This is a genomic window from Sphingobium sp. SA2, from assembly GCF_032227065.1.
Lineage (GTDB): Bacteria > Pseudomonadota > Alphaproteobacteria > Sphingomonadales > Sphingomonadaceae > Sphingobium.
On sequence record NZ_JAPMXX010000006.1, the window covers coordinates 3286329 to 3340643 of the forward strand.

63 protein-coding genes and 1 pseudogene (2 of these 64 running past the window's edge) are annotated in these 54315 nt (G+C 63.5%); 30 read left to right on the forward strand and 34 right to left on the reverse strand.

Going from position 1 to position 54315, the window contains the following annotated elements:
• Positions 1 to 451: the 3' portion of a dienelactone hydrolase family protein gene (locus OVY48_RS23450; protein ID WP_313924668.1), read on the forward strand. It extends 266 nt beyond the left edge of the window; the window shows 451 of its 717 coding nt (coding positions 267-717); the start codon falls outside the window, past its left edge; its stop codon occupies positions 449 to 451.
• Here OVY48_RS23450 and OVY48_RS23455 read toward each other — a convergent pair whose 3' ends face one another.
• Together OVY48_RS23455 and OVY48_RS23460 are read right to left on the reverse strand one after the other, a co-directional pair.
• Entirely contained in the window at positions 452 to 1582 is a 1131-nt protein-coding gene (locus OVY48_RS23455; protein WP_313924669.1) for a M14-type cytosolic carboxypeptidase, read from the reverse strand.
• Entirely contained in the window at positions 1579 to 2175 is a 597-nt protein-coding gene (locus tag OVY48_RS23460) for a hypothetical protein (RefSeq protein ID WP_313924670.1), read from the reverse strand. The genes OVY48_RS23455 and OVY48_RS23460 overlap by 4 nt, the downstream gene beginning before the upstream one ends.
• A gap of 200 nt (positions 2176 to 2375) precedes the next feature.
• On the opposite strand from OVY48_RS23460, the gene ykgO reads away from it, so the two are divergent.
• A complete protein-coding gene (ykgO, locus tag OVY48_RS23465; RefSeq protein WP_003046794.1) occupies positions 2376 to 2501 on the forward strand; it encodes a type B 50S ribosomal protein L36 in 126 nt (41 codons plus the stop codon).
• Between the two features lie 349 nt (positions 2502 to 2850).
• Here the strand turns inward: ykgO and pyk are convergent, their stop codons facing one another.
• Positions 2851 to 4302, reverse strand: coding sequence for a pyruvate kinase (gene pyk / locus OVY48_RS23470; RefSeq protein WP_096062596.1), 1452 nt, complete (start codon positions 4300 to 4302; stop codon positions 2851 to 2853).
• Positions 4303 to 4408: 106 nt separating this feature from the next.
• Between pyk and OVY48_RS23475 the strand changes: the two genes are divergently transcribed.
• The 5 genes from OVY48_RS23475 to ruvC all read left to right on the forward strand — a co-directional run bounded on the left by OVY48_RS23475 (position 4409) and on the right by ruvC (position 6876).
• Positions 4409 to 4708, forward strand: a complete 300-nt coding sequence (locus OVY48_RS23475; protein WP_313924671.1) for a DUF1244 domain-containing protein — start codon at positions 4409 to 4411, stop codon at positions 4706 to 4708.
• Between the two features lie 44 nt (positions 4709 to 4752).
• Positions 4753 to 4995, forward strand: coding sequence for a DUF2312 domain-containing protein (locus OVY48_RS23480; RefSeq protein ID WP_006956223.1), 243 nt, complete (start codon positions 4753 to 4755; stop codon positions 4993 to 4995).
• A gap of 133 nt (positions 4996 to 5128) precedes the next feature.
• Complete coding sequence (locus OVY48_RS23485; protein ID WP_171899206.1) at positions 5129 to 5455, forward strand: heavy metal-binding domain-containing protein; 327 nt, start codon at positions 5129 to 5131, stop codon at positions 5453 to 5455.
• A gap of 70 nt (positions 5456 to 5525) precedes the next feature.
• Positions 5526 to 6269 carry a YebC/PmpR family DNA-binding transcriptional regulator gene (locus OVY48_RS23490; protein WP_037473419.1) on the forward strand — a complete coding sequence of 248 codons (744 nt, stop codon included), beginning with the start codon at positions 5526 to 5528 and terminating at the stop codon, positions 6267 to 6269.
• A 115-nt stretch (positions 6270 to 6384) separates the two neighbouring features.
• A complete protein-coding gene (gene ruvC / locus OVY48_RS23495; RefSeq protein ID WP_037473417.1) occupies positions 6385 to 6876 on the forward strand; it encodes a crossover junction endodeoxyribonuclease RuvC in 492 nt (163 codons plus the stop codon).
• 31 nt (positions 6877 to 6907) lie between these two features.
• On the opposite strand, the gene OVY48_RS23500 is transcribed toward ruvC, so the two are convergent.
• From OVY48_RS23500 to OVY48_RS23525, 6 genes are all read right to left on the reverse strand, one after another.
• The gene (locus OVY48_RS23500) at positions 6908 to 7186 is read right to left on the reverse strand and encodes a DUF2218 domain-containing protein (RefSeq protein ID WP_313924672.1); all 279 of its coding nucleotides are present in this window, start codon (positions 7184 to 7186) and stop codon (positions 6908 to 6910) included.
• A 1-nt stretch (position 7187) separates the two neighbouring features.
• Positions 7188 to 7805, reverse strand: a complete 618-nt coding sequence (locus OVY48_RS23505) for a PadR family transcriptional regulator (protein ID WP_313924673.1) — start codon at positions 7803 to 7805, stop codon at positions 7188 to 7190.
• A 168-nt stretch (positions 7806 to 7973) separates the two neighbouring features.
• Positions 7974 to 8528, reverse strand: a complete 555-nt coding sequence (gene grpE / locus OVY48_RS23510) for a nucleotide exchange factor GrpE (protein ID WP_313924674.1) — start codon at positions 8526 to 8528, stop codon at positions 7974 to 7976.
• Complete coding sequence (hrcA, locus tag OVY48_RS23515) at positions 8525 to 9571, reverse strand: heat-inducible transcriptional repressor HrcA (protein WP_037473405.1); 1047 nt, start codon at positions 9569 to 9571, stop codon at positions 8525 to 8527. The genes grpE and hrcA overlap by 4 nt, the downstream gene beginning before the upstream one ends.
• 31 nt (positions 9572 to 9602) lie before the next feature.
• A complete protein-coding gene (locus tag OVY48_RS23520) occupies positions 9603 to 9794 on the reverse strand; it encodes a hypothetical protein (RefSeq protein ID WP_313924675.1) in 192 nt (63 codons plus the stop codon).
• A gap of 10 nt (positions 9795 to 9804) precedes the next feature.
• Positions 9805 to 10311, reverse strand: coding sequence for a DUF6438 domain-containing protein (locus OVY48_RS23525; RefSeq protein WP_313924676.1), 507 nt, complete (start codon positions 10309 to 10311; stop codon positions 9805 to 9807).
• 92 nt (positions 10312 to 10403) lie between these two features.
• On the opposite strand from OVY48_RS23525, the gene rph reads away from it, so the two are divergent.
• Together rph and rdgB are read left to right on the forward strand one after the other, a co-directional pair.
• Positions 10404 to 11120: a ribonuclease PH gene (rph, locus tag OVY48_RS23530; RefSeq protein ID WP_037472629.1), complete on the forward strand. Its 717-nt coding sequence runs from the start codon at positions 10404 to 10406 to the stop codon at positions 11118 to 11120.
• 126 nt (positions 11121 to 11246) lie between these two features.
• Positions 11247 to 11876 carry an RdgB/HAM1 family non-canonical purine NTP pyrophosphatase gene (gene rdgB, locus OVY48_RS23535; protein ID WP_313924677.1) on the forward strand — a complete coding sequence of 210 codons (630 nt, stop codon included), beginning with the start codon at positions 11247 to 11249 and terminating at the stop codon, positions 11874 to 11876.
• A gap of 12 nt (positions 11877 to 11888) precedes the next feature.
• Here rdgB and OVY48_RS23540 read toward each other — a convergent pair whose 3' ends face one another.
• The gene (locus tag OVY48_RS23540) at positions 11889 to 12656 is read right to left on the reverse strand and encodes a hypothetical protein (protein ID WP_313924678.1); all 768 of its coding nucleotides are present in this window, start codon (positions 12654 to 12656) and stop codon (positions 11889 to 11891) included.
• 122 nt (positions 12657 to 12778) lie between these two features.
• On the opposite strand from OVY48_RS23540, the gene hemW reads away from it, so the two are divergent.
• A complete protein-coding gene (gene hemW, locus OVY48_RS23545) occupies positions 12779 to 13951 on the forward strand; it encodes a radical SAM family heme chaperone HemW (protein ID WP_313924892.1) in 1173 nt (390 codons plus the stop codon).
• Between the two features lie 202 nt (positions 13952 to 14153).
• Here hemW and OVY48_RS23550 read toward each other — a convergent pair whose 3' ends face one another.
• From OVY48_RS23550 to ptsP, 9 genes are all read right to left on the reverse strand, one after another.
• Complete coding sequence (locus OVY48_RS23550; RefSeq protein WP_313924679.1) at positions 14154 to 14672, reverse strand: tetratricopeptide repeat protein; 519 nt, start codon at positions 14670 to 14672, stop codon at positions 14154 to 14156.
• 89 nt (positions 14673 to 14761) lie between these two features.
• Positions 14762 to 15940 carry an RsmB/NOP family class I SAM-dependent RNA methyltransferase gene (locus tag OVY48_RS23555; RefSeq protein WP_313924680.1) on the reverse strand — a complete coding sequence of 393 codons (1179 nt, stop codon included), beginning with the start codon at positions 15938 to 15940 and terminating at the stop codon, positions 14762 to 14764.
• Positions 15941 to 16091: 151 nt separating this feature from the next.
• Positions 16092 to 17549, reverse strand: a complete 1458-nt coding sequence (gene guaB, locus OVY48_RS23560; RefSeq protein ID WP_037472637.1) for an IMP dehydrogenase — start codon at positions 17547 to 17549, stop codon at positions 16092 to 16094.
• A gap of 952 nt (positions 17550 to 18501) precedes the next feature.
• Positions 18502 to 18843: a hypothetical protein gene (locus OVY48_RS23565; RefSeq protein WP_313924681.1), complete on the reverse strand. Its 342-nt coding sequence runs from the start codon at positions 18841 to 18843 to the stop codon at positions 18502 to 18504.
• A 73-nt stretch (positions 18844 to 18916) separates the two neighbouring features.
• Positions 18917 to 20863, reverse strand: coding sequence for an ATP-dependent zinc metalloprotease FtsH (gene ftsH, locus OVY48_RS23570; RefSeq protein WP_313924682.1), 1947 nt, complete (start codon positions 20861 to 20863; stop codon positions 18917 to 18919).
• 75 nt (positions 20864 to 20938) lie between these two features.
• A complete protein-coding gene (gene tilS / locus OVY48_RS23575; RefSeq protein ID WP_409593637.1) occupies positions 20939 to 21898 on the reverse strand; it encodes a tRNA lysidine(34) synthetase TilS in 960 nt (319 codons plus the stop codon).
• Positions 21889 to 22815 (reverse strand): hypothetical protein, encoded by a 927-nt coding sequence (locus OVY48_RS23580; protein ID WP_313924683.1) that lies wholly within the window; start codon positions 22813 to 22815, stop codon positions 21889 to 21891. Before OVY48_RS23580 ends, tilS begins: the two co-directional genes overlap by 10 nt.
• Positions 22816 to 22887: 72 nt before the next feature.
• On the reverse strand, positions 22888 to 23856 hold the full coding sequence (locus OVY48_RS23585; RefSeq protein ID WP_313924684.1) for a helix-turn-helix domain-containing protein: 969 nt from the start codon (positions 23854 to 23856) through the stop codon (positions 22888 to 22890).
• A gap of 89 nt (positions 23857 to 23945) precedes the next feature.
• Complete coding sequence (gene ptsP, locus OVY48_RS23590) at positions 23946 to 26219, reverse strand: phosphoenolpyruvate--protein phosphotransferase (RefSeq protein WP_313924685.1); 2274 nt, start codon at positions 26217 to 26219, stop codon at positions 23946 to 23948.
• A gap of 5 nt (positions 26220 to 26224) precedes the next feature.
• Here ptsP and OVY48_RS23595 point away from each other — a divergent pair, with 5 nt between their 5' ends.
• The 6 genes from OVY48_RS23595 to OVY48_RS23620 all read left to right on the forward strand — a co-directional run bounded on the left by OVY48_RS23595 (position 26225) and on the right by OVY48_RS23620 (position 30545).
• Positions 26225 to 26368: a hypothetical protein gene (locus OVY48_RS23595; protein WP_313924686.1), complete on the forward strand. Its 144-nt coding sequence runs from the start codon at positions 26225 to 26227 to the stop codon at positions 26366 to 26368.
• A gap of 43 nt (positions 26369 to 26411) precedes the next feature.
• On the forward strand, positions 26412 to 27578 hold the full coding sequence (locus OVY48_RS23600) for a pyridoxal phosphate-dependent aminotransferase (RefSeq protein ID WP_037473178.1): 1167 nt from the start codon (positions 26412 to 26414) through the stop codon (positions 27576 to 27578).
• A gap of 260 nt (positions 27579 to 27838) precedes the next feature.
• Complete coding sequence (gene tnpA, locus OVY48_RS23605) at positions 27839 to 28213, forward strand: IS66-like element accessory protein TnpA (RefSeq protein WP_313921603.1); 375 nt, start codon at positions 27839 to 27841, stop codon at positions 28211 to 28213.
• A complete protein-coding gene (gene tnpB, locus OVY48_RS23610; protein ID WP_096064158.1) occupies positions 28210 to 28557 on the forward strand; it encodes an IS66 family insertion sequence element accessory protein TnpB in 348 nt (115 codons plus the stop codon). Before tnpA ends, tnpB begins: the two co-directional genes overlap by 4 nt.
• Before the next feature lie 63 nt (positions 28558 to 28620).
• Complete coding sequence (gene tnpC / locus OVY48_RS23615; RefSeq protein ID WP_313921664.1) at positions 28621 to 30249, forward strand: IS66 family transposase; 1629 nt, start codon at positions 28621 to 28623, stop codon at positions 30247 to 30249.
• Positions 30249 to 30545 carry a hypothetical protein gene (locus OVY48_RS23620; protein WP_313921605.1) on the forward strand — a complete coding sequence of 99 codons (297 nt, stop codon included), beginning with the start codon at positions 30249 to 30251 and terminating at the stop codon, positions 30543 to 30545. The genes tnpC and OVY48_RS23620 overlap by 1 nt, the downstream gene beginning before the upstream one ends.
• A 269-nt stretch (positions 30546 to 30814) precedes the next feature.
• On the opposite strand, the gene OVY48_RS23625 is transcribed toward OVY48_RS23620, so the two are convergent.
• On the reverse strand, positions 30815 to 31087 hold the full coding sequence (locus OVY48_RS23625) for a hypothetical protein (RefSeq protein ID WP_313924687.1): 273 nt from the start codon (positions 31085 to 31087) through the stop codon (positions 30815 to 30817).
• Positions 31088 to 31284: 197 nt separating this feature from the next.
• On the opposite strand from OVY48_RS23625, the gene OVY48_RS23630 reads away from it, so the two are divergent.
• Complete coding sequence (locus OVY48_RS23630) at positions 31285 to 32088, forward strand: hypothetical protein (RefSeq protein ID WP_313924688.1); 804 nt, start codon at positions 31285 to 31287, stop codon at positions 32086 to 32088.
• Between the two features lie 331 nt (positions 32089 to 32419).
• On the opposite strand, the gene OVY48_RS23635 is transcribed toward OVY48_RS23630, so the two are convergent.
• Both OVY48_RS23635 and OVY48_RS23640 read right to left on the reverse strand, forming a co-directional pair.
• Positions 32420 to 32884, reverse strand: a complete 465-nt coding sequence (locus tag OVY48_RS23635) for an SRPBCC domain-containing protein (protein WP_313924689.1) — start codon at positions 32882 to 32884, stop codon at positions 32420 to 32422.
• Positions 32881 to 33687, reverse strand: a complete 807-nt coding sequence (locus OVY48_RS23640) for a VOC family protein (RefSeq protein WP_313924690.1) — start codon at positions 33685 to 33687, stop codon at positions 32881 to 32883. Before OVY48_RS23640 ends, OVY48_RS23635 begins: the two co-directional genes overlap by 4 nt.
• A gap of 106 nt (positions 33688 to 33793) precedes the next feature.
• Between OVY48_RS23640 and OVY48_RS23645 the strand changes: the two genes are divergently transcribed.
• The gene (locus OVY48_RS23645; RefSeq protein WP_313924691.1) at positions 33794 to 34471 is read left to right on the forward strand and encodes a winged helix-turn-helix transcriptional regulator; all 678 of its coding nucleotides are present in this window, start codon (positions 33794 to 33796) and stop codon (positions 34469 to 34471) included.
• Here OVY48_RS23645 and OVY48_RS23650 read toward each other — a convergent pair.
• The gene (locus OVY48_RS23650) at positions 34468 to 35202 is read right to left on the reverse strand and encodes an SDR family oxidoreductase (protein ID WP_313924692.1); all 735 of its coding nucleotides are present in this window, start codon (positions 35200 to 35202) and stop codon (positions 34468 to 34470) included. The two genes, OVY48_RS23645 and OVY48_RS23650, sit on opposite strands and share 4 nt — an antisense overlap.
• A gap of 100 nt (positions 35203 to 35302) precedes the next feature.
• Here OVY48_RS23650 and OVY48_RS23655 point away from each other — a divergent pair, with 100 nt between their 5' ends.
• Positions 35303 to 35716 (forward strand): helix-turn-helix domain-containing protein, encoded by a 414-nt coding sequence (locus tag OVY48_RS23655; protein ID WP_313924693.1) that lies wholly within the window; start codon positions 35303 to 35305, stop codon positions 35714 to 35716.
• A gap of 3 nt (positions 35717 to 35719) precedes the next feature.
• Here OVY48_RS23655 and OVY48_RS23660 read toward each other — a convergent pair whose 3' ends face one another.
• The 5 genes from OVY48_RS23660 to OVY48_RS23680 form a co-directional block, all read right to left on the reverse strand.
• Positions 35720 to 36571, reverse strand: coding sequence for a hypothetical protein (locus OVY48_RS23660; RefSeq protein WP_313924694.1), 852 nt, complete (start codon positions 36569 to 36571; stop codon positions 35720 to 35722).
• An 86-nt stretch (positions 36572 to 36657) separates the two neighbouring features.
• A complete protein-coding gene (locus tag OVY48_RS23665; protein ID WP_313924695.1) occupies positions 36658 to 37671 on the reverse strand; it encodes a nitronate monooxygenase in 1014 nt (337 codons plus the stop codon).
• A gap of 132 nt (positions 37672 to 37803) precedes the next feature.
• Positions 37804 to 38103, reverse strand: a complete 300-nt coding sequence (locus OVY48_RS23670) for a CcdB family protein (protein ID WP_313924696.1) — start codon at positions 38101 to 38103, stop codon at positions 37804 to 37806.
• The gene (locus OVY48_RS23675) at positions 38103 to 38345 is read right to left on the reverse strand and encodes a type II toxin-antitoxin system CcdA family antitoxin (RefSeq protein ID WP_313924697.1); all 243 of its coding nucleotides are present in this window, start codon (positions 38343 to 38345) and stop codon (positions 38103 to 38105) included. The genes OVY48_RS23670 and OVY48_RS23675 overlap by 1 nt, the downstream gene beginning before the upstream one ends.
• A gap of 72 nt (positions 38346 to 38417) precedes the next feature.
• Entirely contained in the window at positions 38418 to 39683 is a 1266-nt protein-coding gene (locus OVY48_RS23680; protein ID WP_037473192.1) for an aspartate kinase, read from the reverse strand.
• 82 nt (positions 39684 to 39765) lie between these two features.
• On the opposite strand from OVY48_RS23680, the gene ubiG reads away from it, so the two are divergent.
• On the forward strand, positions 39766 to 40503 hold the full coding sequence (ubiG, locus tag OVY48_RS23685; RefSeq protein WP_313924698.1) for a bifunctional 2-polyprenyl-6-hydroxyphenol methylase/3-demethylubiquinol 3-O-methyltransferase UbiG: 738 nt from the start codon (positions 39766 to 39768) through the stop codon (positions 40501 to 40503).
• 4 nt (positions 40504 to 40507) lie between these two features.
• Here ubiG and OVY48_RS23690 read toward each other — a convergent pair whose 3' ends face one another.
• Entirely contained in the window at positions 40508 to 41323 is an 816-nt protein-coding gene (locus tag OVY48_RS23690) for a CoA ester lyase (protein ID WP_313924699.1), read from the reverse strand.
• Positions 41324 to 41396: 73 nt separating this feature from the next.
• Between OVY48_RS23690 and OVY48_RS23695 the strand changes: the two are divergent.
• The 3 genes and pseudogenes from OVY48_RS23695 to OVY48_RS23705 all read left to right on the forward strand — a co-directional run bounded on the left by OVY48_RS23695 (position 41397) and on the right by OVY48_RS23705 (position 44463).
• Positions 41397 to 42369, forward strand: a pseudogene (locus tag OVY48_RS23695) (SPFH domain-containing protein).
• A 445-nt stretch (positions 42370 to 42814) separates the two neighbouring features.
• Complete coding sequence (locus tag OVY48_RS23700) at positions 42815 to 43186, forward strand: NfeD family protein (RefSeq protein ID WP_313924700.1); 372 nt, start codon at positions 42815 to 42817, stop codon at positions 43184 to 43186.
• Positions 43187 to 43500: 314 nt separating this feature from the next.
• A complete protein-coding gene (locus tag OVY48_RS23705; RefSeq protein WP_150125755.1) occupies positions 43501 to 44463 on the forward strand; it encodes a GSCFA domain-containing protein in 963 nt (320 codons plus the stop codon).
• 45 nt (positions 44464 to 44508) lie between these two features.
• Here OVY48_RS23705 and OVY48_RS23710 read toward each other — a convergent pair whose 3' ends face one another.
• Together OVY48_RS23710 and OVY48_RS23715 are read right to left on the reverse strand one after the other, a co-directional pair.
• A complete protein-coding gene (locus OVY48_RS23710; protein WP_037477335.1) occupies positions 44509 to 44934 on the reverse strand; it encodes a type II toxin-antitoxin system VapC family toxin in 426 nt (141 codons plus the stop codon).
• Positions 44934 to 45185 carry a type II toxin-antitoxin system Phd/YefM family antitoxin gene (locus OVY48_RS23715; RefSeq protein WP_313924701.1) on the reverse strand — a complete coding sequence of 84 codons (252 nt, stop codon included), beginning with the start codon at positions 45183 to 45185 and terminating at the stop codon, positions 44934 to 44936. The genes OVY48_RS23710 and OVY48_RS23715 overlap by 1 nt, the downstream gene beginning before the upstream one ends.
• Before the next feature lie 116 nt (positions 45186 to 45301).
• Here OVY48_RS23715 and OVY48_RS23720 point away from each other — a divergent pair, with 116 nt between their 5' ends.
• The 3 genes from OVY48_RS23720 to OVY48_RS23730 are packed head-to-tail and all read left to right on the forward strand — an operon-like array spanning position 45302 to position 48153.
• Positions 45302 to 45829 carry a hypothetical protein gene (locus OVY48_RS23720; RefSeq protein WP_176482819.1) on the forward strand — a complete coding sequence of 176 codons (528 nt, stop codon included), beginning with the start codon at positions 45302 to 45304 and terminating at the stop codon, positions 45827 to 45829.
• A 33-nt stretch (positions 45830 to 45862) separates the two neighbouring features.
• Positions 45863 to 47695: a DUF885 family protein gene (locus OVY48_RS23725; protein WP_313924702.1), complete on the forward strand. Its 1833-nt coding sequence runs from the start codon at positions 45863 to 45865 to the stop codon at positions 47693 to 47695.
• Positions 47692 to 48153: a hypothetical protein gene (locus OVY48_RS23730; RefSeq protein WP_313924703.1), complete on the forward strand. Its 462-nt coding sequence runs from the start codon at positions 47692 to 47694 to the stop codon at positions 48151 to 48153. The genes OVY48_RS23725 and OVY48_RS23730 overlap by 4 nt, the downstream gene beginning before the upstream one ends.
• 53 nt (positions 48154 to 48206) lie before the next feature.
• Here OVY48_RS23730 and OVY48_RS23735 read toward each other — a convergent pair whose 3' ends face one another.
• From OVY48_RS23735 to OVY48_RS23745, 3 genes are all read right to left on the reverse strand, one after another.
• Complete coding sequence (locus tag OVY48_RS23735) at positions 48207 to 49022, reverse strand: ferredoxin--NADP reductase (RefSeq protein ID WP_096063175.1); 816 nt, start codon at positions 49020 to 49022, stop codon at positions 48207 to 48209.
• A gap of 168 nt (positions 49023 to 49190) precedes the next feature.
• On the reverse strand, positions 49191 to 49502 hold the full coding sequence (locus tag OVY48_RS23740; RefSeq protein ID WP_313924704.1) for a hypothetical protein: 312 nt from the start codon (positions 49500 to 49502) through the stop codon (positions 49191 to 49193).
• Between the two features lie 120 nt (positions 49503 to 49622).
• Positions 49623 to 51224: a phosphoenolpyruvate carboxykinase gene (locus OVY48_RS23745; protein WP_313924705.1), complete on the reverse strand. Its 1602-nt coding sequence runs from the start codon at positions 51222 to 51224 to the stop codon at positions 49623 to 49625.
• Positions 51225 to 51493: 269 nt separating this feature from the next.
• On the opposite strand from OVY48_RS23745, the gene OVY48_RS23750 reads away from it, so the two are divergent.
• The 4 genes from OVY48_RS23750 to rapZ form a co-directional block, all read left to right on the forward strand.
• Positions 51494 to 52201: a response regulator transcription factor gene (locus OVY48_RS23750; RefSeq protein WP_037479073.1), complete on the forward strand. Its 708-nt coding sequence runs from the start codon at positions 51494 to 51496 to the stop codon at positions 52199 to 52201.
• On the forward strand, positions 52167 to 53762 hold the full coding sequence (locus OVY48_RS23755; RefSeq protein ID WP_313924706.1) for an ATP-binding protein: 1596 nt from the start codon (positions 52167 to 52169) through the stop codon (positions 53760 to 53762). The genes OVY48_RS23750 and OVY48_RS23755 overlap by 35 nt, the downstream gene beginning before the upstream one ends.
• 79 nt (positions 53763 to 53841) lie before the next feature.
• The gene (locus OVY48_RS23760) at positions 53842 to 54276 is read left to right on the forward strand and encodes an HPr kinase/phosphorylase (RefSeq protein WP_096063177.1); all 435 of its coding nucleotides are present in this window, start codon (positions 53842 to 53844) and stop codon (positions 54274 to 54276) included.
• Positions 54273 to 54315 carry the 5' end (the start) of an RNase adapter RapZ gene (gene rapZ, locus OVY48_RS23765; RefSeq protein ID WP_313924895.1) on the forward strand. Its footprint extends 896 nt past the window's final position, so 43 of the gene's 939 nt are visible here — the first part of the coding sequence; its start codon is at positions 54273 to 54275; the stop codon falls past the right edge of the window. Before OVY48_RS23760 ends, rapZ begins: the two co-directional genes overlap by 4 nt.

Genomic DNA, 54315 nt, shown 5'->3' on the forward strand with positions numbered 1-54315 from the left:
CCGTGCCGTGTTGCGTGATCGGGTCAATGCCGCGCATGATGTGCTCAAAGGGCTGGCCGAGGTCGATCCTGCCCGCACGGCTGCCATCGGCTTCTGCTTTGGCGGCAAATGCATCCTCGATCTGGCCCGCAGCGGCGCGGACATTGCAGGCGGCGTCAGCTTCCATGGCGTCTATGATGCCCCGCCCTTCGCCAATGCCACGATCAGCGCCCGATTGCTGATCTGCCATGGCTGGGACGATCCCATCGCCCCGCCGGACTCCATGGTGGCGCTGGCGCAAGAACTGACGGCGGCAGGCTGCGACTGGCAAATCCACGCTTATGGCCGCACCGGCCATGCCTTCACCGACGAAAGCGCCAACATGCCCGAAAAGGGGTTGGCTTACAGCCCGGACGCCGACCGGCGCAGTTTCCGCGCGACGGTCGATTTCCTGGGCGACCTGTTCGGCTGATCAGAGCGCGTCGATCATCTCGGCCAGCACCGCGAGGCAATCCTTGCCCAACTGCATCGAGCGCGCGGGCGACCAGCCGGTTTCGGCGTCGGGCAGGTCGTCATTATCCTTGAACGGCATTTCCAGCGTCATCGCCACCGCGCCGAATCGCTCGGCAATCTGGTTGGTGGACATGGCAAGGTTCGCGCGCCCTGCGCCCGCTACCGGATAGCCCAGGCGCGTCTGGAAATCGGGCGTCCGCGCCGCCAGCGTGTCGCGATAGCGGTGATAGAGCGCCAATTGCCGATCGGTGATCGACGGGATGCCTTCGAACCCGGCGATGAACACCGCAGGGATCGCTTCGTCGCCATGCACGTCCATCGCGAAGTCCACGCCGGTTGCATCCATCGCGTTGCGGACCAGCAGCACTTCGGGGCTGCGTTCCATAGACGGGTCATGCCATTCGCGGTTGAGGTTCACCCCCACCGCATTGGTGCGCAAATGGCCCCGGCGGCTGCCATCGGGGTTCATATTGGGGACAAGGTGGATGGTCGCCTTCTGGCGCAGCAGCCGGGCAACGGCATCCTCTTCGTCGGTCAGACGCTCCAGCGCGCCTTCCATCCACCATTGCGCCATCGATTCGCCGGGATGCTGGCGGGCATAGAGCCACACCTGCTTTGGCCCATCGCCGATGGTCAGCAGGTCGATCGGCTGGCCATCCAGCGTCAGCCCCAGTTCGCGATGCGCCACGCCCGGCTGGCAGGCGGCAAAGGCGATCAGGTCATGGTGCCGCTCCATCGAATAAGGCGCGAAATAGGCGACCCACACGACATTGGCATCGCTCGCCAGCCGGATGGTCAGCGTGCCATCGGCATAGCTAGTATCGGCCTGGGTCCAGATTTCCCGATCCTCGCTCACCCGCGCCTTATAGTCGGCCCAGCCATCAGGATAGGCCGACCCGCCGCAATTGACGATCGCCAGTTCCACTTCGCGCCCGGCGGCGCCTGCGACGCGGAAGTGGAACCATTGATAAAAGTCGCTCTGATGATCGGTCACGATTTCCAGCTCGGCGCGCGCGCCGCCGGGCGTATCGGTGATGGAAAGGGTGCGAATATTGCCGCTGTCAAAGCCGCTGGAAATGGAAATGGTCATTTGACGGTTATAGTCCGGCCCGATTCGCCCGGATAGCCCCCGATCAAGGCACCAGCGAGCTTTTGTGCGGCAATGCCCGGCTGCGCGGCGGGCGTGCCCTGCTTCGCTTCGGTATAGGCGCGGCCTTCCCAGATCGTCGCCGAATCGGACCGGCGGCGCAGTTGCACATGCAATTGGGTGGTCACGATATCCTTGGGCTTACCCGACAGGTTGATACCGACGCCCAGGCCCATGCCCGAAAAGCCGCCGCTGCCAATGCCGCCACCCATGCCGACGGTGACGGGGCGATCGTTGCGCGCCTGGCCTGAGGGACGAAAGCTGCGCTGGAAGCTGACCAATGCGACATACTCACTCGTCGCGCCCGGCGCGACGCTGGTGAAGCCCACCCGCTGCCATTCCTGCGCAACGGCGGCGGCATAGGTGCGAAATTCCAGGCTGATGTCAGGATTGCCGGGCATTTCCTCCACCGCGACCGTGCCCGTCCGGGCGGGATTGCCGACATGGAAGCGCGTCACTTCCACCTGTGGCACGGCGGTTGCGCACGCGGCCAGCGGCAGGGCAAGGCAGGCGGCAAGAATCAGGCGCTTCGACATCGATTTCACTCCAACGTGGCTATCCACCGATAAACGGCGCGATGAGCTATATTCCCTCCAACGCGCAAAGCCATGAAGTTGCTGCATGACCGATGAACAACGGCAAAAGAGCGCCCGCCGCCCTTGACTTTGGCCCGCCCCACCCATAGGGGCAGCGCTTCGATTTTCCATCACAGTCAGATTCACCAAGGGCCGATGCCATGAAGATCCGCAACTCGCTCAAGTCGCTCAAGGACCGCCACCGGGACAACCGCGTGATCCGTCGTCGCGGCCGCACCTACGTCATCAACAAGACCAACCGTCGCTTCAAAGCCCGCCAGGGCTAAGCATAGCGGTCAGGATGGTGCCGTTTCCGGCGCTGTCCTAAACCATCGGACGAATCAGTCCTTTCAGAGCGCCCGATCAAGCATGATCGGGCGCTCGATGCGTTTGCAGGTGGGGTTGGGACAATGCGCGGTGTACCCCCCCCGTTCGGGCTGAGCCTGTCGAAGCCCCTTTCTCTTCAAAGAAGTAAGCCCTTCGACAAGCTCAGGGCGAACGGGTTGAGGGGTGTCGAGCGCTTGCGCGGGTGTTGGTGCCCAGGTGCAAACCCCTCTCCCTTGAGGGAGAGGGCTGCGAAGACTTGGCAGCGTGCTGCCTAGTCGTAGCTGGGTGAGGGTGTAGCGCGCTTATAGCTCACTCCCGCCCCTTCAATTCATCGCCCTGCACCGCCGCGACGTGCAGCACGTTGGTCGAGCCCGGCGTGCCGAAGGGAACGCCGGCAAGCACCACGATCTTGCCGCCCTTCTCCGCCATGCGATGGCGCAGCGCCATGCGCCGCGCCTTGCCGATCATTTCCTCGAACGTGCCGATATCCTTGGTGCGGATGGCGTACACGCCCCAGGTCAGCCCCAGCTTGCGCGCGGTGTCGGTTCGCGGGGTCAGCGCCAGGATCGGCGCGGAGGGCCGCTCGCGCGCCACGCGCCGTACCGTGCTGCCCGATGAGGTGAAGCAGGTGATGACGCTCGCTCCCACTACGGTCACGATATTGCCCGCCGCTTCGGCGAGCGCGTCAGCGGTCGTGGGATCGGGCTTGGTTTCGGTGAAGTGCAGCCGCGCCAGATAGCCTGGATCACGCTCGACGCTGTTGGCGATGCTGTCCATCATCGCGACCGCCTCGACCGGCCAGTCGCCCGCCGCCGTTTCGGCCGACAGCATGATCGCGTCGGCCCCGTCATAGACAGCCGTCGCCACGTCCGACACTTCGGCGCGAGTCGGCGATGGCGACTTGATCATCGATTCGAGCATCTGCGTCGCGACCACCACCGGACGACCCAGCCGCCGCGCGGTCGCCACGATCTGCTTCTGCAGCGGCGGCACAGATTCGGGCGGTAGTTCGACGCCTAAGTCGCCACGCGCAACCATGACGCCATCGGCCATCTCGACGATTTCCTCCAGCCGCTGCACGGCGGATGGCTTTTCGATCTTGGCCATCAGCGATCCGTGGCCACCCATCAGCTTGCGCGCCTCGGCCAGATCCTCGGGCCGCTGCACGAAGCTGAGCGCGATCCAGTCGCACCCCTGTTCGATCGCAAAGCTAAGGTCACGCCGATCCTTCTCGGTCAGCGCGGGCACGGGCACAACCACGTCGGGCACGTTCACACCCTTGCGGTTGGACAGCGTGCCGCCGACCTCGACGATCGTGTCGATGCGATCCTCGCTGATCGCCTGCACCCGCAGCACCATTTTGCCATCGTCCAGCAGCAGCCGGGTGCCCGGCACCAGCGCGGCATAGATTTCGGGATGGGGCAGGTTCACCCGGCGCGCGTCACCCGGCGTTTCGTCACGATCGAGGATGAAGGGCGCGCCCTTCTCCAGGATCGCCAGCCCCTTTTCGAACGTGCCGACGCGCAGTTTCGGCCCCTGCAAATCGCCCAATATGGTGGTCGGCCGATGAAATTCATTTTCCAGTTCGCGGATGATCGCGATCCGCGCGGCATGATCCTCATGCGCGCCATGGCTCATATTGATGCGAAAGGCGTCGGCTCCCGCGATGAACAGCGCGCGGATCATCTCCGCACTGTCGCTCGCAGGACCAAGCGTCGCAAGAATACGGACCTTGCGCGAGCGGGGCGGTAACTTCGTCATGTGTTCTCCTGGCCGTCATATGCGCTCCGCACTTGCCGAAGCGTCGTTATGGGGTATCCGTGCTGCACGACAGGATGATGTAGATCAGCGAAAGGGTTTCACGCCGATGAACGACACCATAGTCACAGATGCCGTTGCTGCAACCGCCTTCCGTCGGTTGGTGGCGCATTTGCAGCACCGCACAGACGTACAGAATATCGACCTGATGGGGCTGGCCGGCTTTTGCCGCAATTGCCTCGCCGACTGGATCGCGGAAGCGGACGGCACGCTGACGCGCGATGAAGCCCGCGAAATCATCCACGGCATGCCCTTTGCCCAGTGGAAGGACCAGCATCAGGGCGAAGCGACCGCGGAACAGATCGCCCGGATGAAAGAGAGTGTGGCGAAGAACGCCGACACTCACTAGGACGCCCCCCAACCGATTCACATTCCATATGGAGACATCATCCCATGACCGAACCCAACGTCGCCGCCGACCAGCTACGCCTCTTGATCGAGCGCATCGAACGGCTGGAAGAAGAAAAGAAGGGCATCGGCGACGACATCAAGGACGTCTATCTGGAAGCCAAGGCGACCGGCTACGACCCCAAGATCATGCGCCAGATCGTCCGCCTGCGGAAGATGCAGCCGCATGACCGGCAGGAAATGGAAGCCATCCTCCAGACCTATCTGTCCGCGCTGGGCATGGAGTAACGGTTACCCCGTTCGCCCTGAGTAGCTGCTGAGCGAAGTCGAAGCAGCATATCGAAGGGCTGCCGCACACGCTATGCTTCGATACAGGCCTTCGACAGGCTCAGGCCTTACTCAGCACGAACGGGAGAGCGAAATGTCCGAGATCATCGTCAGCACCACCAGCCGCCTGGAAGGGCGACCGGCCAAGGAATATCTGGGCATCGTCACCGGCGAGGTGATCGTGGGGGCTAATCTGTTCCGCGACCTGTTCGCCAGCGTGCGCGACATCGTCGGTGGCCGGTCGGGCGCTTATGAGGATGTGCTGCAACGCGCGCGCGAGCAGGCGATCGGCGAGATGCGGATGCGCGCGGCGACGCTGGGCGCGAACGCGGTGGTCGGCGTCGATCTCGACTATGAAGTGCTTGGCGCCAACGGGTCGATGCTGATGGTATCCGCCTCCGGAACCGCGATCCTAGTGTAACATTGCGCATGGGCGCGTCGCTCGCTAGAGAGCGCGCTCGTGTTTCACCAGAAAATGTCAGGAGAAGGCCGTGGCCGGCCATTCCAAATTCAAGAACATCATGCATCGCAAGGGCGCGCAGGACAAGAAGCGCTCCTCGATGTTCTCTAAGCTCAGCCGCGAAATCACCGTCGCGGCGAAGATGGGCATGCCCGATGTGGACATGAACCCGCGCCTGCGCCTGGCGGTCAACGCCGCCAAGGCCCAGTCCATGCCCAAGGACAATATCCAGCGCGCGATCGACAAGGCGATCGGCGGCGACACCGACAATTATGAGGAAGTCCGCTATGAGGGCTATGGCCCCGGCGGCGTCGCCATCATCGTCGAAGCGCTGACCGACAATCGCAATCGCACCGCGACCAATGTTCGCACTGCTTTCTCGAAAAATGGCGGCAATCTGGGCGCGTCGGGCGCGGTCAGCCATGGGTTCGACCGCGTCGGCCTGATCACCTATCCCGCCAGCGCGGGCGATGCCGAGACGATCTTCGAAGCGGCGCTGGAAGCCGGTGCGGAGGATGTTTCGTCCAACGAGGACGAGCATGAAATCTGGACCGCGATGGACGCGCTCCATGAAGTGTCCAAGGCACTGGAAGCCAAGCTCGGCGAAGCGGAAGGCGCGAAGCTTGCCTGGCGGCCGCAGACCACCACCGAAGTCGACGAAGCCAATGCCGCGACCTTGCTCAAGCTGGTCGACACGCTGGAAGATGATGACGACGTCCAGACCGTGTGGGGCAATTATGAAGTGTCCGATGCGGTGATGGAGAAATTGGGTTGATCACCTGCCCCTCTCCCCTTGGGGAGAGGGTTGCGCAGCCTTGGCGGCTTTGCCGCCTAGGCGAAGCTGGGAGAGGGGGTGCCGCCGCCCGCGACCATGGCACCGGTCTCCTGCTATGATTCTCCTCGGCCTCGACCCCGGATTGGGCACGACCGGCTGGGGCTTGATCGCCGCTGACGGCAACCGGCTCACCCATCTCGCCAATGGCCAGATCAAGACGGACAGCGCGATGCCCCTGGCGACGCGCCTGTTGGCAATCGACCTTGCGCTCACGGACCTGATCCTCGAACATCGGCCCGATGGCGCGGCGGTCGAAGAGGTGTTCGTCAACGTCAATCCGCAATCGACGCTCAAATTGGGGCAAGCGCGTGGCGTCATCCTGCTCGGCGCGGCGCGGTCGGGCATGGAGGTGGGCGAATATGCCGCCCGGCTCGTCAAGAAATCGGTCGTCGGCGTCGGCAACGCATCGAAGGATCAGGTCCATGCGATGGTATCGCGGCTGCTGCCCGGCGTGAAGATCGCCGGGCCGGACGCCGCCGACGCGCTCGCGGTCGCCATCACCCACGCGCATCATCTCGCCAGCGCGCGGCGCATCCCGACCAAGTGACGGGGGCGGCGCGAACCGCCCCATGCCCGCCTTATTGCCAGTCGAACGTCAGCGGTGCCTCGCGAAAGGCGAAGCGGTCGAGATGGTCGGCAACCACCTGCTTGAATTTCTCGACATCGGCGTCGGCCTTGGGCTCGATCGTCACCACCAGCGCCTCCGGCTCGGCCTGCATACGGATCGGTCCCATCGGGAAGGGAATGACGCCCTGCTCCGCGTCGAACGTCACGTCGAACTTGTGGCTCCAATGTTTGCAGAGTTGTTGCAGGTAGCGGCTGGCATTGGGGGTCGGAACTTTTGCTGTCAGGGTCATGTCAGAGCCTTTCGATCTTGGTGGCGGCTTCGTCGATCAGGGACGCGACATCGAACATGGTCTGCTTGTCCGCCCCCTCTTTTTCAAGCCGTTGGTGGATGGCCATGCGCAGATTATGCAGCGCCCGGCGGACCGGCGCGCCATCGGTGCGTTCGGCCTTTTGCGCCAGCGATGCGATCCGCTCCATGACCAGCGTCAGGGCGTCGCCATTGTCGGCCAGATAAGCGGTGCCTTCGTCGGTAATGGCGAACAGCTTGCGGCTGCCCTGCCCCGGCTGTTCGGCGATCAGGTCCATGTCGGCCAGCAGCGTCAGCGTGGGGTAGACGACGCCGGGGCTGGGCGCATAGACCTCGCCCGACAGGCTCTGGATCTCGCGGATCAGGTCATAGCCGTGGCGCGGAGTATCCCCGATCAGCTTGAGCAGGATCAGCTTGAGCGCGTCATTGTCGAACAGGCGCCGCCGTCCGCCGCCCCGCCCGCCGCCACCGGGCGCGCCATCGCCAAAGGGACCGCCGCGGCCCCGGCCGAAGCCGCGCCCTTCTGCGCCATCCGGGCTGAGAAAGCGGCCATGGCCGTGGTGAGCGCGACCATGGCCGCCATGTGTGTGGTGGAAGTGCATTGCATGTCTTTCAGTCTGTTTCATGATGCACTGCGATATATCTTAAAAATCGCCATCGTCAAGAGTTGCGATATATCTTATTTGCACCTTTCCGGCATTTCGACAGCAAAAAGCCCGTCCGACGCGGGTCGAACGGGCTTTTTCAGGCCTTAGTTTTAGAAAGCAATATTAGTCGGGCGCCTTCGCCACGCTGACCAGCGCCGGACGCAGCAGCCGGTCCTTGATCATATAGCCCGCCTGCATTTCGATCAGGATCGTGCCGGGCGCGGCATCGGCGGATGGGGTTTCCATCATCGCCTGATGTTTGTTGGGGTCGAGCGGCTGGCCCACCGACTCGATCTTGCTGATGCCGTTGCGGCCGAACACCGCTTCCAACTCGCGGCCAGTGACTTCCAGGCCCGCGACCAGCCCCTTGAACTTGTCGTCTTCACGCAATTCCACAGGGATTGCCGCCAGCGCACGCGAGAGATTGTCGGCCACCGACAGAATATCACGGGCGAAAGCGGTCGACGCATAGGCGCGCGTATCCGCCAATTCCTTTTCCAGCCGCCGCCGCACATTCTGCGTATCGGCATGGGCGTAGAGAATATCCTGCTTGGCGGCGGCGAGTTCCGCTTCCAGCGCGGCGATGCGCTCCCCCTGGTCATCGGCCACGGGCGCATCCTCCTCCGGCAATTGATCCACGACTTCGGTATTTTCGACGTTCAAATTGTCTTCGCTCATCTCATCAATCTCGACAGCGTTTGTGCAGTGAAATCCACCATGGGGATCACGCGGGCATAGTTCAAGCGCGTGGGGCCGATCACGCCGACCACGCCGACCACCCGGCCGTCCGCGCCACGATAGGGCGCGGCTATGACCGAAGAACCCGACAGGGAAAAGAGCTTGTTTTCCGATCCGATGAAGATTTTGGTCGCGCTGCCCGCCAGCGCGCTCTCCAACAGGCGCGAAATTTCCTGCTTCCCTTCCAACTGCTCCAGCAATTGCCGCACCCGTTCGAGGTCGGCGGCCGTGCCATCATCGATCAGATGCGCCTGCCCCCGCACGATCAGCACGGGCCGGTCATCGGCATCATGCGACCAGATGGCGATGCCGCGTTCCACCAGCTCGCGCGCCGCGCCATCCAGCGCGCTGCGTTCGCTCTCCAACTCGCGCGCCAGCATGTCGCCCGCCTGCCGCAACGTCATGCCGGCAAAGCGCGCCGACATGAAATTGGCCGCTTCGTTGAGCATCGACGGGGTGACGGCGGGCGGCAGGTCCAGCACGCGATTTTCCACCGACCCGTCCTGCCCGACCAGCACGGCCAGCGCCTGCCGATCGTTCAAGGGCACGAAACCGAACTGACGCAGCACCGGCTCGCGCCGCGGCACCATCACGATGCCAGCACAAGCCGACAGGCCCGACAAAGCCGCCGTCGCCGCCGACAGGGCTTCCTCGATCGGCCCGCTTTCGGCGAGGCCTGCCTCGATCGCGCGTCGTTCCTCGGCCGATGGCTCGGCCGCCTGCATCATACCGTCGACGAACAGCCGCAGCCCCGTTTCGGTCGGCATCCGCCCAGCCGAGGCATGGGGCGCGGCGAGCAGGCCCAATTCCTCCAGATCCTGCATCACGTTGCGGATCGACGCGGGCGAGAGGTTGAGCGTCGCCAGCTTGCTGATGGTGCGCGAGCCGACCGGCAGGCCAGTGCCGAGATAGCCCTCCACCACCAGGCGAAAAACGTCCCGCGCGCGGTCGTTCAGTTCGGATATGGGCGTCGTCAGCGTCATTGCGCGAATGTAGGATGGATTGCGGGCAGGCTCAACATTTGCGCCGCGCCAAGAGGATCAGCACGACGCCAAACGCAGCGAGCAACGCGCCACGCCACATCCATGGCCTCTGATCGAGCATGAAACTGGATTGCGGCCAGTGGATAAGACCGGCCCCCTGCCCGACCCACAGCAGCCCCATCACCACGAGAAGGACACCCACAATCTGCAAAAGAACGCGCATTATACACTCCTTACCGGGCGGGCTTGGGTTTGATCATGCGCTCGACGTCCAGCATTTTGGGGATCGCCGCGATCGTGGCGCGTAATTTGCCATAACGGGCATCCATGCAGCCCGACTGGAACTCCAGCCGGGTCGGCTTGCCGTCCTTGCGACTCCATTCGATCTTGTAGCCGGGCATATCGGTCGCAAAGCGGGTGCAATTTCCGCCATTGCCGATCCGCTTGTCCGTCCCCGTCTGCGGCCGGTAAGGCGCGAGCGAGGCGCGCAGGCGTCGATATTGCGCCGGGCTGACGGTGAAGCGGGTCGGCCCCGGCACGGCGGTAAATTTCTCCGGCTCCAATATGCCCGACCCATCCGGTGTCACCCGCAGGCTATAGGACGGACAGGCACCAAAACAGCGCCCGGCGGTGAAGCGGATCGTCTCGCCCGCCGCCTTGGGCGTCTCCAGCGCATTGTCCGCCGTAGCGCAGCCCGCCAGCAGCAGCGCACTCGCCGCCATCATCATTCGCATCGTCATAGCCTCTCATACCCACTTATTGTCGTCATGACACTGGCAACACACGCCGCCGGGCGCTAAGCGCCGTCACCATATCGTTTTGGAGAAATATTATGCGTCCTTCCGGCCGCGCGCCCGACCAGATGCGCGACATCACCATGGAGCCAGGCTTCACCATCCATGCCGAGGGTAGCTGCCTCATCAGCTTCGGCGATACCCGCGTGCTCTGCACCGCGTCGGTCGAAGAGAAGGTGCCGCCCTTCCTGCGTGGCAAGGGATCGGGCTGGGTCACCGCCGAATATGGCATGCTGCCCCGCGCCACCCACACGCGCGGCAGCCGCGAAGCTGCCAAGGGCAAACAGTCGGGCCGCACCCAGGAAATTCAGCGCCTCATCGGCCGCTCGCTGCGGACGGTCGTGGACATGAAGAAGCTGGGCGAACGCCAGATCGTGATCGATTGCGACGTGATCCAGGCCGATGGCGGCACCCGCACGGCGGCGATTTCCGGTAGCTGGGTTGCGCTGCGGATCGCGGTGGACAAGCTGATGGCGTCGGGCGCGCTGAAGGAAGACCCGATCATCCAGAAGGTCGCGGCGATCAGCTGCGGCATCTACAACGGCACCCCCGTCCTCGACCTCGATTATGCCGAGGACAGCAATGCCGAAACCGACGCCAACCTCATCCTGACCGGCGACGGTAAATTCGCCGAAGTCCAGGCGACCGCCGAGGGCGCCGCCTATGACGAAGAAGAACTGCTCCGCCTCCTGCGCCTCGCCCGCATCGGCTGCGCCAAGATCTTCGCCGCGCAGGATGTCGCCACGGGGCGGTAACACTGCCTCCTCTCCCCGTTCGGGCTGAGCCTGTCGAAGCCCCGTCTTTTCTTCTTGAAAAGGAAGGGCGGCCCTTCGACAAGCTCAGGGCGAACGGCATTTTGGTTCAGCACGAGGAATCGGATCATGACCGACCAATTCGGACAGGAACAGGCGATCCGCAAACTCGCCCCCGGCAAGCTGGTGATCGCCAGCCATAATGCCGGCAAGGTGCGCGAAATCGCCGCTTTGCTTGGCCCCTATGGGATCGAGCCGATCTCGGCCGCGTCGCTCGACCTGCCCGAACCGGAGGAAACCGGCACCACCTTCATCGCCAATGCGGAACTCAAGGCGATGGAGGCCGCCGACCTCTCCGGCCTGCCCGCGCTCGCCGACGATAGCGGCCTGTGCGTCGAGGCGCTGGGCGGCGATCCCGGCCTCTTCTCCGCACGCTGGGCAGGCGAGTCCAAGGACTTCGCGCTCGCCATGCAGAAGGTGTGGGACGGAATCGAAGCCAAGGGGCCGGATGCAGGCCATGACGCCCATTTCATCTGCGCCCTCGCCCTCGCCTGGCCCGACGGGCATATCCAAGCATTCGAGGGTCGGGTCGACGGCACGCTCGTCTGGCCACCGCGTGGGGACAAGGGCTTTGGCTATGATGCGATGTTCGTGCCACTCGGCCACGACATCAGCTTCGGCGAAATGGACCCCGATGCCAAACACGCCATGAGCCACCGCGCCGACGCGTTCCGGCAACTGGTCGCGGCGACATTCTGATCCGCGCCCGCGTTACCGCGCGGGTACGGCTTTCAGCCTCGCCTGACCAATGTGCCAGCGCAATTGGCTGGGCGATGCTCCCTCCACATCATTGACCCGCCGCACGACATAATCGCCTGCAAAACGCTGGACGGTGCCGTTCTGCAACTGTGAATCCACCGTCACCGGCACGGTCTGATAGATCGACCCAGCACCAGCGCTACCCGGCTCCACCTTGCCGATCGTCACGCGCGTCGACCGGGTATTGGCAAAGCCCGCCTGAAAAGCCTGCAAGGTCTGGTTCGGCGGGCCGTCATCCCCCCACTGCGCCCACGCCGTGCCATAATCCCTCGCATTGATCGCGGCATAATAGCGCTGCACGACGGCGATCGCCGCCGCCATGCTTTTGGGTGCGGGGTCGCATCCCGGCATTGGGTCGCCCTTCCCGTCGAACAGGGCGCAACTGCGCGCAATCTCATCCTCGATCAGGGCACAGCTATTGGCCGCATTGCAGGGCGGATGCGTCGCGGGCGACACATTACGGCACAGCTTGACGCGCTCGGCGGCAGCCGCCGATCCGATGTCCGCCGCGCAGGACAGGGGCTGGGGCGCCGCTGCCGCCGTGGCGACATTAACCGGGGCAGCGGTTTGCGGCGCCGCGTCCACGTCGGGGCTCGCAACCAAAGGCGCTGCTGCATCATTGCGGCTTTCTGCGACATCGGGTTGCTTGGGCGCACCACAGGCGGCCAAGCCGATCAGCGCACAAACGGATGTCGCCCAAGCCAGCTTAGGGTAGCGCATACTGTCGTCTCCTGCAGCGGTACTGATCCCGCTCAATGCGCCGTCCCGCTAAAAATATCCATGCGCGCGTCGGTGCCCTGCCTGTAGCCCCGCCCGCCAAAAGGCTCTACGACGCCATCCCAATGTCCTCCATTCCCTCCGCCGCCCTCGCCGCCCCCGACCCGCAAGCGCTCTATATCCACTGGCCCTTCTGCGTGTCGAAATGCCCCTATTGCGACTTTAACAGCCATGTTCGCGATGGCGTGGATATCGACGCCTGGCGCGGCGCGCTGCTCGCCGACATGGCCTATGAGGCGTCGTTGACCGGCGGCCGTCCGCTCTCGTCCATCTTCTTCGGCGGCGGCACGCCGTCGCTGATGCCGCCCGCTTTGGTCGAGACGCTCATCGCCGCCGCGCAGGATCATTGGGGCTTCACCCCCGATATCGAGATCACGCTGGAGGCCAACCCCAACTCGGTCGAGGCCGCGCGCTTTGCCGATCTGGCCGCTGCCGGGATCAACCGCGTCTCGCTCGGCCTGCAGGCGCTGGAGGATGAGGCGCTGCACTTCCTCGGCCGTGCACATGACGTCGCCGAAGGGCTGGCGGCGCTCGCCACCGCGCAATCGGTGTTCGACCGGGTCAGTTTCGACCTCATCTACGCCCGCCCCGGCCAGAGCGAAGCCGACTGGCAGGCCGAACTCGCCCGCGCGCTGGCGTTCGGCACCGGGCACTTGTCGCTCTATCAATTGACCATCGAGCCGGGCACCCGCTTCGCCACGCTCGTCGCGCAGGGCAAGCTGACCCCCGCCGACCCCGATCATGGCGCGACCCTCTATGAACTGACGCAGGCGATGACCGCAGCGGCGGGCATCCCCGCCTATGAGATCAGCAACCACGCCCGCGCCGGGCAACAGAGCCGCCACAATCTCGTCTATTGGCGCTATGGCGACTATATCGGCATCGGCCCCGGCGCGCATGGTCGGCGCGGCGGCATGGCGACGCAACGCCATCGCAAGCCCGAAAACTGGATCGGCGCCGTCGCCCGCAACGGCCATGGCAGCCAGAGCGAGGATGGGCTGGCCAGCGAAGACCGCGCCCGCGAAGCGCTGTTGATGGGCCTGCGCCTGCATGAAGGCGTCGATCTGGCCCGCATCGCCGAGCAATCGGGCGTGGCTCCATCGCGGCTGGTGGATGACCGCGCTATCGCCCAACTGACCGATATCGGGCTTCTCCGCCACCACGGCACTCACCTGCAAGTCACTCCCGCAGGCCTGCTCCTGCTCGACGCGATCCTGCCGCAAGTGGTGGCGATTTAACCGGGTAATATTCCCATACCGTTCGTCCTGAGTAGCCATTGAGCGAAGTCGAAATGGCGTATCGAAGGATTGGGCTAGACGCGGATGCTTCGATACGCGCCTTCGACAAGCTCAGTCGCTACTCAGCACGAACGGTTGAGATCAAATCCACCTCGCGCCGAAATCAACGATATTGGCTTTCTCGAAACGCACGGACCTCCCCTTACGGCTGCTCGGTCGGCGCAACCTTGGGCGCGGGCACCACATCCTTGCTCGTCATCGCAACGGCGGGCGGTCCCTTCTGGATCGCGGCGGCGAGCTTGTCGACCGGCGCGCACGCGCCCTTGCACAGCCCCTGCGCCTGCGTCAGCACTTCCTTGGCCCGCGCCACAGCGCCCTTTTCCACCATCGCCTCGCCCTGCCCTGCCAGCGCGACGACATCGGTCGGATCAAGCAATAGCGCTTCGCGATACAGACGGATCGCCTTGCCCTGCAAACCCTGCGCCCGCGCCACGGCGGCGAGTTCGACATAGGCGGCGCGGTTGCGCGGGTCGATCGCCAGCGCGCTTTCCAGCGCATCGGTCGCGCCCTGCAAATTGCCCGCCTGACGCGCGGCCTCGCCCGCCTTCTGCCATTCGACCGACGCCGGACTGATCTGGCTGTCGGGGCGCTGGCTCAGGCCCATGCTCGACACGGTGGTCAGGACGAGCGCGAGGGCGATCGAGGCGGGGGTAAAACGCATGAGTATCTCCAGCCATGTTTCAGGCGCTGATTCAGGCACAGATTTTGGCCAAGTCTCGCGATTTTGCGGGCGCTTGTCCATGGGCTGTTTTACGCGGCCGTCCGCCGCAGCCGGGCGAAGAAAAAGCCGTCTGTGCCGTCCTGCCCCGGCGTCAGCAGCCAGCCCGCGCCATGCGCCCGGCCCAGCGGCAAGTCTATCGCTTCGGGCGTCCACCCGGCATGTCGGCGCAGGAAGGCGTCCACCTGGGCTTTCCCCTCACGATCGGTCAATGCGCAGGTGGCATAGACCAGCGCCCCGCCCGGTGCCAGCAAGGGCGCGGCGAAATCGAGGATGCGGGCCTGTTCCGCGACCAGCCGATCGAGCCGCGCGGCCGTCAGCCGCCAGCGCGCTTCCGGGTTACGCCGCCAGGTGCCCGTGCCCGAACAGGGCGCATCGACCAGCACGATATCGGCTTTCCCGTTCAGGCTTTCGAGGCCCCGCGCCTCATGGCTCTGGTCCAGCAACAATGTCTCGATAAAGGTCGCCCCGGCCCGCTGCGCGCGTGGCCCCAGCCTTGCCAGCCGCGAGCGGATCGTGTCGGCGGCGATCAGCGTCCCCTGCCCCGCCATCGCCGCGGCCAGTGCAAGCGTCTTGCCCCCCGCCCCCGCGCACATATCCACCACGGTCATGCCGGGCTGCGCGCCGCACGCCAGCGCGATTGCCTGGCTGCCCGCATCCTGCACTTCGACCAGGCCATCCTTCCAGGCCGCGTCCTTTTCGACGGGATAGCCTTCGGGCAGGCGCAACGCATCGGGCAGTGCCGCGATCGGCGCAGCGTCGGGGAACAAGGGCGCGACCGCCTCCGGAGCGGCCTTCAACCGATTGACTCGCAGGTCCACCGGCGCACGGCCCAGCAAGGCGTCCTGCTCGACCGGCGCAGCGATCAGCGGCACCAGCCAGCCCGGCACGCTGCCGGCCACAGCGCCAACCTCGCCCGGCTCGATCGGCAGCGGGGCGTGGGTCGATCCATCGAACAAAGCGGCCAGCTCCGGCTGCTCGTCCGCCAGCCCGATCATCGCCTCGCGGCCCGTCTCCGGCCGCTCGCCCGCGCGGCGGATCGCGTCATAGACATGATCGCGCACCGCCCGCCGATCGCGCGACCCGGCATAGCGCCGCTCCTTGAAATAGCGCGCGATCAACGTATCCGCCGCCGGCCCCCCATCGCGCGCCGACGCAATGATGGCGTCGAGCAAATCGATCGCAGCCTGGATACGAGCAGAGGGAGTCATCAATACCTTCTCCCCTCCCTTTCAAGGGAGGGGCCGGGGGTGGGTGGCGAGTGCAACGAGCCTAGCGCCCTGCCGATCGGGCCGAAGCGCCGCGGCGCGGCGCACCCACCCCTAACCCCTCCCTTAAAAGGGAGGGGGATTAAGAAAACGCTTACCGCGTCGGATAATTGGGCGCTTCCCGCGTGATCGTCACATCATGGACATGGCTTTCCGACAATCCGGCATTGGTGATCTGCACGAAGCGCGCGCGTTCCTGCAAATCCTTGATCGTCGCGCTGCCGGTATAGCCCATCGCTGCCTTCACGCCGCCGACCAGCTGGTGGATCACATCCTTGGCCGGCCCCTTGAACGGCACCTGACCTTCAATGCCTTCGGGGACCAGCTTCATCTGGTCCTTGATATCCGCCTGGAAATAGCGATCGGCCGACCCCCGCGCCATCGCGCCGACGCTGCCCATGCCACGATAGCTCTTATAAGCGCGACCCTGATAGAGGAAGGTTTCGCCCGGCGCTTCGGCCGTTCCCGCCAGCAGCGATCCGACCATGACGCAGCCCGCGCCCGCCGCCAGCGCCTTGGCCAGGTCGCCGCTGGTGCGCAGCCCGCCATCGGCGATCACCGGCACGCCCTGCTTGGCGGCTTCCTCGGCCGAATCCATGACCGCGGTCAATTGCGGCACGCCGACGCCCGCGACGACCCGCGTGGTGCAGATCGACCCCGGCCCGATGCCGACCTTCACGCAATCCGCGCCCGCGCCGATCAGCGCCTTGGTCGCTTCGGCGGTGGCGACATTGCCCGCGACCACCTGCACATTATTGGACAGGCGCTTGACCGCTTCGACCGCCGCCGACACCTGCTTGCTGTGGCCATGGGCGGTGTCGATGACGATCAGGTCGCATTCTGCATCAATGAGCGCGCGGCTGCGCTCCAGCCCCTTTTCGCCGACCGTGGTCGCCGCCGCGACGCGCAGGCGGCCGGTGCCGTCCTTGGTCGCCTGCGGATAGGTGACCGCCTTTTCGATGTCCTTGACCGTAATCAGGCCAACGCAATGATAGGCCTCGTCCACCACCAGCAATTTCTCGATCCGGCGCTGATGCAACAGGCGCTGCGCCTCTTCCTGCCCGACGCCGACCTTGACCGTCGCCAGATTATCCTTGGTCATCAATTCGCTGACCGGCTGGGCCGGGTTCTCGGCAAAGCGCGTGTCGCGGTGCGTCAATATGCCGACCAGCTTGCCGCTCGCTTCGACCACGGGAATGCCGCTGATCCGGTGCCGCTTCATCAGCATCTGCGCGTCCGCCAGCGTGGCGTTGGGCAGGATAGTGATGGGATTGACGACCATGCCGCTCTCGAACCGCTTGACCGCGCGCACCGCGTCCGCCTGTTCCTCGACCGACAGGTTGCGATGCAGCACGCCAATGCCGCCCAGCTGCGCCATGACGATCGCCATGTCCGCTTCTGTCACCGTGTCCATCGCCGACGACAGGATCGGGATGTTCAGCTTGATCGCCTTGGTGACGAACGTGCTGGTGTCCGCCTGGCTTGGCAGCACATCGGATTCGCCGGGCTGCAACAGCACGTCGTCGAAGGTGAGGCCGAGGCGGATTTCCATGGAACAAGCCACTTTCTGCTGCGGGGTCTGTGGCAGACCCCAGGGGTTTTGTGGCGGCCCATGTAACCACTCCGCCCCGATACGGCCAGTCCCTTTGCGGGATTTATTGCGGGGAGCAGGGGTGGCTTGTGTGAGGGGTTTGGGAAAAGGGGGTGGATCACGGACTGTCGGTAACTGCACGTACTCTTGCAAAAGCAGTTACACATCCCAGCCGTCATGCCAGCGCAGGCTGGCATCTCAGGCGGAGGCGTGAAACAGTCGGGCTTGGCACCGGTCGCAACGCCATCGCGCCATCTCCTGAGACCCCAGCTTTCGCTGGGGTGACGGTAAGGGTGGATTTGAGAAGGGCAGCTTTTGGAGAGATGGCTGGGGATAGCAGATGCTGCGCGGTCTAAAAACGCTCGACAACAAACACCCAACAGGGGGCGTTCGACCTTACCTTCGCCTACGAATGCGGTCGCGGAAGGAATAGAAGCAGAGACTGACGACCATTACACCGAACCCAACCGCGAAAACGCTGATGGCTATCGACCAACACTGCGCGCTGAGCACAAAGGGTCGGCCGTAAAGCAGGTTAGCGGTCACGTTGAGAAAAACGCCAGCGAGGGCAAATAGGACTCCGACCATAGCGACAAACTTGGCGATCATGGCCTCCTTCATTTTCATGCAGCGCTGGGCAAAGATAGCATCTACGTCCGTTTTTCACCAGATTTGATCAGTCAGCCTTCGATCTATCATCTGAATGAGTGACCGGTTTCAAGGATGCGGCTGATCTGGCGGAGTGACCAAAAATGGTCGTCCAATACCATTCCTCCTTCGGGGTGACGATTTAAGCGACGTCCCCTTTCGTCATCCTCCCCTGGCAGGGGAGGTGGCTGGCCGCAGGCCAGACGGAGGGGTGTCAGGCTCTCAATAGGGTGATGTCCTTTGCCGCAAGTATCGCGAAACATCGCTATAATCCCGCAGCCCTGCGCGTCAGCGACGCCAGTTCGCCAAACAACGCCTCATCCACCACCTTGAAGTTGAAGCAGGTCTTGCCCTGCCGCCGCTTGGCCAACCCAGGCGAGACACTCTCCGACAACGCCGCATCGGTATAAAGCGGCATCAGATGATAGGCGACATAGCTTTTCTTGATCGTCACCGTCCCGAACCAGCCCGGCTGCCCGGTCTTGGGATCGACGGTAGCAGTGCGCACAACCAGATCGCCCGCTTCATCCTTGCTCACCACCTGCCCCGGCGCATTGTCCAGCATGACGGTGCGCAACCGCGCATGGATGTCATCGAACGCCGCCATGATCGCCCTCCCCCATCAACACGAAAAAGGGCGCCACCTCGCGGCAGCACCCTTCCTTTCAAACCTTCACCGCTTACGCCCCGGCAGGAGACGGATCGCCGAACGGCCCCTTGCGCTTGCGCGTCTTGGGGATGGACGATCCGGCCGCCGGAATGACCGAAGGCTTGATCGTCGTCCCGTCATCGCGGGTGATCTCGCCCTTGTCGAGCAGCGCCTTGATCTCGTCGCCGCTCAGCGTTTCATATTCCAGCAGCGCATTGGCCAGCAGGTGCAGTTGGTCCTCATGGCCCGTCAGCAATTCCTGCGCACGGGCATAGCCCTGCTCCACCAGCCCACGAATTTCCGCGTCGATCAGCTTGGCGGTCTCATCCGACATATGGACGCGGGCGCTTTGCGAATAGCCAAGGAACGTCTCGCCCTGCTGCTCTTCATATTGCAGCGGCCCCAACTTGTCGGACATGCCCCATTGGGTGACCATGTCGCGCGCCAGCTTGGTGGCGTACTGGATATCGCCCGACGCGCCGCTAGACACCTTGTCATAGCCGAAGATGATTTCCTCGGCGACGCGGCCACCCATGGCGACGGCCATGTTCGCGTGCATCTTGTCGCGATGATAGCTGTAGCTGTCGCGTTCGGGCAGGCGCATCACCATGCCCAGCGCACGGCCGCGCGGGATGATCGTTGCCTTGTGGATCGGGTCCGACGCCGGTTCATGCACGGCGATGATCGCATGGCCCGCCTCATGATAGGCGGTCATCTTCTTCTCATCATCGGTCATGACCATGGAGCGGCGCTCCGCCCCCATCATCACCTTGTCCTTGGCCGATTCGAACTCGGACATGGCGACCAGCCGCTTGCCCCGCCGCGCCGCCATCAGCGCCGCTTCGTTGACCAGGTTGGCAAGGTCCGCGCCGGAGAAGCCGGGCGTGCCCCGCGCGATGGTGCGCGGTTCGACGTCGGGCGCCAGCGGCACCTTCTTCATGTGGACGGCCAAAATCTTCTCGCGACCTTCGATATCGGGACGGGGCACCACGACCTGACGGTCGAAACGACCCGGCCGCAGCAGCGCAGGGTCCAGCACGTCGGGACGGTTGGTCGCCGCGACGATGATGATGCCTTCATTGGCCTCAAAACCGTCCATCTCGACCAGCAATTGGTTCAGCGTCTGCTCGCGCTCGTCATTGCCATTGCCCAGGCCCGCGCCACGATGGCGACCGACTGCGTCGATTTCATCGATGAAGACGATGCAGGGCGCATTCTTCTTGGCCTGTTCGAACATGTCGCGCACGCGGCTTGCGCCGACGCCGACGAACATTTCGACAAAGTCCGAGCCGGAGATGGTGAAGAAAGGCACGCCCGCCTCGCCCGCGATCGCGCGCGCCAGCAGCGTCTTGCCGGTGCCGGGCGAACCGACCAGCAACGCGCCCTTGGGGATTTTGCCGCCCAGGCGCGCAAACTTGGTCGGGTCTTTCAGAAACTCGACGATTTCCTCCAACTCCTCGCGCGCTTCATCGATGCCCGCAACGTCCTGGAAGGTGACCTTGCCATGCTTCTCGGTCAGCAGCTTGGCCTTGGACTTGCCAAAGCCCATCGCGCCGCCCGCGCCGCCACCCTTCTGCATCTGGCGCAGCACGAAGAAGGCGATGCCCAGGATCAGCAAGAACGGCAGCGACTGATAGACGAGGATCATCCAGAAGCTCGGCTGGGCTTCGGCCTGGCCTGAATATTTGACGTTATTCTGGTCAAGCAGTCCGGTCAGCGCCGGATCGGCCACCGGCAGCGTCGCAAAGCGGTCTCCGTTGGCCAGAGTTCCGGTGATCTTGTCCGGCGCGATGGCGACATCCTTGACCTGGCCCTCCTGCACCTTGGCGCGGAATTCCGAATAGGCGATCTCGCTGCCACCGGCCCCAGTCGGCCGTTCGAACATCGACACGAACAGCAGCAGGGCGACGATCACCCCGGCCCATATCATGGCGCTCTTCATCCAGGGATTGGTCTGCGGGTCTTTCTCGTCGTTCATCTGCACTCTCTTTCACCCGCCAAGATAGGGCGCGTCCGCAAAAGCGCAAGCGCGCCCGGCGTGCGCAAATAGCGATCAGATAGATCGCGGTCCGATAGGCGGAGATGCGCGGCGGGGCGGTGCGGGATGCAAGGTCCAGACAGCCCCCCCGCTCAACAACCAGTCACCCAGACTCGCCCGCCCCCCCGCCTGCGCCGTGGCGATCGCCCGGTCGATCGCATCGCCACGCGGCACCGCACCGGCTCCCGCCCGTTCCAGCATCAGCAACAATAACCGCCGCAGATATTCACGCGGCAAGTCGGTGCGGTCGAGCGCCCAGCCATCACCCCGCGCGCGCACATGCCGCGCCGCCAGGTCAGCGACGCTCCAGTCGAGCGCCCCCTCCGCCTCTGCGAGCGCCGCCGCACTGCGCCCCGCCGCCTGCACGTCCAGCCAGTCCACCCCCGCCAGCGCCGACCGCAAGGCCGCCCGGTCGAACCGCGCATCACTGTTGGACGGATCATCGACATAAGGCAGTGCTTCAGCCCGCGCAAAGGCCAGCAAATCCGCCTTACGCGCCGCCAGCAACGGCCGGATCACCCGCCCCGACCGCGCCCGTACCCCGGCCAGTCCCGCAACCCCCGATCCCCGGTTAAGCCGCATCAGCATCGTTTCCAACTGATCATCGGCATGATGCGCGGTCATGATCCAGTCGATGCCCTGCGCCAACCGCCACGTCTCGATCGCGGCATAGCGCTGCGCCCGTGCCCAGCCCTGCACATTGCCGCTGACCGGCGCATCGGGTTTTACAATAGCGTGGGGAATAGCCTGCGCCGCGCACCAGCCCGCGACCATCGCCGCCTCATCGGCGGATGCCGCGCGCAGCCCATGGTCCATCGTCATCGCCGCGACCTGGCCTGCAAAGGCGCGCGCGGCCAGCGCCAATAACGCCATGCTGTCCGGCCCGCCCGACACGGCGACACCGAAACGCACCCCTTGCGTCTCTCCGACGATCGCCTGCGTCGCGGCGATCAGCCCAGCCTCGTTCAGCTGCACTTCGCCCTGGTGCGGCCCTGCGCCATCATGCCGCGCAGGCTCGACGACAGGCTTTCGCCATAGACCTGCTCCAATTCCGCATAGACTTTGCAGGCATCGGCCGGTTTTTTCAGCTGGATCAGTGCCTCACCCAGATAAGCAAGGCTGTCGGCCGCGCGATCGCCACGCGGGCGCTTCTGATAATTTTCGTAGAAGGCGACCGAGGCCAGCGCCGGCTTGCCATCGTCCAGATAGGCGCGGCCCAGCAGATTGGCGGCGCGGCTGGCGACCGAAGCGGTGCCATATTTGTCCACCGTCGCCTTCAACTGCGCCTGCGCTTCGGGATAGAATTTGGCGTCCCACAGGCGATAGCCATAGGTGTAGGCGTCCTGCGCCGCGTCGCCCGTGTCGGGCCGCTCGATCGCCGCAACCGCCGTCTTGCGCTCTTCGCTCGCGGGCGCAGCCGCCGCCGGTTTGGGCGCAGTGGGCTTTGCCGCGACGGGTGCGGGATCAGCCGCCACCGGCGCAGACACGGTCGGCCGAACCGCCACCGGCGCTTCGGCCGGGGTCAGACGCGCGTCGGTATCCGCCTTGTAGCGATTAAACGCTTCTTCCAACTGCTTGAGCTTGAAGCTGTTTTCCTCGACCTGCCCGGTGATCGACGACAGCTGCGATTCCAGCGCGCCCACCCGCGCGGTCAGGTCGGAAATCGGCGAGGAAGACGGCGATCCCGGCGCTATCGTCGGCGCGGTCGGCCGGGTGATCTGCGCTTCGATCGGCGTTCCGGCGGGAAACACCTTGCGCTGCACCGCGCGCATTTCCTTTTCCAGCCGGTCGACCCGGCCTTCCACCGTTTGCGCCGACACCGGCGGCGCGAGCGCCAGCAGCAACGGCGCGCTCCACGCCATGGCAGATGTCGCGAATAGGACGTGACGCATGATGTTCCCCGACTAACTCTTACGCTTTAACCATAAGCCGTTATTCCGCGCGGTAAAGCGCGACGTGCATGGTTATTCGGGCGTCGCCGCGCCGCTGCCCGATGGTGCCGCCGGAGCGGGCGAGGCGGCAGATGGCGTTGCCGCGCTCGTACCCGCATCCTCGGCCGCAGGCTGGGCGGCCGGACGCGCCACGCGTCGTTGCGGCGTCGGCCGAGGTGCGGGCGCAGCCGTCGCAGGCGCAGCCGCTGCCGCTTCCGCCGTGCCCCGCGCCAGCAACGCTTCGGCGCTGATCGGCACATCGGCAATGGTGCGATCGGCCGCACCCAGCGGTGCCACTGCCTTGCCGCCGACCGTCACGGCCAACGCTTGCGGACGCCCGGTCAGGATCATGGGATTGCGCGCGGCGGCGGGCACGGCAAAACTCTCGCCCTTCTTCATCAGCCCGTCCTTCAACCGCTCGCCCGCCTCGTCATAGATGCGCAACCACACATCATCGACCGCCGTCAGCACCACGGGTTGCGCAGCGGGCGCGACCGCAGCCCCAGCCGCCGGACGCGCCGCCGCAGGACGCGCCTCGTCCTGCGCCAATATCTGTTCGCTCGAAGGCGGCGTCGCCATCTGCGCGCGCCAGATCACCCATCCTACCACCAGCAGGACCACGATCGCCGCCGCCGTCCAGGCCAGTGTGCGCGATGGCACCCGCGCGGGATCGGCGGGCTCGAACATCTCGTAGCGATTGGCGGTCATATCCGCGCCATGCACGCCCTGGCGCACTTGCGCCGCGATCGCCACTTCGTCCAGTCCCACGGCACGGGCATAAGCACGCGCAAAGCCGACGGCATAGGGAATGCCGGGCAAGGCAGCATAGTCGTCGCGCTCGACCGCATCGAGCTGACGCTGGGCGATCCGGGTGCGCGTCGCAATATCGGACAAGGACAGCCCCATCGCTTCGCGCGCGACGCGCAGTTTCGCGCCGGGTGTATCGGGCTGCGTATCCGGTACGCTACCTGCGCCCGGCTCCAATTCCATTTCGTCTGCCATGCTGCTCCGCGACCTTAGAGTGAGGCCTTGTCTCACTGTGGGACGGGCGTTGTCAACGGCGGCAAGCCCTTCTTGCCGCAGTTCGCCCCTTATCCCAGCTCGATATGCCTATCAGCCGCCCATTGCGTCAGCCGCGCGCGAATGTCGCGCTCGCCTGTGTCGAGCAGCTCGCGCATCAACGCCTGCACTTCACTCGCGTCGATCGCACGGATCATCGCCTTGACCGGTCCGACCGACGCGGGAGTGATCGACAGCCGCCGGATGCCAAGGCCGATCAGCGCCATCGCCTCCAGCGTCCGCCCGCCCATTTCGCCGCACACGCCCACGGGCACGCTATGCGCCTGGCATGTCCGCGCCACCCGGTCGAGGAAGCGCAGGATCGCGATGCTCAGCCAGTCATAGCGTTCGGCGAGCTTGGGATGGGCGCGGTCGGCCGCGAACAGAAATTGCGTCAGGTCGTTGGTCCCGATCGACAGGAAATCGACGCGCGGCAATAATATGTCCAGCACCTCGGCCAGCGCCGGGACTTCCAGCATCGCACCGTATCGCACCGCGATCGGCAGCTTCTTCTTGCGCGCCAGCAGCCATTCGCGCTGATGCTCGACCAGCGCGCGCGCTTCCTCATATTCCCACGGTTCCGACACCATCGGGAACATGACATAGAGGATCTTGCCCGCCGCGGCCTCCAGCAGCGCGCGCGCCTGCGCCTTCATCAATCCGTCGCGATCCAGCGCCAGCCGCAGCGCGCGCCAGCCCATCGCCGGATTATCCTCATGCTCGTCATCCTCGCGCTGCATATAGGGCAGCGCCTTGTCCCCGCCGATGTCGACGGTGCGGAAGATGACCGGCCGGTCACCGGCCGCGTCCAGCACATCCTTGTAGAGCCGCTGCTGCTTTTCACGCTGGGGCAAGGTGGCCGACACCAGGAACTGAAACTCGGTGCGGAACAGCCCGATGCCGTCCGCCCCCACCATGTCGAGCGCCTGCGCATCCTCGCGCAGCCCGGCATTGACCATCAGCTCCACCCGCTGCCCATCGGCGGTGACCGATGGCAGGTCGCGCATCGCGACGAACTCGGCGCGGCGCTTCTGCGTCACATGCAGCTTGTTCTCGAACGCCTCGTCCATGTCGGCGGTCGGGCGGATCAGCAGGCTGTTGGCGTTGACGTCCATCAGGATGAGGTCGCCCTCATTCACCAGATGGCGGATGTCGCGCACCCGGCCCAGCACCGGCACGCCCATGGCGCGCGCGACAATGGTGACATGGGCGGTCAGCGATCCTTCCTCCAGGATCACGCCCTTCAACCGCCGCCGGTCATATTCCAGCAATTCGGCCGGCCCCAGGTTGCGCGCGATCAATATCGCGTCCTGCCGCAACCCCATCTGCGCCGCCGTCCCCAACTGCCCCGACACGATCCGCAACAGCCGGTTGGCCAGATCCTCCAGGTCATGCATCCGGTCGGACAGCAACGGATCGTCGATCTGCCGCATCCGCATCCGCGTGCGCTGCTGCACCCGTTCGATCGCCGCCTCGGCGGTCAGGCCGCTGTCGATCGCCTCGTTGATCCGCCGCGTCCAGCCCTCGTCATAGGCGAACATCTTGTAGGTTTCCAAAACCTCCTGATGCTCGCCCTCCATGCCGAACTCGGCCGCGCCGGTCATCCGGTCGATCTGCTCGCGCATCTTGGCGAAGGCAGAGATGACCCGCGCCCGCTCCGCCTCGGTATCTTCCGCGACGGTATGTTCGATATGCACGCGCGGCTGGTGGAACACGACATGCCCCCGCGCCATGCCCATCACCAGTTGCAACCCGTGCAGCAGCGTCGTGCCGGTATCGGTCACGCGCGAATCCGTTGGACCATCATCGGCCAGTTCTGCATTGGCGATCAGCTCCGACATCACCATCGCGACGGTCTGGAGCGCCTCTATCTCCACCTCTTCATATTTGCGCGGATCGGCATGTTGCACGCACAGCACGCCAATGGCGCGCTCGCGCCGCACGATCGGCACGCCGGCAAAGCTGTGGAACAATTCTTCCCCGGTTTCGGGACGATAGGCGAAGTCGGGATGCGACGCCGCTTCGTCCAGGTTCAGCGTCTCGACATTGGTGGCGATCAGGCCGACCAGCCCCTCCCCCATCGCCATGCGGGTGACATGCACCGCTTCCTGCTTCAGCCCGCGCGTCGCGAACAGCTCCAATACGCCCTCGCGCACCAGGTAGATGGAGCAGACCTCGCTCGACAGCGACTCGCCGATCACCTCCACCACCTTGTTCAATTTCGCCTGCGCGCTGGTGCGCGACGCCATCACCTCCTGCAGGCGGATCAGGATCTGGCGGGCGGCGGCGGCGGGGGTGCTGGGCATGGCTCATGCGCTACCAGATGCGCGCTCCGCTTTCCAAGGCGATTCATGCAATATTGATGACGGTTTCCGTTAACTATGGAACGGCAACCGGCATAAAATTGCAAAAATCACCGGGCGGCATTGCGGAAATGACGCGCTGCTTCGTCTGATGCAATGAAGTTTCCGTTTTCTGGAACAGAGGGGACAATCGACATGACGATGATGCTGGACAAGGAAGCCAAGGACGATCTGATCGGGCGCGGCTATTCGCGCCGTCAACTGGCCGAGGTCGCTGCGCTGCTGGGCGCGGGCGTTGCCGCCAGCTCGCTGCTGAGCGGCGCTGCCCTGGCGCAGCAGCAGGCCGGGCGCGGCATCAAGGGTGCGGTCCGCATCGGTGCCAACGAATGCTGGACCGGGCCTTTCCCGTCGGGCGTCGCCGCCGCTGCCGAAGCCGCCTCGTTCGGCAACTGGTACGATCCCGACAATTATCGCGGCGACCTGGTCAAGACCGTCGCAACCGTCGAGGGTATCCCTGAAACCCATGTCATGCCCTGGCCTGGTTCGGGTGGCCCGCTGGTCAGCATCGTCGCGGCCTATTGCTCGCCGACCAAGGGTCTGGTCACCGCCGATCCGACCTTCGAATCCGCCTGGCGCACCGCCGACTATATGAAGGCCCCAATCGCCAAGGCACCGCAGGCCATCGGCCAGGGCCATGACGTCAAGGCGATGCTCGCCGCCAATCCCAATGCCGGCCTCTATTATATCTGCACGCCCAACAACCCGACCGGCACCGTCACGCCGCTGGCCGACATCCAGTGGCTGCTCGACAACAAGCCCGCCGATTCGATGCTGCTGGTCGACGAAGCCTATCTGCACTTCTCCGAAGCGCCGAGCGCCGCCACGCTGATCGGGGCCCGCAAGGACATCATCGTCATGCGGACCTTCTCGAAGCTGTTCGGCATGGCCGGTGTGCGCCTCGGCCTCACCTTCGCCGACCCCGAAGTGCAAAAGCGCATCATGCTGTTCGGCCCGGCGGCCGGCGGCCTGTCGATCACCGCGATGCATTGCGGCAATGCGGTCTACACCGAAGCGGCGCTCATCAAGGCCCGCCGCGAGGAAATGATCGCCAACCGCGAGGAAACCATCGCCTATCTGACCAAGAAGGGCATCGAAGTGCAGCCCGGCAGCCAGGCCAATATGTTCATGGTCAACTGGAAAAAGCCCGCCAAGGACATGCAGGCCGCACTGATCGCCACCCCTGAAAAGGTCCAGATCGGCCGCAGCTGGGCCATCTGGCCCACCGTCTCCCGCGTCACCGTCGGCTCCGCCGACGACATGGCCAAATTCCGCGCCGCCGTGGACAAGGTCTACAAGGCGTAAGGCTTTTCACTACGAGAAATGCTAAGGGCGTCCGGGCAACCGGGCGCCCTTTTCGTTGGTGCGGCGATGATGCGGGCGGTGCCGGGGGTCGGCGTCAAACGCCCCGCGACCTGCACCTCGTCCCTCATGCCAGCGAAAGCTGGCATCTCAGGCGGCGTAACCGACCGGTTGAGGCCGCCTGCCTTGCTGTGATGTGAGCGCGTAAGAGACGTCCATAAGGACGTCGTTATGGACGTCCTGAGCCAAAGCGAGGGACGGCGGTGGAGATATTGGGCCGGGAACGGCGTCGTCGGTGGAGCAACGCGGAGAAGCTCGAGATCGTCGCCGCTGTGGGAATGAACGGAGAGACGTTGGCGCGCGTCGCGCGGCGCTACGATGTGTCGCGAAGCCAGATCTATCAATGGCGCCATCTGTTCAGGAAGCGAGGGTTGCTGCCTGCGGCGGACGGGCCGACCTTTTTGCCGGTTGATATCGGGGCGCCCATGCTGAGCGCGGAGCCCGTGCTCGATGACCGGGTGGTGGTCTCGCCCTTGATCGTCGAGCTGTGTCTGGCGCAAGGACGGCGGCTGCGCTTCGATGCCGGCATCGAGGCTACTGCCTTGACCCAGCTTATCCGGTCGGTGGAAGCTGCATGATCGGACCGGGCACCGGCGTAAGGGTCTATCTCGCCTGCGGCGTCACTGACATGCGCAAAGGGATTTCGGGTCTTGCAATGCTGGCCCAGACCGTGCTGCGACAGAAGCCGGCCAGTGGTGCCGTATTCGCCTTTCGGGGACGGCGCGGCGACAGGCTGAAGCTGCTTTACTGGGATGGTCAGGGATTTTGCCTCTATTACAAGATCCTGGAGCGCGGCCGTTTTCCCTGGCCCTCTGCGGCTGACGGGGCGGCGCGACTGACATCGGCCCAACTCGCGATGCTGTGGGAAGGGATCGACTGGAGGCGTCCGAACTGGGGTGCGCCGCCTACACGCGCGGGGTAACTTTTCTTCTGCAAAAGCGGCTGTTCTGCTAGGCTTTGCGGCCGATTTCCTGTATAAAAAGCCATGCTCAACGCGGCATCCGATCTTCCCGAAGACCCGGCCCTTCTCAAGGCGCTGATCGCCCAGTTGCAGGCCCAGAACAAGAAGCTGACGACGACGCTGCGCGCCCATGACCTGGTCGTCCAGGCACTGCGTTTGCAGATCGCCAGGCTCAGGAAGCAGGCTTTCGGCAAATCCTCCGAGAAGATCGAACGCGAGATCGAGCAACTCGAGTTCGCTCTCGAAGACGTGCTTGTTTCGGTCGCGCAACAGGGCCTCGTGACAAGTGGCCTGGACGATTCCGAGGCGCAAGCGGCGGTCGCGTCTGCCGAGACCACCCCTGGGCCGCGTCCATCTCGGCGCCCACGCGTCTCGGCGGATACGCCGCGCCAACGCCACGAACTTGACCCCGGCAGCACCTGTCCGGAGTGCGGCGGCGAGCTGCGTCTCGTCGGCGAAGACGTGAGCGAGATCCTCGAGATGATCACGGCAAAGCTCCAGGTCATCGAAGTCGTCCGCCCGAAGAAGTCCTGCCGTTGCTGCGAGAAGATGGTCCAGGTGCCAGCCCCGAGCCGACCGATCCCCGGTAGCATGGCCGGAGGAAGTCTCCTGGCTTACGTGCTGATCTCGAAGTTTGACGACCATTTGCCGCTGTACCGGCAGAACGAGATCATCGCGCGCATGGGTGCCGACATCCCACGCAGCACGCTGGCCGATTGGTGTGGTCGCTCGATGCGGATCCTGCAGCCGGTGATCGACCGGATCGAGGCCTCGGTCCTGGGCAGCGACATCCTGCACGCCGACGATACACCGATCCGCGTGCTGGCTCCGGAACGACGCGCCAAGGGTATCGGCAAGGGTGTGATGCAAGGCCGGATCTGGGGCTATGTCTGTGATCAGCGGCCTTGGGCCGGCACCGCGCCGCCTGGCGTCCTCTACCGCTATGCGCCCAACTGGAAAGCCGAGCACGTGCTGGCGCACTTGGGCAGCGCAAGCGGTATTCTTCAAGCCGACGCCTACAAAGGCTATGCTAAGCTCTACGAACCCGTCGCGGATGGTGAGCCTCGCTTCCGGGAAGCGGCCTGCTTTGCGCATTGGCGACGCGATTTTCATGACATCTGGACGTCGCAAAAATCCGAGATCGCACACGAGGCGCTCGAGCGTATCGGGCAACTCTACGACATTGAGCGCAAGATCGCGGGCAAGCCTGCCGATATCCGCCAGGCAATACGCCAGGAGTTGAGCCGACCCAAGCTTGAGGCTCTGCATAGCTGGGCCGAGAAGCAACTCACCCGTATCTCGACCAAGGGAGACCTGGCGAAGGCCTTTCGCTACGCCCTGGGGCGCTGGCACGCCTTCAGCCTCTTTATCGACGATGGACGCGTCGCCATCGACAACAACGCTGCCGAGCGGGCTGTCCGGCCCATATGCCTGGGCAAGAAGAACTGGTTATTCGCCGGCTCCGAAACAGGCGCCGAAACCCTCGCCCGCGCCATGACGCTGATCGAAAGCGCCAAAATGAACGGTCTCGATCCACAAGCATACATCACCGACTTGCTCAATCGCATCCACGATCACAAGATCAACAGGATCGACGAGCTGTTACCCTGGAACTGGGTGCCGCTCACCATCCCGCTAGCACTGGCCGCCTGATGGCCGCCGTCACTTCCTTGCTCACCCTCGACTATGTCGCCAAGATACTCGACGAGAACGTGGAGTTGCTGGAAGCCATCGTTTCAAACGACGACAACCTCACCTACGGCGCCATCGTCAGCGTCCACACCGGTCTGGACGAGTCCATCACCGCGCTGACGGATCACGGCGTGGAAGAACTGACGGACATGCTTAGCCAAGCACGTCTCACGACCAAGGCCTGGCACCAATTCCTCGATGACTTTATCGACGATCCCGAGCTCGCCGCGCGCTTCAAGGCCCATAAGCCGCGGTAACAATCGGACGGTTACCAGGCGGCATCGCGAAACAGCGGAACTAGGCGCCTGCCCCAACCCGATCCCGCCATCTCCTGAGTCACACCAACCTCCGCTGGGGTGACGACAAGGGGTAAGGAGGGGGTTTCTATGCCCCGCCCGCTTGCGGGAGGGGCAGCGAGACTTAATGTCCCCGGCCTTGAGCCGGGGGAATTTAGTCGCAGCTGGGTGGGCCAGCGCACCGTTGCTGCCGCAAGTGGGCGGAGGAATAAGGGGCTTCCGGCTAACCACTAATCAGCATGGTGGCGGTGGCGGTAACTCTCCAGCCAATGAATGCGGCTCTCAAACTGCTTACGCTGCCGATTGTTGACGGCGATTTCGACTCGCGTTCGGCACCGTGCAATTTCACGATCGAGTTCGGCTAGGCTCAAGCTGGCTAACCCCTCCTCATGATCAATAATGCCGCTGCGTTTGCCCATATGTGGCAGATTATCTGCGAAAACTAATGTCGGCAATTGGGGAACACGATAGGCCGTCGAAACGCAAAAGCTGGCCACTTCCATCTCCCTCCAGGGAGAGGGATATGGTGTGGGCGCTGGCAGCGCTCTCCGACACCATGACGGTGATATTGATACCAAGACACGTCCTGCAATATCGCGCATCACGTCATATACGGGAGTCCAATCGGAATCGTCGGTTCCGATCAATCCACTAGCATAATGCTGGCTTCGTTATCGAATTGGAGGAGGGCAAAACAGAAATGAAGTTCATAATTCATATCGGTACGCACAAGACAGGTAGCACTTTAATACAGAATATCTGCGCTAAAAATAGTAAAAATCTCAGAAAATATGGAATATACTATCCAACCGCTAATTACAAAAGCTCAGGACACCACGAGTTGGCATGGGCAATTAGAAAAAAAGAACATAATATCGTTGATAATTTATTATCAGATATTCTCAAAAAATGTGGATCATGTGATCGTATTTTATTGAGTTCAGAAGATTTTGAATTCATTCAAGATTTATCATATTTAAAAGAACATTTGAATGGTCACGCTGTTGATGTTGTAGCTTGCCTACGACGACAAGATAGATATCTTGAATCTGAGTATAATGAACACGTGAAAAATTTTAATATTCGATATTCGGAAGATATTTTTAAGTTTTTTATGTATCATAACTTTGATTCAAGATTTAATTATAAGATCTTATTAGATAATTGGTCGAACATTTCGTCGGATACAAATGTAAAAGTTTTATCATATGACAATATTAATAATTCCGGAAATTTAATACAGGAATTTTTAAAAAAATCCATCGGTATAGAATATTTGGATATATTAAATCAAGATGATTTGGCCATTCGGTCAAATGTAAGCATTAACCCAATTTCACTAATATATCTCACGAGACTGAACAAAGAAAAAAATATATCTATAGACTATTTTAATAGATTTATTTATTTAATTTCAAACAATTATTTTCCTATAAACTATAAGCATAATATGAGTTTTTTAGGACGTGAATTCGGATCCAGATTAATAAACGATACGCGATAACGAATAATTATCTTTCTGATCATTACTACGGTAAAAAAGCTCTTTTCGACAATATGCATATTGATCAAGAATTAATTGATTACTATGGTAATTTTAGTATAGATCTTTATAATTATTTTAAGCGTGAAGCTGAATTAATGATATCGATGACATAATATACCGGGTGAAATATAGCGGGTGAGAAGCCGATTTTTGGCCCTTCCTGTCGTAGTAAAAGCCCGATCCGAAAGGTGTTGAGCTATACTGGCATGTTATGATTCACGTCGTCCTTACGACGAGATGGAGTGAATAGTGGCATGGATGTTTCTGTCTCCATCACCCCCTTCCCCCCTCAACCCACCGCCACCGCCTCGCATAACACCTTAAACTGCGCCATCATTTCATCCCACCCAGGATGAAAGCCCATTTCCAGATGCCGCGCCTTGGCCTGCGCATCCCAATGGCGCGCCGTCGCGGTGAAGCGCGTGCCCTCGCCCTCCGGCGCGAAGGACCAGATCGCGGTCAGGAACGGCGTCTGTGGCACCCAGCCGACCGCATAGGCATCCGTCGTGACGATCCGCGCTTCCGGCACGACCTCCAGGAAAACGCCCTCCATCGGCCCGCTATCCTCGCCGTCCGGCCCGAACATCCGCACCGCGCTGCGCCCGCCGGGGCGCATATCCTCCTCGATCACCTCGGCGCGCCACGGCTTGGGACAGAACCATTCATCCTTGCGATCACGCCACACCATCCAGCATGTCGCGGGCGGCGCGGCGATGTGGCAGGTCACGGACAGCTCATGGATATCCTCGCTCATGACTCTTCCCCCGCGCGCATCCCCACCAGCGCGAACATCGCGCCCTGCGGATCGAGCGCCTGGATGATCCAGCCCCCGCCCGGCACTTCCATCGGTCCGTTCAGCACGGTGCCACCCCCCGCCGTCACCCGCGCGACAGCCGCATCGATATCGCCGACGATGAAGTAGAACAGCCACAAGGGCACCGGCATTTCCTCAGGCCGCGGCATGATGCCCCCGCTCATGCTCTGGAAATCGCTGCCGCCGGTCTGCGAAACGAGCTGATACAGCCCCATCTCGCCCATATCCATCGCCTCGCCTTTGGTCCAACCGAACGCCCCGGTGTAGAAATCCAGGTCGGCGTCGAAAGCGCCGCTATAGAGTTCGTGCCAGCCGACATGCCCCATCGCCATCGGCGGCACCGGGTCCGTCTCGTCGGCACTGTCCCCCTTGAGCAGCATGAAGGTCGCGCCGCCCGGATCGGCCATCACCGCAAAGCGGCCGGCGCCCGGAATGTCCTCGGGTTCGCGCTGCACCCGCCCACCCGCTGCCACCAGCCGCGCCGCGCCGGCATCGACATCGCCCGACCCGACATAGCCGCCCCACCAGGGCGTCATGCCGCAATCCTTCGCCTCGGCCTGGATCGCCATGACGCCGCCCACCGGCCCGGCGCTGCCCGACACGACCATATAGGGATCATCGCCCGGCGCGTCGCCAAAGGCCTGCGCCGTCCAGCCGACCACGTCGCCATAAAAAGCCAGCGCCGCCTGCGGATCGCTGGTCATCAGTTCATACCAGAAAAACTGCCCGTTCAGGTCGGCCATCGCGTCTCTCCCTTCGATCGTCGGCGATCCAAGTGCGACTCGCCGTCTTGCGGATCATGCCTGTGACGCTTATCTTAAACAACTATATAGTTAGAAAAGATAACCAATGGTCACACCCAGCCGGAAAAGAGCCTATCAGGACGGATGCGCCGCCGCCCATGCGCTGGACATCGTCGGCGATCGCTGGGCGCTCCCCATCATGCGCGAATTGATGCTCGGCCCCAAGCGTTTCACCGACCTGCGCGCCGGGCTGCCCGGAATCAGCGCCAATGTGCTGACGCAAAGGCTGGAGGAACTGGAGGCGCAGAGCATCGTCGTCCGCCGCCGCCTGCCCCCGCCCGCCGCCAGCCAGATCTACGACCTCACCGACTGGGGCCGCGAGTCGGAAATATTGTTCCGGGTGCTGGGCCGCTGGGCCTGCCGATCCCCGACGATGCAGCCGGGCAAGCCGATGAGCCAGGTCTCCGTCATCCTCTCGCTGCGCACCATGATCGACCGCAGCGTCATCGGCGACATCGACGCGACCATCGGCCTGCATCTGGGCGACGAGCAATTCCGCGCCACGCTGCGCCACGGCGACTTCACCATCGACCGGGGCGAAACGGCCGGCGCGGACGTCATCCTGTCCGGCAACCCGAATGCGCTGGTCGCGGTCATCTATGGCGGCGCATCCTTCGCAGATGCAGCCCTGACGATCGAGGGCGACCGGGGGCTGGCCGACCGCTTCGTCCGCCTCTTCCCCCTGCCGCCCAAGGCGCCATCGACCGTGGCCGATCCGTCCTAGCCGTTGAGCATCGCGAACACCTGATCAAATTCGCCGCGTTGCGTCGCCTCGCTCAGAAATTTCACCCGCTCGACATGGATCTCCGCCGGGGTCGGCTGTTGCCGCAACAACGCCATGGTCTCGGCAATATAGTCGGCCAGCGGCATCATCTGCTCATTTTCGGCATGGCCCGGCATCAGGTCGGTCTGCACGCCCGGCGGCACGATCTCGATCACCTCGACGCTCGTCCCTGCCAATTGCGCGCGCATAGCCAGCGACCAGCTATGAATCGCCGCCTTGGTCGCGCTATAGGTCGGCGTCGCCGCCAGCGGCACGAAGGCCAGCCCCGACGACACGGTGATCAGGCTTGCCGCCGCCTGCGCCCGCAGATGCGGCAACAGCGCATGGCTCAGCCGGATCGGCCCCAGCAAATTGGTCGCCACCGTCGTCTCCGCGATGGCGAGATCAATGCCCTCCTCCGCGATCATCACGCCCGCGTTCAGCACCACGGCATTGAGCGCCGGGAACTCGGCTACCAGCTTGTCCGCAAAGGCGACGATCGCTGCGGCATCCTCCATATCTAGCGTCATCGCCGCCATGCCGGGATGCGCGGCCACCACAGCGTCGAGCGCCGCCTGCCGCCGCCCCGCGATGATCACCTGATTGCCCGCTGCATGAAATTCATGTGCCAGCGCCGCGCCGATGCCCGATCCGCCGCCGGTGATGAGGATGGTCTTGCCTGTGGTCTGCATGGGTCACTCCTTGTCCTAATGGGTTGACCGCCATCCTATCGCCATGCTCTCTTTTGGAAAGAAGGCACCGCAAAGTGCTATACGCACCACAGGGTAAGAAATGGAAAATTCAGGCCACCCGCTCCCCCGCGCCAACGATAATGTGTCGGAGGACGCCGCCCCGATCGACCCGCGCGTCGAGCGACTCGTCAACGAGCTGATCGGCCGCGTCGCCGACAAATGGACGCTGCTGGTGCTGGAACTGCTGGAGGAAAAGGGCACGCTCCGCTTCACCCAGATCGCGCGCCAAGTCGAAGGGATCAGCCAGAAGATGTTGACCCAGACCCTGCGCCAGATGGAGCGGGATGGCTTGGCCACCCGCATCGTCCATCCGGTCGTGCCGCCGCATGTCGATTATGCGCTGACCCCGCTCGGCAATAGCCTCAGCGCCGCCTTTTGCGGCGTGTGGACCTGGGCCGAAACCCACCTCGCCACGGTGGAAGCCGCGCGCGCCCGCTTCGACACGCGCGACTGACCTCTATTCCTGGTTGGCGGGCAGCGGCTGGATCATCAGCTTCGGCCCGGCCGCACCGGGCTGGGCTGGCGCAACCGGCGGTTTCGCCGGCGCATCGGGCGGCGGTGGCAGATTCTGCTGCATCGCGCTCGTCACGCTCGGCGAAAAGCCCTGCGGCGGCGCTTCGCCCGGCGGTACCGGCGGCGGCGGCAGCGGCGTAGGGGAAGCCCAGACCGTCACGCTCGCGCCGAACCGTGACTGCCATTCGGCCAGCCGCCGCAGATAATCGGCATAGGCCGCATAGAAATCCTGAAACGGCTTTTCCAGTTCAGCCAGCGCTTCGGGCGCATAATCGAGCAGCGCACTCGACGGCATCGCCAGCAGCTTGGCCCCCACCGCCTCGGCCACCGGACAGAAGCTCTTGGTCACCGGCGGTAGCGAGAAGAAATTATAAACGACCGTGTTCAACCGCTCGCGCGCACCCAGCCCCGAACCGCCATAGGCCACCGTATAGTTGCGATCGACCGCTTCATTGGCCTTCGTCAACAGCGGCCCGTGAACATGCAGCAACCGGTTATATTGCAGGCGCGGCAGATCCGCCGGGCTGCGGCACGACAGGGCCGCGACGTTCAACGCCATCCGCACATGCCACAGCGCCGTATTGGACGTGACCTTGCGATTGGGGGTCAGATATTTGCCATCCTCGATTTCGGGGATGCTCATATTTTCCACCGCCCCCATCGGCGGACGCGGCATCATCGTTTCCACCACAGGCGGCGGCGGCGTGGGTGGCGGCGGCTTCACCGGGGTCGAACAGGCGGCCAGAACCGCCAGCGACACGAGGGATAGACGGCCGGAACGGCGCATGGGCAACATCAAATTCTCCGCTGGGACTGCGCCCCGGTCATGCCGGGCATTTGCCTCGGAGGAAATATGCCAGATGTTCCGTTCGTCGCAAGCCTTCAGGCGGCTCGCCGCTCCAGCGCGTCTGTGGCCTGCGCCATCAGCTGCGCGATGATGTCGGCGACCGGCTCTTCCTTGGTCACCATGCCGACCGACTGCCCCGCCATCAGCGACCCGCCCTCGACATCGCCGTCGACCACCGCGCGGCGCAGCGCCCCCGCCCAATAATGTTCGATCTGCAACTGCGCTTCCATCATGTCGACCGCGCCCTCATCGAGCATATTGGCGACTTCGCGCTGCTTGATGGTGAAATTCTCCATCCCGGCATTTTTGAGCGAGCGCACCGGAATGACCGGCAGGCGCGGGTCGATCTGCACGCTGGCAATCGCGTCGCGCGCCGATGCGCGGAAAAAGGCCTTCTTGAAATTGGGGTGGGCGACGCTCTCGGTCGCGCAGGCAAAGCGCGTGCCCAGTTGCACGCCCGCCGCGCCCATCTCCAGATAAGCGGCGATCGCCTCGCCCCGGCCGATCCCGCCCGCGACGAACACGGGCACTTGGTCGGCCATATCGGGCAATATTTCCTGCGCCAGCACGCTCGTCGATACCGGGCCGATATGCCCGCCCGCTTCCATGCCCTCGACCACCAGCGCATCGACGCCCGACCGCACCAGCTTCTTCGCCAGGCTCAGCGCCGGGGCAAAGCAAATGAGCTTCGCGCCCTTACCCTTGATCGCCTCGATGCTGCCCTTAGGCGGCAACCCGCCCGCCAGCACGACATGGGTGACGTCATGCTTGGCGCATATGTCGATCAGCTCGAACAATTGCGGATGCATGGTGATCAGGTTGACGCCGAACGGCTTGCTCGTCAGCGCCTTGGTCGCCGCAATCTCCCGGTCGAGCAGTTCCGGCGTCATCGCCCCGCACGCGATCACCCCGAAAGCCCCGGCATTGGAAATCGCCGCCACCAGGTTCCGCTCCGAAACCCAGCTCATCGCCCCACACAGAATCGCACTCTCGCACCCCAGAAAGTCGGTGCCACGGGCCATGAGGGAAGCGAGCTTGGCGTTGGTCATAAAGTCTTTCCTGCAAACCAAAAAGCCCCTCCCTTCGAAGGGAGGGGTTGGGGTGGGTGCTATCCACTCGGCGAAGCGAATGCCCACGTCCTTCCCCTGAAGGGGAGGCGTGAAAAGGTCAACCGATGCCCCTCAAAATCCACAGATCAGCATGTCGAGCGCATTGCCGATCGCGAGGGCATCCTCCCGCAACGACACAAGCCTGATCTTCAACTCCGACACAGGCACGGTTGCGGAAAATTGCGTCACCATAACGCACGGCTTGCCTTCGATCTCGAACACCGGGTTCAGCCGGGCGGCAGGCTTAGGCGCATCCGTTTCCAGCATCAGCGGCACGACAAACCGCGTGTTGAGATCGCTAAGCAAATCCGCCTGGCAATCAAGCAGATAGATCGCCCCGTCACGCGACCGGTAGACATCGAACTTCGCCATCAGAAGCGGCGGAACCCAGCCAGCGGCAAGCCCTGATCCGCGACATGGTGATTGGACGAAGCCAGCGCGTCGGCATTATCCGCGCGCCATTGCTGTTCCCGTGCTTCGGAAATCTGATCGGCCAGCCCGCGCTCGCACGCGCGCGAGATATTGATCTGCAACGCCCGCGCTTCCTCCAGCAGCCCGCTATCGAGCGATATGTTGGTCGCCTTGCGACGAACGGACGGCATCGGCTTGTTCATACATCCTCGGCTTTCCTGCGCACTCTATATGCGCAACAAAGCCGAAGCAATCCGTCGGTCAAGCCGCGCGGCTCAAGCCGCCGGTGCGTCCAGCCCATAGGCCGTATGCAACACCCGCACCGCCAACTCCGTCTCATCCTCATCGATCAACACCGACACCTTGATCTCGCTGGTCGAAATCGCTTCGATATTGATGCCGCGTTCGGCCAGCGTCTTGAACATCGTCGCGGCGACGCCTGCATGGCTGCGCATGCCGACACCCACGACGCTGATCTTGGCGACTTCGGTATCAGTGATGATCCGGCGGAAGCCGATCACATCCTTGTTGGCTTCCAAAATGTCCACGCTACGCGCCAGGTCCGCGCGCGGCACGGTGAAGGTCACGTCGGTTTCCTCGGTATCCTTCGAATCATTCTGGATGATCATGTCGACATTGATCGCGGCGTCGGCCAGCGGGGTGAAGATGCTGGCGACCGCGCCCGGCTTGTCGGGTACGCGCGTCACGATGATCTTCGCCTCATTCTTGTCATGGGCGATGCCGGTGATGAGCTGACGTTCCATCTTGTTTTCCTTGCGCTTGGCTTCCAGTTCCTCGTCGCTGACGATCAGCGTGCCGGGCAGGTCGGTCTGGGTGGGATCATCGAAGGAGGAGAGCACCTGCACGACCACGCCTTCCTTCATGGCGAGGCCGACCGACCGGGTCTGGAGCACCTTGGCCCCCACCGACGCCAGCTCCAGCATCTCCTCATAGGTGACGAGGTCGAGCTTGCGCGCCCGCGCCACGATGCGCGGATCAGTGGTGTAGACGCCGTCCACGTCGGTATAGATGTCGCAGCGATCGGCCTTGATCGCGGCGGCCACCGCCACCGCCGACGTGTCCGACCCGCCCCGGCCCAGCGTCGAGACGCGCCCGTCCGCCATCATCCCCTGAAAACCGGGGATCACCGCGACCTGGCCCGCGCCCATGGCAGCGAGCAGCGCGCCGGTGTCGATGCTATCCACCCGCGCCTTGGCATGGGCTTCCACCGTCTTGATCGGCAATTGCCAGCCAAGCCAGCTGCGCGCGTCCACGCCCATGGCCTTGAGCGTCATCGCCAGCAGCCCGCTGGTGATCTGCTCGCCCGCCGCGACCACGACATCATATTCGGCCGGATCATAGAGCGCCGAGGCTTCCTTGCAGAACCCCACCAGCCGGTCCGTCTCGCCCGCCATCGCCGACACGACGACGGCAACCTCATGCCCCTGCGCCACGACATGCTTGACCCGCGCGGCCACGTTGCGAATTCGCTCCATCCCCGCCATGGAGGTGCCGCCGAATTTCATCACGATGCGCGCCATTTGCTTGTCGAACCTGCTAGTTGGTGAGTAAGAAAATGTCCCAGAAGGGCGAAACGGCGCTTCTTTAGCAGCGGATACGGATATGGCAAGCAACGCAACTGCAACGATCGACCCCAAGGAAGCCGCCCATTTCGGGGCGATGGCCGCCGACTGGTGGGACCCCAACGGGTCGAGCGCGATGCTGCACAAGCTCAACCCCGTGCGCCTGACCTATATCCGCGCGGCGATCGACACCCATTGGCCGACAAACGCCCAATCCTTCCAACCGCTTGCCGGCAAGCGCGCGCTTGATGTCGGCTGCGGCGCGGGGCTGCTCACCGAACCGCTTGCCCGCCTTGGCGCCACCGTCACCGGCCTCGACGCGGCACCTGAAAATATCGCCGCCGCCACCGCCCATGCCGCGACTCAGGGTCTGACGATCGATTATCGCGCGACCCCGGTCGAAGAGGTGGCCGATGGCAACTATGATCTCGTCACCTCGATGGAAGTGATCGAGCATGTCGCCGACCCCGCCGCCTTCGTCGCCGCGCTCGCCGCCAAGCTCGCGCCCGACGGGCTGATGATCCTCTCCACCCCCAACCGCACACCGCTCTCCCGCATCGCCATGATCACCATCGGCGAAAGCATCGGCGGCATCCCCAAGGGCACGCATGATTGGGGCAAGTTCCTCACGCCCGAAGAACTCACCGCCCTGCTCGACGCCGCAGGCCTAGACGTCATCGACAGCAGCGGCCTGACCTTCTCACCCGCCACCGGCTTCACTTTGTCGGCGAACAAGGCGATCAACTATTTCCTGACCGCCCGGCATCGCCCGGCCTGATCGGCTACAGCCCCACCGCCTCGGCCCGCGCCACCAGCGCGTGGGCTTGCTCGACATGCATCGCTTCGATCATGCGCCCCTCGAACCGCTCCGCCCCGCCGGTCGCCGCCGCGATCAGCCGCCGCGCATCCGCCAGCGCCTGCGCATCCGGCCCGAACACCCCGTTCGCCACCGCCACTTGGCCCGGATGGATCAGCGTCTTGCCATCGAACCCCAGCGCATGGCCCGCCGCACATTCCGCCTCCAGCCCCGCCAGATCGTCCAGCCGGTTATACACCCCGTCGAACACCGCAATCCCCGCCGCCCGCGCCGCCAGCACCACCGACTGCATCGCAAGCGCCAACCCCTCGCGCCCAGCCCCCGCCGGTATCCCCAAATCCCGCCGCAGGTCATTATTCCCCATGAACAGCCCCGCGCAGCCCTCCGCCCCGGCAATCTCCACCGCCGCCAACACTCCGCGCGCGCTTTCGATCATCGCGATCACCGGCTTCTGGCTCACGCTATAGACATCGCGCACCTGCCGCCCGCTCTCCACCTTGGGCAGCACGACATAGTCCGCCGCCGCCCCCTTCATCGCCACCATCTCCATCCCGTGCCACGGCGTCCCCGCCACATTGATCCGCACCGCACAAAGCCGCTCGCCAAACCCCTCGGCCAGCGCCGCCACCGCCGCCTCGCGCGCGGACTCCTTGGCGTCGTCGGTCACCGCATCCTCCAGGTCCAATATCACCATGTCGCACGGCAATGTCCGCGCCTTGGCGATGGCGCGCGCATTGGACGCGGGCAGGAACAACAGCGAACGGGCGTGACGCAGCAACATGGGACTCTCCTCGGTTTGCCTTCCCCCGTTAACAAATAAGGCGCATAGTCCAACCCTGTTTCGGGAGACCATGATGCTGACCACCTTCGCGCTCACGCTTACGGGCCTTGTGCTCTTCTACCTCGCGGTCAGCGTGAAGGTGGTGCGGCAGGGCTATCAATACACCATCGAACGCTTCGGCCGCTTCACCGAAGTCGCCAAGCCCGGCCTCAATTTCTACCCCGCCTTCTTCTATGCCGTCGGTCGCAAGATCAACATGATGGAGCAGGTGGTCGACATTCCGGGCCAGGAGATCATCACCAAGGATAATGCCATGGTGTCGGTCGACGGCGTGGTCTTCTTTCAGGTGCTGGATGCCGCCAAGGCCGCCTATGAAGTCTCCGAACTCTATGTCGCCATCATGCAGTTGGCGACCACCAACCTGCGCACCGTGATGGGCTCGATGGACCTCGACGAAACCCTGTCCAAGCGCGACGAGATCAACGCCCGCCTGCTCTCGGTGGTCGATCAGGCGACCAACGCCTGGGGCATCAAGATCACCCGCGTCGAACTCAAGGACATCCGCCCGCCCGCCGACATCGTCAGCGCCATGGGCCGCCAGATGAAGGCCGAACGCGAAAAGCGCGCCAACATCCTGGATGCCGAAGGCATGCGCGCTTCCGAAATCCTGCGCGCCGAGGGCGAGAAGCAGGGCCAGATCCTGCAAGCCGAAGGCCGCCGCGAAGCCGCCTTCCGCGACGCCGAAGCCCGCGAACGCGAAGCCGAAGCCGAAGCCCGCGCCACCCAGATGGTCTCCGACGCGATCAGCGCCGGCAACCCGCAGGCGCTCAATTACTTCATCGCGCAAAAATATACCGAAGCCGTCAGCCAGTTCGCCACCAGCCCCAACGCCAAAACCATCCTCTTCCCGGTCGAAGCCACCCAGTTGATCGGCACGCTGGGCGGCATCGGCGCGCTCATAAAAGCCGCCCTCGGCGACGACGGCACCCCCCACGCCAACGCCCCCACCCCCACGCCGCGGCCCCTTCGGCCAAAGCCAGGGGTAAGCGCTGTGCGGGCGCAACTGCCACTTAGCCCCTCCCCTTCAGGTTCAAGCGGGCACGTGACTCGCTTGAAGGGTTGGGGTGGGCAAGCGACGCTATTAGCCCCTCCCCTCTAGGGGAGGGGTTGGGGTGGGGCTATCCTCTGGGTCCGGCATATATCACACGCCCCCACCTCCGTTCGTTTCGAGGCCCTTCGACTGCCAGCCTGCGGCAGGCGCTCAGGATAAACTACGTCGAGAAACCCTGCGGTGCGTTTCTCGACTGCGCTCGAAACGAACGGCGTCTTTACCCCACCCCCCGTCATCCCCGCGAAGGCGGGGACCCATCTCCCACCCCCCACAGCGTAGCGATGATCAACAGGACCCCCACCCCATGACCCTGCTCACCCTGCCTGCTCGAAGATCATTGGGCCTGGCTGGTATTCGCCGCTCTGCTGGGCATTGCCGAAGTGCTGATCCCCGGCGTCTTCCTCATCTGGATCTCGATCGCCGCCGCCATCACCGGCCTCGTCGCGCTCGCGCTGCCGATCGGCCTCCCCCTGCAACTCCTCCTCTTCGCAAGCCTCAGCATCGCGGCGGTCTATGCCGGCCGCCGCTGGTACGCCGACCACCCCGTCGCCTCCACCGACCCCCTCCTCAACGACCGCACCGCCCGCCTGATCGGCCAGACGGTGACGGTGGTGGAAGCCATCACCGGCGGCGAAGGCCGGGTGAAGGTGGGCGACAGCGTGTGGAGCGCGGTCGGCGCGGACGCGGAAGTGGGCGCACGGGTGCGCGTGATCGCGAGTGAGGGCACTGTGTTGCGGGTGGAGCGGGTTTAGCCCAAGCGCTTTTACACCGCGACCTTATGATCCATGTTCACGCAACCGACATTAGCGAACATCTGTTCCACCAAACGTAATATGAGCCTTTGCAACATTGACAACCGATTGCAGCCATCAATTATGATATGGTCGAAGGAAATTCGTGATTGTTCCGAAATGTAGACATAGCCTACTATTGCAATTCAGCAAAGAGCCCGATAATTCGGTATCTATTAACAAAATATATATTATTCATATAATTAAAATTAATACATAGATTAAATTAAATAATTTACATTTATATATAGAAAATTTTAGGGGTATACCGAACTGTGCATAATATTTCTGCAAGGCAAGCCGTTCGCAATATGAGAAATATTGGGGAATATGCACAATGGTCTATTGGTGGCCCGGATGCGGACGAACGGGGATATGAAAGTGTCACGGCGCAGATGGCCGGCGGTAGAGTATTCGGCGAATTTACGCCGTTCATAACACCCAAATTTCATCTCGGTGAAAATCCTGCTTTGTTCACCAGCGGTTCTTGTTTCGCTAGAGAAATTGAGCATGCCCTTCATGCGCAAGGTAAAACCGTACTGAGTTGGTCGCCGGACTGCGGACTCTCGCCCGCATCATTCAATAGATACAATATTTTTTCAGTCCTTAATGATTTTCGATTGGCACAAGGCGGCGGCTATGACGAGGATCTGATGTGGGAGACGCCGATCGGATGGATTGATTATTCAGGTAACGACGTTTTGCCAACGCGCGATGCTTTGGTGTCGGCCCGCAACGCTTCGATCAAGATTCATAAGCAGATCGCTCAGGCAGATGTTTTCATCGTCACGCTAGGCTTGATCGAAACTTGGTATGATCTGAAAACCAACACCTATCTTAATTTTACACCAAGCGAAGTCCTCGCAGGCAATCTTAGTCGGTTCGAGTGTCGCATCACTGATTATGCCGAAAATCTGGAAGCTGCTAAATATCTGATTGATTATTTGCGGACGCATTTCAATCCAAACCTAAAAATCATCGTTACAGTTAGTCCAGTGCCCCTAAATGTTTCCTTTTCTGGTCAAGACATCGCGCAGGCCAATACACTATCCAAATCGACGCTTAGGACCGTTGCGCAAAAGCTGGCGGACGAAGATGAGAATATAGATTATTTTCCATCATATGAAATGGTTACGTTGTCCAACCCGACTGACGCTTGGTTGCCGGACCATCGTCATGTCAGGCGCGAAATGGTTTCCCGTATCATGCAGACCTTTGTTCAGCATTATATTGGCTAGACGCTGCACTCAGGCGCTTATGCTAAGTGCCTGGCGTCCCTACCCTCACTCTAATTCCACCCAAGGATCAACCAACCCCACCCCCGTCGCCACAAAATCCCCGACATTGCGCGTCACCACCGTCAACCCGTGCACCAGCGCCGTCGCCGCGATCCAGCCGTCGCGTTCGCTCACCGGATCGGGGACATGCAGCCCGGCGCAAGCGACGGCTACCGCGCCGTCCATCGCCAGCACCCGCCCCGCAAAGCCGGGCGTCACGACCTGATCAAGCCAGCGGCGCAGGGTCGCGCCCTGCGCCGCATCCCGGCGCTCGACCCGCACCACGCCCAATTCCAGTTCGAATAGCGTCATCGCCGAAATAAAGGTCGTGCTGGGGTCGGTCGCCTTGAGCCATTCCACCACATTCGGGGCGGCCCGTCCCGACCGTATCTTGCGGCTTTCGGAAATGACGTTGGTGTCGATCAGGAACATCAATCCAGCTCGACGCCGCGCGCTGCAATCTGCGCCTTGGGTGGATCGAAATCGAAATCCTGCGCATCATCGGGCATCAGCACGTCGAACAGCGACGCACCGTGCCTCGCCAGCCGCTCATAATCGCGGATCGCCAGCACGACGAGCGAGGGCTTGTTGCGGTCGGTAATGAATACCGGGCCGGACTGCGCCGCCCGTTTGATGCTGCCGGGGTCGCGGTTGAACTCCCGGCTGGTGAAGGTCGCGGTCATTGGCTCAGCCTCATGTCGTTACATACAGACATACTCGATATGGGCCATCACGGTCAAGGCCGCCCGCCCCACTTCCACCTGTCCTACATCCCCCAACCCATGCCATGCTCCCCGTCATGCCAAATACGCCTGACCTGCTCCACTTCACCCCCGTCCAGTTGCAACGCCGCGCGCGTGGATGGACGCCTGATGCCCAACATGCCTTCATCGATGCCCTGTCCCGATGCGGCGTCGTTGCGCAGGCGGCGCGGAGCGTTGGCTGTTCGCCGCGCTCGGCCTATCTGTTGCGGGCGCGGCCGGAGGCGGAAAGTTTCGCCGCCGCCTGGGACTGGGCGATCGAGATGGGGCTGGACGACCAGATGGGCCGCGCCGTGGCGCTGATCCGGGGCGACCGGCGGCAACCGCTGGTGCGCGGTGGCCGCGTCGTCGGCCACTACAGCAAGCCCGACCGCCGGGTCATGCTCGCCGCGCTGCGCGCCCTGTCCGCCTGCACCGATGGCAGCCGCACCATGATGCCGCATAATGCCCGCATCGCCGCCCGCGCGACCGCGCAAACGCCGCCCCCCGCCACAGCCGCCCCTTGTCACAATCGATCCGGCCGACGAAATAAAATGTCGAAATCTGCGGGAAATATGCGAAGTTAAGCGCTGACCACCCCCTTGTCGGAGCCACGCTACATGACCGCCACGCGCCGCGATTTCCTTGTCGCCGGTTCCTCCGTCCTCGCCCTGTCGGCCCTCCCCGCCCGCGCCGCGACCGACACGCCCGACGCCCGCGCGCAAGCCACGCTCGCCACCATGGCCGAAGCGATGCTCGCCGACGCCCCGGAAAGCGCGACCGGCCTTGGCCTCGACACTGGCCCCCGCGCCGCGCTCAAAAGCCGCCTCGGCAACAAAAGCCCGGCGGGCCAGGCGCAGATCGCCGTCCATGTCGCCGACCGGCTCGCCACCTTGCGCGCCATAGACCTCGCCCCGCTCTCCCCCGCCACCCGCACCGATGTCGAGGTCGCCCGCGCCGCCCACGAACTCGCCGCCGAAGGGTTCGCCTTCCCGTTCGGCGACATGGCGATGATGAACAGCAACTGGTCCTACCGCAACGCGCCCTATGCCGTGGCGCAAAACACCGGCAGCTTCGTCGAAACGCCCGATTTTCTGGACGCCAATCACGGCATCGAAACCCCGGCCGACGCCGACGCCTATCTCGCCCGGCTCGAAGCCTATGCCGCCAATCTGGCGGGCGAAACGCAGCGGCTGCGCCATGATGCGGGCATCGGCGTCGCCGCGCCCGCCTTCCTGCTCGACAAAACGCTGGGCCAGATGGCGACGGTTCAGCGCCAGCCGATCGACCAATGGGTGCCCGTCGCCTCGCTCGCCCGCCGCACCGCGTCGATGCCCGGCGACTATGGCGCGAAAGCCGCGAAGATCGTCCGCGAACAGGTCCCCCCCGCGCTCGCCGCCCAGGTCGCCGAACTCACCCGCCAGCGCGCCACCGCCACCATGGATGCGGGCGTGTGGAAGCTGCCGGAGGGCGAGGCCTATTATGCCTGGGCGCTCAAGGCCGGGACCACCACGACCATGACGCCCGAAGAGGTCCATGCGCTCGGCCTCGACCAGCTCGCCGCGCTGCAAAGCCAGATGGACGGGCTGCTCAAAGGACTCGGCCTCACCAAAGGCACCGTCGGCGAACGCATGACCGCGATGGGCAAAGACCCGCGCCACCTCTTCCCCGATGACGACAAGGGCCGCGCGCAGATATTGGCCTATATCGAAGGCCGCCTGACCGACATCCGCACCCGCCTGCCGCGCGCCTTCGCGACACTCGTCCCCGCCAAGCTGATCGTCAAACGCGTGCCGGTGGAGATCGAGGCCGGGATGCCCGGCGCCTATGCAGGCGCAGGGTCGATCGACGGCAGCGTGCCCGGCAACTATTATATCAACCTGCGCGATACCAACAGCTGGCCGCGCTACAGCCTGCCCACGCTCACCTATCATGAGGGCATTCCGGGGCATATCTGGCAGGGCGAATATAGCTACAAGCTGCCGCTGATCCGCTCGCTCCTCCCCTTCAACGCCTATAGCGAGGGCTGGGCGCTCTATGCCGAGCAACTGGGCGACGAGCTGGGCGCCTATGACGGCGATGTGGCGGGGCGGCTGGGCTATCTCCAGTCTATCGCCTATCGCTGCTGCCGCCTGGTGGTCGACACCGGCCTCCACGCCAAGCGCTGGACGCGGCAACAGGCGATCGACTGGTTCGCCACCACCAACGGCTCGACGGTCGAGGAAGTCCAGGGCGAGGTCGACCGCTATTGCGCCTGGCCGGGCCAGGCCTGCGGCTACAAGGTCGGCCACGGCGAAATCGTCCGCCTGCGCGAAGCGGCAAAGGCGGCACTAGGCCCGAAATTCGACTTCCGCCTGTTCAACGACGCGGTGGTCAAGAGCGGCGGCGTGCCGATGACCGTGCTGGCCAGCAATGTCGAAGCGTGGGTGGCGGAGCGGAAGGGGATACTATGAAGCCTCAGGCCTCATCTACAGCTGCAAAGCTAATGGTCGGCCTGGGGCTTTGCATCGCCATTGCGCCATATGCGCAAGCCTGCCCGACTTACACTCCTCAGGAAGTGCTTGCCTCCAGACCATATGACCGAATTGTCGCCGCAACGATTGTCAGCGTCGTTCGCGGCGCATTACATAAGCCGAGGTGGGAACCGTGGTCAGCCACGGCAAAAACGATAAGTAGTGCGAAGGGCATTGCTGATGACAGCCTGTTCTCCCTTTCACGCAACTTCGTTGATTGCGATGATGGAGAGCCGACCCCAAAAGTCGGCGAAATCTGGATTCTATATCTCAAATGGGATGGATCAAAATATTACCCCTCCTACTCCTTACCTTTCACCAAGGCGCGAAAGATGGATGCACGGTTTGAAAGATCAACGCGGATTCAAAGCGGAACACTGCAACCTCATACACAATAAAAAGGGCCGGAAGATCGCTCTCCCGGCCCTTTCCTACTCTGCTACGTTACGCCTTACCCCACAAAAGCCCGCTCGATCACGAACTGCCCCGGCGCCGCATTCGACCCTTCGGTAAAGCCGTTCGCTTCGAACCAGGCCGCGAATTGCTTGATCATCTCCATGCTGCCGCACATCATGATCCGGTCGGTTTCGGGGTCGAACTTGGCCGGCCCCTCAAGCCCCTCGAACAGCGCGCCGCTCTCGACCAGCTTGTCGATCCGCACAGTGTTGCGGAAAGCCTCGCGCGTCACGGTCGGCACATAATGGAACTGGGTCGCGGCCTGTTCGGCGACCAGCGGATCTTCTGCCAGTCTGCCTTCCAACTCGTCGTGAAAGGCCAGGTCGCTCACCCGGCGCACCGAATGGACGACGACGACCTGCTCGTAAAATTCATAGACGTCGGGGTCACGCGCCAGGCTCAGGAACGGGGCGAGGCCCGTGCCGGTCGACAGCATGAACAACCGCTTGCCCGGCAACAGCGCGTCGGTGACCAGGGTGCCGGTCGGCTTGCGGCCCAGGTAAATCTGGTCGCCCGGCTCGATCAGCTGCAACTTGCTCGTCAGCGGACCGTCCTGCACCTTGATCGACAGAAACTCCAGTTCCTCGTCCCAGGCGGGGCTGGCGACCGAATAGGCGCGCAGCAGCGGCTTGCCATTCTCGCCCTTCAAGCCGATCATCACAAACTCGCCCGACCGGAAGCGGAAGCTCGCCGGGCGCGAAATGCGGAAGCTGAACAGATGCTCGTTCCAATGCCGCACCGACAGCACGGTTTCCACCGAGAGGGCGCCGGTCGGTTCGAGTACCGGCTTTTCGATCGTCACGTCGTTCAAGACCTTCTTCCTTGCCAAGCCGCCCGCACAGGCGTCGCCAATTGCCGTAGCTAGTTGCGTATCGTTCGCAACAACCAATAAGCATCGCGAATGGAGCCATCGCGGCATGAAGGCAAGGCCAAAAAAACTTGGGGGGCCGATAGCTGACCCCCCGCCAGCGTCAGGCGATCAGCCGAACAGCCCCTTGGCGATCCCGCCCAGTTCGTTCATCGGATTGCCATCGCCATCGCGGTCAAACAGGCCGCCCAGCTTGCCCATGATCGCTTCGGGGCCGCCGAACGATCCCATCAATTCCTGCAGCTTGTCGGCCGACACGCCATGTTCGGCGGCCACCTCGGCCAGCGCCGAAATGCTGGTATCGCCCGACCCGATCTTGGCGCTGATCTCGGTCATCAGGCCCTGCATCTGTTCGGGCGTCATCCCGATCTGCGCGGCCACCGCTTCCAGCCCGCCCGTCTTGCCGATCATATCACCAAACATGTCCACTACTCCTGCTGGATGTTGACCGACAGCATAGCATCCCCGCCCCGCCGCCAAAAGCAAAAGAGCCGGAAGGTCACCCCTCCGGCTCTCGCATAGCCTTGAATCAGGCCGCAGCCGTTACGCCGCGGTCAGCGCCGCGCTACGCACGCCCTCATCGACATGCTCTTCGAACTGCGCGAAATTGTCGACGAACTGCTTGACCAGCACGGCGGCGGTTTCGTCATAGGCGCTGGCGTCCGCCCACATGGCCCGCGGGTCCAAAATGGTCGGCTCCACGCCCGCCACCGCGACCGGCACTTCGAACCCGAAATTGGGATCGGTGCGGAACTCGGCGTCGTTCAGGCTGCCGTCGAGCGCGGCGTTGAGCAGCGCACGGGTGACCTTGATCGGCATCCGCTTGATGCCGGGCATCGTCGCCTTGCCACCCGCCCAACCGGTGTTGACCAGCCAGCAGGTGACCCCGCCCTTGTTGATCCGTTCCTTGAGCAGATTGCCATAGACCGAAGGATGACGCGGCATGAACGGCGCGCCGAAGCAGGTCGAGAAGGTCGCGGTCGGCTCGGTGACGCCGATCTCCGTGCCAGCCACCCGTGCGGTATAGCCCGACAGGAAATGATACATGGCCTGTTCGGGGGTCAGCCGCGCGATCGGCGGCAGCACGCCATAGGCATCCGCCGTCAGGAAGATGATGTTCTTGGGCACCGGCCCCAGATTCTTCTCCGACGTGTTGGGGATGAAGTCGATCGGATAGGAACCGCGGCTATTTTCCGCCAGACTATTGTCGTCCAGGTCGATCTCGCGCGTTTCCGCGTCGATCACGACATTCTCCAGCACCGTGCCGAAGCGCTTGGTGGTGGCGAAAATCTCCGGCTCGGCCTCGGCCGACAGGTTGATCATCTTGGCATAGCAGCCGCCCTCGAAATTGAAGACCGCCGTGTCCGACCAGCCATGTTCGTCATCGCCGATCAGCGTGCGCGACGCATCGGCCGACAGGGTGGTCTTGCCCGTGCCCGACAGGCCGAAGAAGACCGCCGTGTCACCGTTCGGGCCGATATTGGCCGAACAATGCATCGGCATCACGCCCTTCACCGGCAGCAGATAGTTGAGGATGCCGAACACCGACTTCTTCATCTCGCCCGCATAAGCGGTGCCGCCGATCAGGATCAGCTTCTCGGTGAAGTTGACCGCCACCACCGTCTCGCTGCGGCAGCCATGGCGGGCCGGGTCGGCCTTGAAGGTCGGCAGGTCGATGATCGTATATTCCGGCGCGAAATCGGCCAATTCGTCGGCGCCCGGACGCACCAGCAGCGTGCGGATGAACAGATTATGCCAGGCGCGCTCGTTGATGACGCGCACATTGACGCGATGTTCGGGCTGCGATCCGCCGAAAAGGTCGGCGACATAGAGCGTGTCCTTTTCACCCAGCGCCTTGAAGAAGTCCGCCTTCAACGCCGCGAAATGCTCCGGCGTCATCGCGACATTGGTGCTGCCCCACCAGACCGTCGATTCGGTCTCGGCGTCGCGGACGATGAATTTGTCCTTGGCCGATCGGCCGGTATGTTTGCCGGTCTTGACGACCAGCGGGCCGTCCTTGGACAATATGCCCTCGCCATTGCGGATGGCCGCTTCGACCAGCGGGGCGGTGCCCATATTCCAGAATTGGGTGGCATGGGTGGAAATGCCCTGGTCTGCCAGGGTGAATGAGGATTTGGCCTGCACGCCTTTGCTCCTGAATATGAATGCCGTGTCGCACATATATTATTCTTTGCGACCGATCCGCCCCTATGCGCCGTTTGTCTATATCACGGCGTCATCCTCGCAGACCGACATGGCAATAGGGGCTTGGACCAAAATCGTCAAATCCCTGTCACACAGGCTTTGTCCCGAATATCGACGGTTATGCCGCATCGCCGCCGTCACCCGCTTTCTTGCAGGCGCGCGCCGCATGGTCTAACGCTCTGCCCCACTTGGATCAGCTGGGAAACCGCATGACTGCAACCATCGCCTTGGTGGATGACGACAAGAATATCCTGACCTCCGTCTCGATCGCGCTTCAGTCGGAAGGCTTCATGACGCGGATCTATTCCGATCCCGAAGGCGCGCTCAAGGCGTTGCTGGACAATCCGGCGGATCTGGCCGTCTTCGATATCAAGATGCCGCGCATGGATGGCCTGGAACTGCTGCGCCGCCTGCGGGAAAAGACGCAGATGCCGGTCATCTTCCTGACGTCCAAGGCGGACGAGCTGGACGAAGCGCTGGGCCTTGCCATGGGGGCGGACGATTATATCGCCAAGCCGTTCTCGCAACGGCTGCTGATCGCGCGCATCCGCGCGATCCTGCGCCGCGCCGAAGTGCGGGGCGCGCCCGACACGCCGGACCAGCCGGTCGCCGACCCGATCATTCGCGGGCGGCTGGAAATGGACCCGGCGCGCCATCGGGTGAAGTGGAACGGGCAGGACGTGACGTTGACCGTCACCGAATTTCTGATCCTCGAAACGCTGGCCGCCCGCCCCGGCGTGGTCAAGAACCGCAACCAGTTGATGGACGCCGCCTATCAGGACGACGTCTATGTCGATGACCGCACGATCGACAGCCATATCAAGCGGCTGCGCCGCAAATTCCGCGAGGTGGATTCCGATTTCAACGCAATCGACACACTCTATGGCGCCGGCTACCGCTTCTCCGAAGAAGGATGACGCGCCGATGGCGATGCGCTGGTCGGGGCGATTGAGCCTCACGCCACGCATCCTGGCGGTCAATGTCTTTGCGCTGGCGCTGCTAGCGGGCGGCTTCTTCTATCTCGACAGCTATCGCACCCGGATCATCGATTCGCGGCTGGAACAATCGGCGCGCGAGCTGAAGCTACTGGCGATCAGCCTGGAAAATGCGCCGGCCGACCGCCACGACGCGCTGATAGCCGCCTATGCCCGCCAGACCGGCGACCGGGTCCGCCGCTATGCGCCCGGCGGTGGGCTGATCGCCGACAGCTTCACCATGGACGCACCGCGCTATCGCCTGCGGTCGCCGTCGGAAGAGGAATGGCAACGCCATGTCGCCCGCTTCCTCGACAAGGCGGTGGACCGTATCGTTTCGGCCAGCCGGCCGCCCGATTTCGTCGAACCGGCGGTGGACCGCGCCAATGCCTGGCCCGAACTGCTGCTGGCGCGCAAGACCGGACAGTCGACCGCGATGAACCGCTATGCGCCCGATCGCACCTTCATGATCTCGGCGGGAGCCTCCGTGCGGGACGGCACCGCCCTGCTCGCCACCGAAAATGCGCGCGACATCACCCGCACCGTGCGCGCCGAGCGGCTGCGCCTCGGCCTTGTGCTTGCCGTGGCCATGCTGGCCTCGACCCTGCTCTCGCTGTTCCTGGCCCGCACCATCGTCCAGCCGCTCCAGCGCCTCGCCCGTGCCGCCGTCCGCGTTCGCCTCGGCCGCGCGCGCGAAGTCACCGTGCCGCGCCTGCCCGAACGGCGTGACGAGATCGGCATGCTGGCCCGCGCCCTGTCCGACATGAGCATCGCCCTGCGCCAGCGGATCGACGCGACCGACGCCTTCGCCGCCGATGTCAGCCATGAACTCAAAAACCCCATTGCCTCGCTCCGCTCCGCGCTCGATGCGCTCGACCGGGTGGACCGGCCGGACCTGCGCGCGCAATTGATGGCCATCGCCCAGGACGACGTCCGCCGCCTCGACCGGCTCGTCACCGACATTGCCGAAGCCTCGCGCGTCGATGCCGAACTGTCGCGCACCCGGTTCGAGCCGATCGACCTTGGCCTGCTCATCGAAACCATGGTCATCGCCCGCGAAGCGCGCGGCGTGCCCCGCGGCGTCCGCCTCGCCTTCGCTCGCCCGCGCAAGAATGTCGCGGTGGTGCTGGGCGAGGAGCAGCGGCTGGTCCGCGTGCTCGACAATCTGATCGACAATGCCATCTCCTTCTCGCCCGACGGCGGCCTCGTCCAGATCATCGCGACCGTCGCCGATGATCAGGTGCTGGTCAGCGTCGAGGATGAAGGACCGGGCGTCCCCGTCACCGAGCGCGAGCATGTCTTCCGCCGTTTCCACAGCGTCCGGCCGGAGGGGGAGAGTTTCGGCAAGCATAGCGGCCTCGGCCTCGCCATCGCCCGCTCCATCGTGGAGGGGCATCAGGGCCGCATCAGCATCGGCGACCGCGAGGATGCGCAACAGGGCGCCCGCTTCATCCTGCGCCTGCCCATGGCGGTCGAGCGCGACCCCGGCATCGCGTCGGAATAACGCCGCGTCCCCGCATGGGACGCGCGCCACCAATGTCGTTTGCAAGGCTGCCAACACAGGGTAGAAGGGCCGCCGACTTATGGCCCGCGCATTGTCCTCCGAAACGCTGCATGCGACCAGCGTGGCCATAGAAGGCCGCGCCCTGTTGCTGTGCGGCAAGAGCGGCATCGGCAAGTCGGACCTCGCCCTGCGCCTCATCGATCGCGGTGCAACCCTCATCAGCGACGATTATACGCTGCTCAAACGCGTCGACGGCCAGTTGCTCGCCAGCGCGCCGGAGCGGATTGCGGGCCAGATCGAGATACGCGGCATGGGCATCGTCACCATGCCCCATGTCGATGATGTCCCCGTCGCCCTGCTCATCGACCTGTTCGACAAGGTCGACCGCATGCCGCTCGAACCCTTGCTGCGCACGATCGCAGGCCTGCCGATCCCGGTCTGGAAGGTCGCCCCGTTCGAAGCCTCCGCCGCGATCAAGGTCGAATGGCTGCTGCGCGCGGTGCCGATCGCATGACCCTCTCCCACCCCAAATCCATCCTCTTGCTGTCGGGCC

Bases quoted from the DNA above. Each gene is read 5' to 3' on its own strand.
- OVY48_RS23455 (WP_313924669.1), bottom strand. From the start codon at position 1,582: ATGACCATTTCCATTTCCAGCGGCTTTGACAGCGGCAATATTCGCACC.
- OVY48_RS23460 (WP_313924670.1), bottom strand. From the start codon at position 2,175: ATGTCGAAGCGCCTGATTCTTGCCGCCTGCCTTGCCCTGCCGCTGGCC.
- ykgO (WP_003046794.1), top strand. From the start codon at position 2,376: ATGAAGATCCGCAACTCGCTCAAGTCGCTCAAGGACCGCCACCGGGAC.
- pyk (WP_096062596.1), bottom strand. From the start codon at position 4,302: ATGACGAAGTTACCGCCCCGCTCGCGCAAGGTCCGTATTCTTGCGACG.
- OVY48_RS23475 (WP_313924671.1), top strand. From the start codon at position 4,409: ATGAACGACACCATAGTCACAGATGCCGTTGCTGCAACCGCCTTCCGT.
- OVY48_RS23480 (WP_006956223.1), top strand. From the start codon at position 4,753: ATGACCGAACCCAACGTCGCCGCCGACCAGCTACGCCTCTTGATCGAG.
- OVY48_RS23485 (WP_171899206.1), top strand. From the start codon at position 5,129: ATGTCCGAGATCATCGTCAGCACCACCAGCCGCCTGGAAGGGCGACCG.
- ruvC (WP_037473417.1), top strand. From the start codon at position 6,385: ATGATTCTCCTCGGCCTCGACCCCGGATTGGGCACGACCGGCTGGGGC.
- OVY48_RS23500 (WP_313924672.1), bottom strand. From the start codon at position 7,186: ATGACCCTGACAGCAAAAGTTCCGACCCCCAATGCCAGCCGCTACCTG.
- OVY48_RS23505 (WP_313924673.1), bottom strand. From the start codon at position 7,805: ATGCACTTCCACCACACACATGGCGGCCATGGTCGCGCTCACCACGGC.
- grpE (WP_313924674.1), bottom strand. From the start codon at position 8,528: ATGAGCGAAGACAATTTGAACGTCGAAAATACCGAAGTCGTGGATCAA.
- hrcA (WP_037473405.1), bottom strand. From the start codon at position 9,571: ATGACGCTGACGACGCCCATATCCGAACTGAACGACCGCGCGCGGGAC.
- OVY48_RS23520 (WP_313924675.1), bottom strand. From the start codon at position 9,794: ATGCGCGTTCTTTTGCAGATTGTGGGTGTCCTTCTCGTGGTGATGGGG.
- OVY48_RS23525 (WP_313924676.1), bottom strand. From the start codon at position 10,311: ATGACGATGCGAATGATGATGGCGGCGAGTGCGCTGCTGCTGGCGGGC.
- rph (WP_037472629.1), top strand. From the start codon at position 10,404: ATGCGTCCTTCCGGCCGCGCGCCCGACCAGATGCGCGACATCACCATG.
- rdgB (WP_313924677.1), top strand. From the start codon at position 11,247: ATGACCGACCAATTCGGACAGGAACAGGCGATCCGCAAACTCGCCCCC.
- OVY48_RS23540 (WP_313924678.1), bottom strand. From the start codon at position 12,656: ATGCGCTACCCTAAGCTGGCTTGGGCGACATCCGTTTGTGCGCTGATC.
- hemW (WP_313924892.1), top strand. From the start codon at position 12,779: ATGTCCTCCATTCCCTCCGCCGCCCTCGCCGCCCCCGACCCGCAAGCG.
- OVY48_RS23550 (WP_313924679.1), bottom strand. From the start codon at position 14,672: ATGCGTTTTACCCCCGCCTCGATCGCCCTCGCGCTCGTCCTGACCACC.
- OVY48_RS23555 (WP_313924680.1), bottom strand. From the start codon at position 15,940: ATGACTCCCTCTGCTCGTATCCAGGCTGCGATCGATTTGCTCGACGCC.
- guaB (WP_037472637.1), bottom strand. From the start codon at position 17,549: ATGGAAATCCGCCTCGGCCTCACCTTCGACGACGTGCTGTTGCAGCCC.
- OVY48_RS23565 (WP_313924681.1), bottom strand. From the start codon at position 18,843: ATGGCGGCGTTCGATGACATCCATGCGCGGTTGCGCACCGTCATGCTG.
- ftsH (WP_313924682.1), bottom strand. From the start codon at position 20,863: ATGAACGACGAGAAAGACCCGCAGACCAATCCCTGGATGAAGAGCGCC.
- OVY48_RS23580 (WP_313924683.1), bottom strand. From the start codon at position 22,815: ATGCGTCACGTCCTATTCGCGACATCTGCCATGGCGTGGAGCGCGCCG.
- OVY48_RS23585 (WP_313924684.1), bottom strand. From the start codon at position 23,856: ATGGCAGACGAAATGGAATTGGAGCCGGGCGCAGGTAGCGTACCGGAT.
- ptsP (WP_313924685.1), bottom strand. From the start codon at position 26,219: ATGCCCAGCACCCCCGCCGCCGCCGCCCGCCAGATCCTGATCCGCCTG.
- OVY48_RS23595 (WP_313924686.1), top strand. From the start codon at position 26,225: ATGCGCTACCAGATGCGCGCTCCGCTTTCCAAGGCGATTCATGCAATA.
- OVY48_RS23600 (WP_037473178.1), top strand. From the start codon at position 26,412: ATGACGATGATGCTGGACAAGGAAGCCAAGGACGATCTGATCGGGCGC.
- tnpB (WP_096064158.1), top strand. From the start codon at position 28,210: ATGATCGGACCGGGCACCGGCGTAAGGGTCTATCTCGCCTGCGGCGTC.
- tnpC (WP_313921664.1), top strand. From the start codon at position 28,621: ATGCTCAACGCGGCATCCGATCTTCCCGAAGACCCGGCCCTTCTCAAG.
- OVY48_RS23620 (WP_313921605.1), top strand. From the start codon at position 30,249: ATGGCCGCCGTCACTTCCTTGCTCACCCTCGACTATGTCGCCAAGATA.
- OVY48_RS23625 (WP_313924687.1), bottom strand. From the start codon at position 31,087: ATGGAAGTGGCCAGCTTTTGCGTTTCGACGGCCTATCGTGTTCCCCAA.
- OVY48_RS23630 (WP_313924688.1), top strand. From the start codon at position 31,285: ATGAAGTTCATAATTCATATCGGTACGCACAAGACAGGTAGCACTTTA.
- OVY48_RS23635 (WP_313924689.1), bottom strand. From the start codon at position 32,884: ATGAGCGAGGATATCCATGAGCTGTCCGTGACCTGCCACATCGCCGCG.
- OVY48_RS23640 (WP_313924690.1), bottom strand. From the start codon at position 33,687: ATGGCCGACCTGAACGGGCAGTTTTTCTGGTATGAACTGATGACCAGC.
- OVY48_RS23645 (WP_313924691.1), top strand. From the start codon at position 33,794: ATGGTCACACCCAGCCGGAAAAGAGCCTATCAGGACGGATGCGCCGCC.
- OVY48_RS23650 (WP_313924692.1), bottom strand. From the start codon at position 35,202: ATGCAGACCACAGGCAAGACCATCCTCATCACCGGCGGCGGATCGGGC.
- OVY48_RS23655 (WP_313924693.1), top strand. From the start codon at position 35,303: ATGGAAAATTCAGGCCACCCGCTCCCCCGCGCCAACGATAATGTGTCG.
- OVY48_RS23660 (WP_313924694.1), bottom strand. From the start codon at position 36,571: ATGTTGCCCATGCGCCGTTCCGGCCGTCTATCCCTCGTGTCGCTGGCG.
- OVY48_RS23665 (WP_313924695.1), bottom strand. From the start codon at position 37,671: ATGACCAACGCCAAGCTCGCTTCCCTCATGGCCCGTGGCACCGACTTT.
- OVY48_RS23670 (WP_313924696.1), bottom strand. From the start codon at position 38,103: ATGGCGAAGTTCGATGTCTACCGGTCGCGTGACGGGGCGATCTATCTG.
- OVY48_RS23675 (WP_313924697.1), bottom strand. From the start codon at position 38,345: ATGAACAAGCCGATGCCGTCCGTTCGTCGCAAGGCGACCAACATATCG.
- OVY48_RS23680 (WP_037473192.1), bottom strand. From the start codon at position 39,683: ATGGCGCGCATCGTGATGAAATTCGGCGGCACCTCCATGGCGGGGATG.
- ubiG (WP_313924698.1), top strand. From the start codon at position 39,766: ATGGCAAGCAACGCAACTGCAACGATCGACCCCAAGGAAGCCGCCCAT.
- OVY48_RS23690 (WP_313924699.1), bottom strand. From the start codon at position 41,323: ATGTTGCTGCGTCACGCCCGTTCGCTGTTGTTCCTGCCCGCGTCCAAT.
- OVY48_RS23710 (WP_037477335.1), bottom strand. From the start codon at position 44,934: ATGTTCCTGATCGACACCAACGTCATTTCCGAAAGCCGCAAGATACGG.
- OVY48_RS23715 (WP_313924701.1), bottom strand. From the start codon at position 45,185: ATGACCGCGACCTTCACCAGCCGGGAGTTCAACCGCGACCCCGGCAGC.
- OVY48_RS23720 (WP_176482819.1), top strand. From the start codon at position 45,302: ATGCCAAATACGCCTGACCTGCTCCACTTCACCCCCGTCCAGTTGCAA.
- OVY48_RS23725 (WP_313924702.1), top strand. From the start codon at position 45,863: ATGACCGCCACGCGCCGCGATTTCCTTGTCGCCGGTTCCTCCGTCCTC.
- OVY48_RS23730 (WP_313924703.1), top strand. From the start codon at position 47,692: ATGAAGCCTCAGGCCTCATCTACAGCTGCAAAGCTAATGGTCGGCCTG.
- OVY48_RS23740 (WP_313924704.1), bottom strand. From the start codon at position 49,502: ATGTTTGGTGATATGATCGGCAAGACGGGCGGGCTGGAAGCGGTGGCC.
- OVY48_RS23750 (WP_037479073.1), top strand. From the start codon at position 51,494: ATGACTGCAACCATCGCCTTGGTGGATGACGACAAGAATATCCTGACC.
- OVY48_RS23755 (WP_313924706.1), top strand. From the start codon at position 52,167: ATGGCGCCGGCTACCGCTTCTCCGAAGAAGGATGACGCGCCGATGGCG.
- OVY48_RS23760 (WP_096063177.1), top strand. From the start codon at position 53,842: ATGGCCCGCGCATTGTCCTCCGAAACGCTGCATGCGACCAGCGTGGCC.